29 protein-coding genes and 1 tRNA gene (1 of these 30 cut by a window edge) are annotated in these 40,587 nt (G+C 63.1%); 11 read left to right on the forward strand and 19 right to left on the reverse strand.

The features are described from left to right. Together GXY33_16715 and GXY33_16720 are read right to left on the reverse strand one after the other, a co-directional pair. Positions 1 to 1,477, reverse strand: partial view of a hypothetical protein gene (locus tag GXY33_16715; protein NLX06781.1) — the 5' portion only. Its footprint begins 317 nt before the window's first position; only the first 1,477 of its 1,794 coding nucleotides appear in the window; the start codon lies at positions 1,475 to 1,477; its stop codon lies off the left edge, out of view. 321 nt (positions 1,478 to 1,798) lie between these two features. Next, complete coding sequence (locus GXY33_16720) at positions 1,799 to 2,293, reverse strand: transposase (protein ID NLX06782.1); 495 nt, start codon at positions 2,291 to 2,293, stop codon at positions 1,799 to 1,801. 733 nt (positions 2,294 to 3,026) lie between these two features. Between GXY33_16720 and GXY33_16725 the strand changes: the two genes are divergently transcribed. The 6 genes from GXY33_16725 (at position 3,027) to GXY33_16750 (ending at position 11,085) form a co-directional block, all read left to right on the forward strand. Further along, a complete protein-coding gene (locus GXY33_16725; GenBank protein NLX06783.1) occupies positions 3,027 to 5,252 on the forward strand; it encodes a hypothetical protein in 2,226 nt (741 codons plus the stop codon). Between the two features lie 430 nt (positions 5,253 to 5,682). Continuing rightward, complete coding sequence (rph, locus tag GXY33_16730; protein ID NLX06784.1) at positions 5,683 to 6,402, forward strand: ribonuclease PH; 720 nt, start codon at positions 5,683 to 5,685, stop codon at positions 6,400 to 6,402. Further along, entirely contained in the window at positions 6,402 to 7,181 is a 780-nt protein-coding gene (locus GXY33_16735) for a hypothetical protein (protein NLX06785.1), read from the forward strand. Before rph ends, GXY33_16735 begins: the two co-directional genes overlap by 1 nt. Positions 7,182 to 7,211: 30 nt before the next feature. Continuing rightward, on the forward strand, positions 7,212 to 8,570 hold the full coding sequence (gene glmM / locus GXY33_16740) for a phosphoglucosamine mutase (protein NLX06786.1): 1,359 nt from the start codon (positions 7,212 to 7,214) through the stop codon (positions 8,568 to 8,570). A 118-nt stretch (positions 8,571 to 8,688) separates the two neighbouring features. Further along, positions 8,689 to 9,042, forward strand: a complete 354-nt coding sequence (gene metG, locus GXY33_16745) for a methionine--tRNA ligase subunit beta (GenBank protein NLX06787.1) — start codon at positions 8,689 to 8,691, stop codon at positions 9,040 to 9,042. A 60-nt stretch (positions 9,043 to 9,102) separates the two neighbouring features. Beyond that, complete coding sequence (locus tag GXY33_16750; protein NLX06788.1) at positions 9,103 to 11,085, forward strand: 6-bladed beta-propeller; 1,983 nt, start codon at positions 9,103 to 9,105, stop codon at positions 11,083 to 11,085. Here the strand turns inward: GXY33_16750 and GXY33_16755 are convergent. The 11 genes from GXY33_16755 to GXY33_16805 form a co-directional block, all read right to left on the reverse strand. Next, positions 11,082 to 12,014, reverse strand: a complete 933-nt coding sequence (locus tag GXY33_16755) for a hypothetical protein (protein NLX06789.1) — start codon at positions 12,012 to 12,014, stop codon at positions 11,082 to 11,084. The genes GXY33_16750 and GXY33_16755 overlap by 4 nt on opposite strands. Positions 12,015 to 12,339: 325 nt before the next feature. Further along, positions 12,340 to 13,755 (reverse strand): replicative DNA helicase, encoded by a 1,416-nt coding sequence (gene dnaB, locus GXY33_16760; protein ID NLX06790.1) that lies wholly within the window; start codon positions 13,753 to 13,755, stop codon positions 12,340 to 12,342. Further along, complete coding sequence (locus tag GXY33_16765; GenBank protein ID NLX06791.1) at positions 13,733 to 14,257, reverse strand: 50S ribosomal protein L9; 525 nt, start codon at positions 14,255 to 14,257, stop codon at positions 13,733 to 13,735. Before GXY33_16765 ends, dnaB begins: the two co-directional genes overlap by 23 nt. A 70-nt stretch (positions 14,258 to 14,327) precedes the next feature. After that, positions 14,328 to 14,561, reverse strand: a complete 234-nt coding sequence (locus GXY33_16770; GenBank protein NLX06792.1) for a 30S ribosomal protein S18 — start codon at positions 14,559 to 14,561, stop codon at positions 14,328 to 14,330. Positions 14,562 to 14,642: 81 nt separating this feature from the next. Continuing rightward, positions 14,643 to 15,149 (reverse strand): single-stranded DNA-binding protein, encoded by a 507-nt coding sequence (gene ssb, locus GXY33_16775; GenBank protein ID NLX06793.1) that lies wholly within the window; start codon positions 15,147 to 15,149, stop codon positions 14,643 to 14,645. A gap of 53 nt (positions 15,150 to 15,202) precedes the next feature. After that, positions 15,203 to 15,715, reverse strand: coding sequence for a 30S ribosomal protein S6 (rpsF, locus tag GXY33_16780; GenBank protein ID NLX06794.1), 513 nt, complete (start codon positions 15,713 to 15,715; stop codon positions 15,203 to 15,205). Positions 15,716 to 15,748: 33 nt separating this feature from the next. Continuing rightward, a complete protein-coding gene (locus GXY33_16785) occupies positions 15,749 to 16,342 on the reverse strand; it encodes an aminoacyl-tRNA hydrolase (GenBank protein NLX06795.1) in 594 nt (197 codons plus the stop codon). 59 nt (positions 16,343 to 16,401) lie between these two features. Next, on the reverse strand, positions 16,402 to 17,052 hold the full coding sequence (locus GXY33_16790; GenBank protein NLX06796.1) for a 50S ribosomal protein L25: 651 nt from the start codon (positions 17,050 to 17,052) through the stop codon (positions 16,402 to 16,404). Positions 17,053 to 17,066: 14 nt separating this feature from the next. Continuing rightward, complete coding sequence (locus GXY33_16795) at positions 17,067 to 18,011, reverse strand: ribose-phosphate pyrophosphokinase (GenBank protein ID NLX06797.1); 945 nt, start codon at positions 18,009 to 18,011, stop codon at positions 17,067 to 17,069. Between the two features lie 14 nt (positions 18,012 to 18,025). Further along, entirely contained in the window at positions 18,026 to 19,333 is a 1,308-nt protein-coding gene (locus GXY33_16800) for an NTP transferase domain-containing protein (protein NLX06798.1), read from the reverse strand. A 49-nt stretch (positions 19,334 to 19,382) separates the two neighbouring features. Next, positions 19,383 to 19,454 (reverse strand) — tRNA-Gln (locus GXY33_16805). Positions 19,455 to 19,775: 321 nt separating this feature from the next. On the opposite strand from GXY33_16805, the gene GXY33_16810 reads away from it, so the two are divergent. The 5 genes from GXY33_16810 to GXY33_16830 all read left to right on the forward strand — a co-directional run bounded on the left by GXY33_16810 (position 19,776) and on the right by GXY33_16830 (position 27,098). Beyond that, entirely contained in the window at positions 19,776 to 20,240 is a 465-nt protein-coding gene (locus GXY33_16810; protein NLX06799.1) for a transcriptional repressor, read from the forward strand. A 55-nt stretch (positions 20,241 to 20,295) separates the two neighbouring features. Continuing rightward, a complete protein-coding gene (katG, locus tag GXY33_16815; GenBank protein NLX06800.1) occupies positions 20,296 to 22,491 on the forward strand; it encodes a catalase/peroxidase HPI in 2,196 nt (731 codons plus the stop codon). A gap of 94 nt (positions 22,492 to 22,585) precedes the next feature. Continuing rightward, on the forward strand, positions 22,586 to 23,995 hold the full coding sequence (locus GXY33_16820) for a cytochrome B6 (GenBank protein ID NLX06801.1): 1,410 nt from the start codon (positions 22,586 to 22,588) through the stop codon (positions 23,993 to 23,995). 48 nt (positions 23,996 to 24,043) lie between these two features. Next, positions 24,044 to 24,718: a peroxiredoxin gene (locus tag GXY33_16825; GenBank protein NLX06802.1), complete on the forward strand. Its 675-nt coding sequence runs from the start codon at positions 24,044 to 24,046 to the stop codon at positions 24,716 to 24,718. A gap of 10 nt (positions 24,719 to 24,728) precedes the next feature. Further along, positions 24,729 to 27,098 carry a hypothetical protein gene (locus tag GXY33_16830; protein ID NLX06803.1) on the forward strand — a complete coding sequence of 790 codons (2,370 nt, stop codon included), beginning with the start codon at positions 24,729 to 24,731 and terminating at the stop codon, positions 27,096 to 27,098. Between the two features lie 17 nt (positions 27,099 to 27,115). On the opposite strand, the gene GXY33_16835 is transcribed toward GXY33_16830, so the two are convergent. The 6 genes from GXY33_16835 to GXY33_16860 all read right to left on the reverse strand — a co-directional run. Then, positions 27,116 to 28,276 (reverse strand): family 10 glycosylhydrolase, encoded by a 1,161-nt coding sequence (locus GXY33_16835; GenBank protein NLX06804.1) that lies wholly within the window; start codon positions 28,274 to 28,276, stop codon positions 27,116 to 27,118. Between the two features lie 109 nt (positions 28,277 to 28,385). Further along, positions 28,386 to 29,417, reverse strand: a complete 1,032-nt coding sequence (locus GXY33_16840) for a Gfo/Idh/MocA family oxidoreductase (GenBank protein NLX06805.1) — start codon at positions 29,415 to 29,417, stop codon at positions 28,386 to 28,388. A gap of 147 nt (positions 29,418 to 29,564) precedes the next feature. Further along, positions 29,565 to 33,458 carry a hypothetical protein gene (locus tag GXY33_16845; GenBank protein NLX06806.1) on the reverse strand — a complete coding sequence of 1,298 codons (3,894 nt, stop codon included), beginning with the start codon at positions 33,456 to 33,458 and terminating at the stop codon, positions 29,565 to 29,567. Positions 33,459 to 33,481: 23 nt separating this feature from the next. Then, complete coding sequence (locus GXY33_16850) at positions 33,482 to 35,761, reverse strand: hypothetical protein (GenBank protein ID NLX06807.1); 2,280 nt, start codon at positions 35,759 to 35,761, stop codon at positions 33,482 to 33,484. 304 nt (positions 35,762 to 36,065) lie between these two features. Continuing rightward, positions 36,066 to 36,725, reverse strand: a complete 660-nt coding sequence (locus GXY33_16855; GenBank protein ID NLX06808.1) for a prepilin-type N-terminal cleavage/methylation domain-containing protein — start codon at positions 36,723 to 36,725, stop codon at positions 36,066 to 36,068. Between the two features lie 19 nt (positions 36,726 to 36,744). Next, positions 36,745 to 40,587: hypothetical protein (locus GXY33_16860; protein ID NLX06809.1), on the reverse strand; the 3,843-nt coding region annotated here is incomplete at its 5' end.

Raw genomic sequence — 40,587 nt, forward strand, 5'->3', positions numbered from 1 at the left:
TCAGTTTCGGATCACCGGTTACGGCGGCCGCCTCGTGGAGACCCAGCATGGCGAACCCCGTGCAATAGAGATGATCGCAGACGGGATCGCCGTTCTCCTGGATCAGCGACGCCTCGTCCGTTCCGTAGGCTTCGTTGGACTTCAATGGATAACAGCCGTCCATTCGTGTCCGGCATTCGTTGTGTTCCCGAATCGCCCCGCACGGCTGCTGAAGATTCAAAAGATAATCCGTTGCTCGCTTGAGGAACCCCCGATGTTCCGGCGTATCCTCCGCCCGTACCAGCCAGGCCAGGGCCAGGATCATCCGCGTAAAATCGCCTCCGTCCGTCCAAGGCCGTTCCGACCGGAGGGCCATCACCAGCTTGATCCCCAGCCGGGCCGTCTCCAGCAACGGTTTATACCCGGTGTGGTGATAAGCCCACAGAAAACAGGCCCACATGTAAGGGTCGCGCTCCGTGCAGGTATGAAAAGTCGGCTGGTCGTGATAGTACCGCCAGCCGTGTTTCTCGAGATCCGGAATATCCCAGGCACCCTCCAATGTCGTAAAGCTCAGCAATCCATACAGCCGATGCGTGGCCAGGATTTCCTTCAGCATCACGGAATCCCATTTGTCCGTTTTCAAACACGCAGCCGCGATCATCGTCGCGATCAACCCTCGAGCTTCGTCATCGGGATACGTCCGCTTCAGCCATCCTGCCAGGGATTTCCTGTCGCCCCATCCGCCGTCGCCCCATGCCTTCAAGCCGAACGCGGGGTGATTCGGATCGTCTCTGACTCCCGTGTGCATATTCGACCGAAAATACACGTAGTCGAGAAGATTCTCCGCGATCCTTCGGCTGCGCTCCCGTTTCCGTACCATCCAATCGAGCATCAGGACCATCGCGGACTCGCAGTTACAGTCTCCGCGCAAGGGAACCCGCTGTTTGTACTGCGCCCCGTCATAGCGAATGTTCGAGGAATAGCCTTCCAGCACGCCATACGTTCCATCGCCCACCGGTTCGTTCTCACCCGGCAGGTCGATGGTATCGTCGCTGATGTCCTCGTCGCCGCCGGCAATTCCTGCAAACCGCTCTTCACTCAACAGCAGCCGCGATCGATCATACCACTCGGCCACCCGCGCAAGGGCCGCGGTTTCCACGTCGGCCGGCAAGCTGTCCTTCGGGCCGTAGATCGGCCCGATCACCGGAGTCCATCTCAGATCCAAAGCCGTTCCTTCCCCCAGTTGTTTCAGGAGATACTCCCAAATGGTCTTCCACGCCCCGGCCGGAGCGAACCGCCCGGAAACAAAGCCGGAAAGCCTGCTCGTGATAACCAAGACATTGTCCTTGGCTCTGAAAAGGAGCGGCCAGGTTTCCTCCGGCAGGCCGAAAACAGCCTTATCATATCCAGCCACCCGCGCGATCACGAGAAGCGGATCGGCGGCCCTCATCGCGACAAAGCGGCAATCGTGCACGGCCAGGATCGTCAGGTTCTTCAAGGTGTCTCCGAAATCAGGCGCGGAGACGACCGCCCGCTCCCAGTGGCACCTTCTGACTTCCCCAGCCTCCTGGCCGGGCACAAACGATGGAAATTCCACCAACAGTTTCAACCGTTTCTGTTCCGCCAACTGAAATAGTTCTTCGGAGATTTCCGTCCGTGTGGCCGGATACGCATCAGCCAGAATCAGTACCCCATCGCCGCTCCGTGCTTTTTCAATCGCCTCCCGCGGAGTGTCATAGCGCGGATAGTCCTTTCCGGACGCGCTCAATACGCAATAAAGATCATTCTCGCAGGTCGAGCAGAATACCAGGCTCATTCCTCATTTCCCTTTCATTCGCTTTTCCAGACCCCGTTTCGACGCACGCAGACAAAAGACCGGGCCTGCGTCTCCCGGACGGGCAGGGTTTGATATGTTCCACAGAATGTGAGACAAAACGCGGTTCTGATTAAGAGACAGTCTTTCCTCCGGGAACGGGATCCGGCGTTGTCTGAGTTTAAGGTTTTCCTGTTTCCTCATTTCCCTGGCCGTGGCCAGTTTCCGGCGGCGTTCGGCCTGCATCGCCTCCGGGTTTCCATGATAGTAATCGATCGGCCGCAGGAACCCAACGGCCGAGTGCGGACGCTCGTGATTGTAGTGATCGATCACCGCGTCGACCACGCGTTTCGCCTCGCCGATGGTCCCTTGGCGGCGTTCGAGCTCGGCGTTGTCCGTCGGGGTGTGCGGCCGGATCTCGGTATGGGCGATGCCGGCCTCCTTCAACGTGGCTGCAAAGTCGCCCGAGTCATGTAGGGTGGATGTTCCTACATCCACCATTTCCTTCTGCCGCCCGTATCGCGAGCTGCCGAGCGCGTAGGGTGTGTTTTCGCCCGCGAAAACACACCTTGTCTCTCCCCCAAATCAGCAATCAACAGCAATTCCCGCTCCCCGCTTGGCGCTCTTGGCGTCCTTGGTGGTTCAACCCCTCCGCTCCCCGCCAAAGGCGGCTCCAGCCTGACCTCCTGATTTGCTGACTACCCGACCACCTCTCTTCCTCCGCGCCCTCCGCGTGCTCCGTGCAAACCCAAAAACGAACCGCCAACCACGCCGCCATCCCCCACCCCCAGCCTTCACATTTTGCATTTTAGTATTTTCTATTTTCACTTTTCATTTCCCCTCCGCGTCTCCGCCCCTCGGCGGGCGAACGCATTTTGCCTTCAAGGTCCGCCAACGGCGGACCCCTAAAGCCTAAAGCCCAGAGCCTAAAGCCTGCGCAGCCCCCCAACGCACCCTTGCCTCGCAGCCAAACCCCGGATACCATCATAATCCGGAATCCGCCGCCAACCTTCAACAGCGGCCGGGACATCTTCGATAGCATCGTATTTCCGGCGTCACGGCAGCCTGCCGGCGGGTTTCGCCAGCTTCCGGACGAAGAATGTTTGACGCAACGGCGGTTCGGCGGTATGTTTCGCTCTGCAAGCGGCTTCCGTCCAGCAAACGGCAGTTGTCGTATGATAAAGCGTTCGGCCTCAAGATGGCTGTCGAGTGAAGAAAGGGGAATTGACGTTCTATGTCGACTAAACTGGTGAAAGCGTTCAACGTCACAGGGGAGGAGCATGCCGACGCCTTCGAGCGATTCGCGAATGCGTTCATGGTCGATGATTATCCCGAGGTGAAGCCACTGGGCGGGAAAAAGGACAAGGGCATGGACGCCTACATCTACGACGATGAGGCCGGGAAGGCAACCGTCGTGGTGCAGAGCTGCGTTTCGCCCGCATCGAGGGCACGCACCAAGGTGCTCGGGACCATCGAGAAGCTGAAGGACAACGAGCTCCTGCCCGAAGTCTTCGTATACTGCACATCGGACAACGTCGGAACCGATCTAGACGAGACGAAGAAGGAACTCCGCCGCGACTACAAGGTGGCGCTCAATGTCTGCGACGCCGCTTGGTTCGTCTCCCGCCATCAGACGTCGCAAAACCGCGCCGCCGCCAGCGAAACATACGCTCGCGAGGTGCTGGAGCCATTCGTCCGCTCCCTCCAACCGGACAAACTCTACAGCCTCGTCCTAAGCGAGACCCAGCAGCGGGTGGCGGTCCAGTACCTCGAGGCGCTGACCCTCGACCGCGCCAGAGGCGGCAACCTGACGAAGGGCATTTTCGATGCCCTGATCGCGTGCGTCACGCGGGATTCGAACCCGCCGGCCAAAGCCTACACCGAGGAAGCAATTGTGACAGCTATCTGTGGGATGTTCCCGTCCGGACATGCGGGGCGGATTAAGGAGATCGTGCCGGGCCGCATCCAGCACCTCGTCCGCAAGAAGGCACTGCACTTCAACACGCAGGCCGGTGGTTACGTCCTCTCGTTCACGTACCGGGACCGGGTTCAGGGCAATATGCAGAAAGCTCATGATCGGGAACTGGCATTCTTGGCGGCTCTGGGCGCTGCCGTCAAGCGAGCGGGGGACGATCTGAAGGTGGATTACCAGTTCTCAACCGAGAAAGTCGTCGAGATCGGGCACCAAGCCGTGCTGTGGTACCTGCGTGAGCAGGGCAAGGCGGTCAGTGACCCGACGTCGGCTCTGCTCAACATCCTGAACGCGGAGAGGCTCGTCGAGGAGTTCTTGAAGCAGCACCCGCTTTCCAACCCCACCACGAAGGCACCGCTCACCAGTGAGCAAGTCATGGACCTGCTCCCGCCCGCCCTCTTCGTCACACTCAATACGAAGGACGAGGAGGTGCGGAAGTACCTACGGGGCAAGGCGGACCTGTTCATCGTCCATGGCTTCTTGCAGGTGACGCCGGACGTCCAGGATGCGTGCCGCAAGCTCCTCGGGGGCGACGTCCTTTACTTGGACACAACCGTCCTGATTCGCTGCCTCGCTGAACATTACTCCACAGGCGACCGGAGGCCGCTTCTGGATACCCTCGAAGGGGCGAAGCGGGTGGGCTACCAGTTGCGGACGTGGTGGCCCTACATTGGGGAGCTTGTGTCGCACCTGCGGAACCGCGTCCAACAGGAGTGGGCCAACCACTACCGTATCCGCAGCCCCGAAGTTCTGGCAGTGCTTCTACCCACGGCCCGGACCCTGGTCCGCGTGTTCTGCGAGCGTGCTAAGGCAGATGGAGGATCGCTGCCGGACATCGTGGATGAAATCCTCGGTACGACGAACGAACGAGAGAACGCCGTGGAGTTTCTCAAGGAGGTATTCGGCATTGAGACTGAGGACTTGCCGTCGCTCGACGGGGACGACCAGGAGGTTCGTGATCGAGCCCACTCGCTCTGGTCGAAGACCAAGCGCCGGCCCGAGAATGTTCCGGAAGACCGCTTCAGGATTCTCGTTGATAACGACGTCAACTCTTACGTCTCAATCATCCGCTTGCGGCGTACTCAGAAGACGCACGGGCCGAACTACGGCCACAAGATATGGTATTTGACCCTCGACCGCATGCCTTGGCGCATCGCGGGGATGATGTCGCAGAGGCGTGAGCCGAAGTACGAAGTGGCGATGAGCTTCAGTTACTTGATGAACTGCGTTGCCACGATCGCCATTACCGGCCAGGTCAACATCCCAGAAGAGCTGATCCCGGCCACCACGATCCTCGAAGAGGCAGAAATGGTTCCCGGCGAGATCCGAGCCGTGTACGAGAAGGATGTCAAGCCCACGGACAAGCCGTTCCTTCTGGTCAGGAAGGTGCGCGACTTGACACATAAACTCAAATCGAGCAAGCCGATGCAGGTTGAGCCGCTGGATGCCGAAGACTATCTGGATTTGACGGTCGAGGAAGGTATTTGACTTTCAAACCTTTCATTCTCGCATATGACTAACTGGGATCGACGCCATTCCCGCCATTCAGGATCGAAGGATCGGGGATCGAAACGGGGACGCAGCTAGTTTTCGCGTCATTCAAAACAGTCACCCGTTTTCGAACTTCCCCTTGCCCAGCCGCGGCAGCGTGCGAAGCAACCGGCGTCAGGTCCTGAACGTTTACTTCTCAACCCGCTCCCTTCGCAATCTTCCGTCCAAACCCTCCGCGTCTCCGCCCCTCGGCGGGCGAACGCATTTTGCCTTCAACGTCCGCCAAAGGCGGACTCCTAAAGCCTCCGCAGCCGCCCAACACACCCTTGCCTCACAGCCAGACCCCGGATACCATCATAATCCGGAATCCGCCGCCAACCTTCAACAGCGGCCGGGAGTTTTCGCTGAAACCAACCGGAGGCCCTCAATGGCCACAAAACGACATGACGGACGCAAACCCGACCAGCTTCGCGACCTGCGCATCCTCCGCCGCTACACCCGCTACGCCGGCGGAAGCGTCCTGATCGCCACCGGCCAAACCCAGGTCCTCTGCACCGCCTTCGCCGAACCCGGCGTGCCTGCCTGGCTCGAAGGAGCCGGCAAGGGTTGGCTCACCGCTGAGTACGGCATGCTCCCCTCCAGCACGCCCCAGCGAAAGCGACGCCCCGAACGCACCGACGGCCGCGCCCAGGAAATCCAACGCCTCATCGGCCGATCCCTCCGCGCCGTCCTCGACCTGGCCAGAATGCCCGACCTGACCATCGCCGTCGACTGCGACGTCCTCCAAGCCGACGGCGGAACCCGAACCGCCGCCGTCACCGGGGCCTACGTCGCCCTCGTCGACGCCGTCCGCAACGCCCTCGAGCGCGGCCTGATCGCTCAGAACCCCATCACCGGAGCCGTCGCCGCCGTCTCCGCGGGCATCGTCGACGGCCGCATCCTCCTCGACCTCGACTACGTCGAAGACAGCTCAGCCGAGCTCGACTTCAACGTCGTCATGACCGATCGCGGCCAATTCGTCGAAGTCCAGGGAACCGCTGAGAAAGAACCCTTCGACCGCATCCAACTGGATACAATTCTCAAAACAGCCGGAAAAGGCATCCGCCGGCTCATCAAAGCCCAGAAAGACGCGCTGAAGGAGAAATGATGCACACCCGACCAACCCGCTTCACCGTCGCCGTCCTCGCCCTGACCGCACTGGCGTCTCTTGCCGGTTGCCAGCAGCAACTGGGCCGCCAGGGCGACTGGCAGATCGTCCTCAAACGATTCGTCGGCCCCGACCGCACCCGCAGCGCCCAATGGTTCCACGACTCCCTGAAGGTCTCACGCGGCATCGACCCCGCCAAAATCGCCGTCACCCACAGCGACGAGGTCACCCTCCTGACCTACGGCTCATACAACAACCCCCAGTCCCAGCAGGCTCAGAAAGACCTCGCCTTCATCAAGGGTCTCGGCGTCCGCGATCAGGGCTACCTCTTCCTCGACGCCCACCTCGAACCCATCCCCGAACCCGACCCGCCCATCCTCGCCTCCTGGCGGCTCATCAACAGCGGCGGCTACTGGACACTCGAAATCGCCCGCTTCGATGAACCCGGCCACAAAAAAGCCGCCGTCGAACTCGTCCAATACCTCCGAACCGAAAAGAAAACACCCGCCTACGTCTACCACGCCGCCAACCGAAGCCTCGTCACCGTCGGAGCCTTTCCCGAAGACGCCATCCAAGCCGGCGGCGGACGACGAGGACCCGTCATCGGCATGAAGCCCGTCGTCACCGACCCGGACCTTAAGCGCTGGCAAAACGAGTTTCCCTACCTGATCGTCAACGGAACCTATATCGATCTGAAGGCCCCAAAAGACGATAAGAAGGAAATCCGAATGCCCAGCAAAATCATGCGGGTCCCCGACCCGTCAGGGAGCAACTGGTAGCCGTTTACTGTCAGCAAAGGAGGATGACGAATGCCATTGATCATCAGCGTCTCCGGGATGCGCGGTTTCGTCGGGTCCGATCTGGGCGCCCCCGAGGCGCTGAAAGTCGGCCGAATCTACGGCCGACTCGCCGCCAACGATGGCAAACCCTTCGTCGTCGCCAGTGACAGCCGAATCAGCAGCGACGCCCTCCGTTCCGCCGTCATCGCTGGGCTCCTCGCCGCTGGGGCCGACGTGATTGACATCGGCGTCGCCGCCACTCCGACCGCCTGCCTGACCGTCCGCCGGCACGCCGCCGCCGGTGGCGTCATCGTCACCGCGTCCCATAACCCCATTCAGTGGAACGGGATAAAACTCATCGGCCCCGACGCCCTCGCCGTCGACGCCCAGCGGGCCGAGCAGATCAAAACCGCCTTCCACCAGGACCCGCCCGAACACGCCTCCGCCACCGAATGCGGACGCCTCAAACGCGACGACCAGGCCCATCAAACCCACGTCCAAGCCGTCCTGGCCGCTTCGGACCCCAGGTTGATCGACGACCTGCGCTACCGCAAGGTCAAGGTCGTCCTCGACAGCATCAACGGCGCCGGCGCCCACGCCGGAACCATGCTTCTTAATGCCCTTGGCTGCGAGGTTTGTGGCCTCAACGCCGAACCGACCGGCCGATTCGCCCATACCCCCGAACCCATCCCGGAAAACCTCACCAGCCTGTGTCAGGAAGTAACCCGTCAAGGCGCGCAGGTGGGTTTTGCCCAGGATCCCGACGCCGATCGTCTGGCTCTGGTCGATGAGACCGGCCGGTGCATCGGCGAGGAATACACGCTGGCCCTGGCGGCGTGGGCCGTGCTGGCCCATCGCGCAGGTCCTTTGGCGACAAACCTTTCCACGTCGCGCATGGTCGATGACGTGGCCCAATGGTTCGGCCAGAAGGTCATCCGCACCCCGGTCGGCGAGGCCCACGTCGCGCGGGCTGTGATGCAGAACAATTGCCCGGTCGGGGGCGAAGGCAACGGCGGGGTGATCGTGCCGGATGTGGTGCCGGTCCGCGATTCGCTTTCGGCGATGGCTTTGGTGTTGCAGCTTATGGTCAGCCGGAGCAAGACGATTTCACAGCTCGTGTCCGAACTCCCGAAATACCAGATGGTTAAGGCGAAGTTCGAGTGCTCGCGGGAGAAGGCGGCCCAGGTGTGCCAGAGGTTAGTACAGAAATACGCCGATCAGAAGATCGACACCGCCGACGGCGTCCGGATCGACTTTCCGGATGAACGGGCGTGGGTCCACATCCGTCCCAGCAACACCGAGCCGATCATCCGGATCATCGCGGAGGCCCGCGATCAGGCCCGCGCCGACGAGCTGGTTGACATGCTGGCGGCGGAGACGGGCCGGTGATTGTAATTTGTCATACAACCATATCATCATACAAATCACGCCAATCGGGCGGTGGACGAACCGCATCGATTCTGTTAAACTAAACTGATAAAGGCCAAACCACCGAGGAGACAGTACCATGTCGGACGGAATAAAACCCGAGATCAATTTCGAGCAATTTGCCGCCATTGACCTCCGCGTCGCGAAGGTCGTTGAGGCATCGGAACACCCGAATGCAGATAAACTGATGGTTCTGAAGCTGGACTTGGGCGAGTTGGGCGAGCGTCAGATCGTCGCCGGGATCAAGCAGTACTATCGGCCGGAGGAGCTGGTGGGCAAGCTGATCGCGGTGGTGGCGAATCTGGCGCCGCGGACGATGCGCGGCGTTGAGAGTCGGGGCATGTTGCTGGCTGGGGTGGAAGGGGAACCGACGACGAACGTGGTGGTGATGAGTTTGGATCGTCCGGTAGCGCCGGGTTCGCGGATCAGTTAGGGTTCGGCCGGCGTAGAATATACAGACGAGGCCCAAGTCGTTTTTGGGAGCAGGCACGGCATGAATCGCGGTTTGTATCTCGCAGCGGTCGCGTTGGTTGGTGCGGTCTGGTGTATCGGCGGCTGCGAGAATCCGTATCTGTACACGGGCATTCAGAAGGAGCAGGTGGCGGCGCTGACGGTGAGTCCGGCGGGCGGGACGGTATTTACGGATCAGGTTGAGGTGGTGCTGGCGACGCAGACGGAAGGTGCGAGGATCCGGTACACGACGGACGGGGTGACGATGCCGGGTCCGGACAGCGCCGTGTACGACGAGCCGATCGTTTTGACGGAGACGACGACGATCATCGCCCGCGGGTACAAGGACGAGTTGATGCCGACGCCGGCGGTGACGCTCAAGTACATCCGCGAGGCGGTCGGCCAGGCGGCGGCGCCGACGTTCAGTCCGGAAGCGAGGGGATTCGGCGACACGCTTGAGGTGACGCTATCGACGGCGACGGCAGGGGCGACGATTTACTACACGACGGACGGGAGCACGCCGGACGCCGATTCCGAGGAGTACGATTCGGCGATCCTGCTGAACGCGACGACGACGATCTCGGCGATCGCGATGTTGGACGGGATGAGCGACAGCGAGGTGGCGACGGCGACGTACACGCTGAACGAACTGGACGACGTGGCGGATCCGACGTTCGATCCGGCGGGCGGGCCGTTCCGCGAGTCCGTGTCGGTGGCGCTTGGGTGCGCGACCGACGGCGCGGCGATCCGCTACACGCTTGACGGGAGCGATCCGAACGCGAGCAGCGCGGAGTACGCGGAGGCGATCGAGCTGACGGCGACGACGACGATCAAGGCGGCGGCGTTCAAGGACGGGATGAACCCCAGCGATATTGTTTCGCAGACGTATACGCGCAACGACATCGAGCAGGCAGAGACGCCGGAGATCACGCCGGTCTTGACGGATTTCACCGACACGGTGGAGGTGACGATGTCGGTGGAGACGCTGGATACGGTGATCCGGTACACGCTGGACGGGTCGGATCCGGGCGAGGCGAGCACGGAGTACACGGCGCCGATCACGCTGAGCGCCACGACGACGATCAAGGCGCGGGCGTTTTTGGAGGGGGCGGATCCGAGCGAGGTGGCGAGCCGGACGTATACGAAGCTGGCGATACCGGAGTACGAGTTCGTGCTGACGTGGGGCAGCCGCGGAGAGGGGCTTGAGCCGGCGGACGGGGAGTTCGGGATTATCGAGGACGTGACGCTGGGCCCGGACGAGGACGAGATCTACGTAACCGACGCGCTGACCAGCCGCATCCAGGTTTTCGACCCGCAAGGGACGTTCCTGCGGAAGTGGGGGGCGGTTGGCGAGGGACCTGGGCAGTTCGTAACCGCGTGGGGCATTGCGGTGGATTCGACCAGCCAGGTTTACGTGGCGGACGGCGGCAACAAGCGTGTTCAGAAGTTCAGTTCGACCGGGTCGTTTCTGGACCAGTGGCGCGAGTTTGGCGGCGATCCGGGGGTGTTCGCCACGCCGACGGGGGTGGACATCGATTCGGAAGGGAACATTTACGTCGCCGACCAGGGCGGCATGATTCACAAGTTTGACAGCCAGATGCAGTTTGTGACGCAATGGGGCGGCAAGGGGGCGGCTGAGGGCGAGTTCGATATGCCGGGCAACATGGCGTTCGATTCGGCGGGCAACGTGTACGTTCCGGACCGGAATAACCACCGCGTTCAGAAGTTCAGCAGCGACGGGGAGTTTCTGGCGGCGTGGGGTACGGAGGGTTCGGCGGCGGAGCAGTTCAATGAGCCATCGGCGGCGGCTGTCGACTCGGAGGGGCGGGTCTACGTGGTGGACTCGAAGAACCACCGGGTTCAGGTTTTCGCGGCGAGCGGCGTTTACCTGACGTCATTTGGGACCGAAGGGGATGGCGACGGTGAATTCGACGATCCTGAGAGCATCGCGATCGACTCGGACGACATCCTCTACATCACCGACAGCGGGAATGCGCGGGTGCAGAAGTTCCGCGTGGCGCGTTAGTCGACGTCGGAGAGGGTTCCGTCGCCGGAGGCGTGGGGTGGTTTTTCGATTTCGGTGATCATCTGTCCGCGTCGCCAGACTCGCACGGTGCCGGTGGACTGGCTGACGGTGACGGCGATGCAGTGGGTGGAGGCGGTGATTCCGGCGGCGGCGGCGTGTCTCGCGGCGAGGCCCTGTTGGAGCGGGGAGCCGGTTTTGAGGCCCTTGAGGTAGGTTCCTGCGGAGATAATGACTCCATTGCCCTTGAGGATGAAGGCGCCGTCGAGGGTGGCGTAGCTTTTGACGGTTTCGCGGACATTCTCGTCGAGGACGTTGCGTTCGGCTTCGAGGTATCCCTTGAAGGGGTTGAGGATGATCTGCTGGCAGTATTCATCGACGTTGTGATGGTCGCCGAGGACGAAGAGGGCGCCGACGGCTTTGCCTTCGCGTCCCTCGGCTGCGAGTTCGAGGGCGATTCGGAGGACGCGTTCGAAGACGGCTCGTTTGATGTGTTCGGTGAGTCGTGGCTGATCGACGGTCTGGAACATTTCCCACTCGTCTCCGACGCTCATAACGACGATGGTGTCGAGGCGTCGGTGTGCGGGTCCGGCGAGGAAGACGAGTTGATCGCCGGTTTCGAGGAGTCGCTGGCTGAAGGCGATGAGGGTGGCGGTTTTGATCTGTCCCATTCGGGTGAGGGTGACGGGCGGGACGGTGATGCTGTGGAATCCGAGGGCGGAGGCGACCTGGGCTCCGGTGCGGTCTCGGACGACGAGGATGAGGTCGGCTTGGCCCGCGTCGAGGTTTCTGAGGGCGTCGACGTCGACGACGGCGTCGAGGTAGGCGAGCAGAGCTCGGGCGTGGAGGGACCTGGCGACGTCGGCGGCTGCGCGAAGCATTTCCGCGGCGACCTGCCGGTCGGAGTCCCTATTGGCGTCGGGTTCGTTCATCCGATGCACTCCGATGGGGTTATGTCGGTCAGACCCCGGTCAATTGTAACCGCGGCGTGGCGGTGACGCCAGTTCTGGTCGTGTCGGAGGTGTTCTTTGAAGATTGTACGGAGGGCGCGGAGGACGCGGAAAGAGAAGAACGGGAGAATGGACGTGCCGAATAACAGAATGTCGGAAGGGTTTGGCGGCTGGTGGGAGGGGTGGAGGGGACGGGAGATGGTGCGTCGCGATGACGCACTCCACGCGATTTTGCGGGAATGACACATAATGAGACGGTCTGCGATCATGGCCCGAATGATGCGGTCGCGGGTCGTGCGAGGGGGGGTTAGAAGGGGGCGTCTCCGGCGCCGGGCGGGACGTAGCCTTCGGCTTCGGAGATGGCGATGTGGGCGAGGTTGTTGAATCGGGTGAATTTTTTGGCGAACTGTAGCTGGACGGAGCCGACGGGGCCGTTACGCTGTTTGGCGATGATGATTTCGGCGATTCCCATGGAGTCGTCGGTAACCTCGCTGCCGGTGTCGCGGTAGTAGTCTTCGCGGTGGAGGAGGACGATGAGGTCGGCTTCCTGTTCGATGCTGCCGCTTTCGCGGAGGTCGCTCATTCGGGGCCGGTGGCTTTCGCGGCCCTCGACGCCGCGGTTGAGCTGGGCGAGAGCGACGACGGGGACGTTGAGTTCGCGGGCGAGGGCCTTGAGGCCGCGTGAGACCATGCCGATTTCCTGCTGTCGGGATTCGGCTCCGGGCGAGCTCATGAGCTGGAGGTAGTCGACGAAGACGATCTCGACGTCCTCGCGCAGCTTGAGGAGTCGCGACTTGGCCCGCATTTCGAGGACGCTCATCCCGGGCGTGTCGTCGATGAAGAGTGGGGAGTCGCGGAGGACGTCGCAGGCGGTGTGGAGTTTGGCGATTTCCTGGTCGTTGAGCATGCCGCGTCGCATGCGGTGGGAGTCGACCTGAGCGCGCGCGCAGAGCATACGCTGGACGACCTGCTGCTTGGACATTTCGAGGGAGAAGAAGACGGAGGGTTTTCCTTCGACGGCGGCGACGTGCTCGGCGACGTTGAGTCCGAAGGCGGTCTTGCCCATGGAGGGGCGTGCGGCGATGATGATCAGCTCGCCCTTCTGGAAGCCGCTGGTCAGGTCGTCGAGTTCGGTGAAGCCGGTGGCCAGACCGGTGAGTCCACCGTCGCGTTCCTCGAGCTGTTTGAAGGTTTCGTCGAGGAACTGCTGGAGGTGTTCGGGACCGGAACTGATCCGGTCCTGGGTGATGTCGAAGATTCGTTTTTCGGCGTTGTCGAGGAGTTCCTGAGTGGCGAGGGCGTCGGTGTAGGTTTCCTGGAGGGTGTCGTTGCAGGCCTGGATGAGGCGGCGGAGCATGAAGGTGTCGCGGACGATTTTGCCGTAGTATTCGACGTTGGCGGCGGAGGGGACGGAGGAGAGGAGCTGGGCGATGAACTGTGGTCCTCCGACCTGGTCGAGGGCGCCCATGCGTTTGAGTTCGCGTCGTAGGACGACGGGGTCGGACGGCTGGCCCTCCTGATAGAGACTGACCAGAGCCCGGAAGATGATCCGGTGCTCTGGTCTGAAAAAGCAGTCTTCCTTGAGGATGGGGATGACCAGACCGACCGCTTCCTTGGCCAGCATCATGGCCCCGAGGACGCTCATTTCAGCGCTGAGCGAATGGGGGACCTGACGGTCGGCCAGGGGTCCGATCTGGTCGCTATTGGTCGGATTCTTCGGCATGGCTCTCCGGAGACGATTCGGCTGATTCGCCGGTCTGCTCGCCTTCTTCCTCGGTCTTTTCCGGAGCCACCCAGACGACGACGTTGGCTTCGACGTTTTCGGCCAGCCGCACGAGAACGGTGTACTTATCGACGACCTTGAGGTGCTCGTCGAGCCGGATGCTCCGTTCGTCGATAGTATACCCTTCGGAGGCGATGGCGTCAGCAATTTCTTTGGGTCCGACGGAGCCGAAGAGGTGGCCCTGCTCGTTGGCGCGGGAGACGATGGTGACTTCGAGGCCTTCGAGTTTCTCGGCGAGGGCCTTCTTTTCGGCCAGTTCCTTAGCGCGTCGGGCCTCGGCTTCCTTCTTGGCCTGTTCGATGCTCCTGAGATTGGCGGGGGTGGGCTCCATGGCCAGGCCCTGCGGGATGAGGTAGTTGCGGGCGTATCCTTCCTTGACCTCGACCACGTCGCCGACGTAACCGAGGGAGGGAACGTCCGTACGAAGCAACAGCTTACGCATGTTAGTACTCCTGTGAATAATCTTGTATCATCCGGTTCTGCCGTCCGGTCGGGTTGCGGTATGGTCGGCGTCAGCTTCCGACGTAGCCCATAAGGGCGAGGAACCGCGCCCGCTTGACCGCCTGGGCGACCTGCCGCTGGTGCTTGGCGCAGTTGCCGGAGCGTTTGCGGCTGTAAAGTTTGCCCTGGTTGGTGACGAGCTTCTGTAGGATGTGGACATCCTTGTAGTCGATCTGCGCGGTCTTGTCGCGGCAGAAGCGGCACTTGACGATCTCTCTGAACTTGCTTTTCCTATCTCTTGCCATGGTAATCTCCGATCAGGATGTTTTATTCATACCTTTATGGTCATCGCCGGTGCGCCGGTCACGAGACGTCGGCTTCGGCGGTCAAAACGGAATGTCATCCTCCGACGGTGGACGATTGGCGTCGTCCTGGTCGCCGTAGGGGGCCTGTGGTTCGTCCTTTGGGGGCCGTGCCGGCTGGGACGGCGCGGGACGTCGGGATTGTCGCGGCGGGGCCTGGGACTCCTCGCCGTAGGCGGGGGAGTCGCCCTGGGCTGCGCCTGGAGCTCCGACGAACTGGAAGTTCTCGACGACCACGATGTGCTTGCTGCGTTTGCTGCCGTCCTGGGCCTGCCACTGCTGGAACTGGAGTCGGCCCTCGACGAGGATGGGCTTGCCCTTGTTCATGTAGTGGTTGATGACCTCGGCCTGTTTGCCGAAGGCGCGGCAGTCGACGAAGCAGGTGTCTTCGCGGCGTTGTCCGTCCTGTCCGGTCCAGTTTCGGTTGACGGCGAGGCCGAAATCCACGACGGGCGTCTGCGAGGGCAGATAGCTCAGTTGCGGATCGCGGGTCAGGTTGCCCATCAGGATCACTTTATTGAAATTTGCCATGATATCCTCCCATTGGCCCAACCGTTAGCGGGGCCACAGGCGTTCGCGGGCCGCTACTCGTTGGTTTCAGCGGGGGCCTGCTCCTGGGCTTCCGACCTCCGGAAGGAGGGTCTTTCGTCGCGCCGATCATCGCGTCGATCGTCACGGCGATCGTCGCGTCGCGGGCCGTAGGGTCGGCGACGGCGGTCGCCATCGTCTTCCTCGCCGAAGGCGGGCAGCCGGATGGCCTGGAGGCCCGGGCCGGCGGCCAGTTCGGCGATCTGCTCTTCGGTGAGTTGCTCCTGGCGGGTGATCAGGGCGCGGACGAGGCCTTCGGAGAGTCGCACGTCGCGTTCCATGCCTTCGATCTGGGTTGGTGAGGCCTTGAAGAAGGCCAGGACGTAGACGCCGCGTTTTCGGCCCTTGATTTCGTAGGCCAGGCGGCGGTCGTCCCATTTTTTGCAGTAGAGCATCTCGGCTGAGGCGCGGTCCATGATCCGCTTGATTTCCTGTTCGAGTTGCTCCCACTCGGCGGCCAGTTTGGTGTCCGCCAGAAACATACCTTCGTAAAGCCGTTTAACTTCCAAGACTCAGTCTCCTTAAAATGGCTGTTTTGCGTGCTATGATGTCGGCTTGGTTTCGGTATCCTCTTCGGTACGGTTGAACCGGTCCATCGCCCTCGGGAAGCCGTCTCGGATCGCGACTTCGATGGCGTCGGCGGCGTCGCGGATCGCCTTTTCGACCAGGTCGCGTTCCTCGGCGAAGAATTTGGCGAGGACATACTCGGCTGGGTCGATCATGGGGGGCGGCGAGCCGATTCCGCAGCGGAGTCGCGGGACCTGGTCGGTTCCGAGGCGGCTGAGGACGTCGGTGAGGCCTTTGTGTCCGCCCCCGGAGCCGCGGACCCGGAGTCGCAGTCGTCCGACGGGCAGGTCGAGGTCGTCGAGGACGACGAGGATCTGGCCCGGTTCGAGCTTGTAGAAGTTGACCGCGTCGATGACGGCCTGGCCCGAGCGGTTCATGAAGGTGGCTGGTTTGAGCAGCGCGACCTTGCGGCCGGCGAACGCTCCGGAGCCGAAACGCCCGTGGAACTTGCTGGTGTCGGTGGCGATGGCCCAGCGGCGGGCGAGCTCGTTGACCACCATGAAGCCGAAGTTGTGCCGGGTTCCGGCATATTCGGGTCCGGGGTTTCCGAGGCCCACGATCAGGGTCATGTTGTCCGGGTTGGCGTCGTGCAACGGTCAGCAACCTTTCACGATGGAGACGCGGGGGGCTATTCGCCCGCTTCGCCTTCTTCCTCTTCCTTGCCGCGTCCGATGACTTCGGGTTCGGCGCCGGCCTCGGCGGCGGCCCCTTCGACAGCGGTCACTTCCTCGGCGACGACGGTGACGGCGGCGATGACGGTTTCCGGTTCGGAGACCAGGGCGGCGCCTTCGGGCAGCTTGACGTCGGCGGCCTTGAGGGTATCGCCGACCTTCAGGTCGTTGACGCGGACGCGGATTTCTTCGGGAATGTCGGTGACGACGCAACTGATTTCCAGTTCAGCGGTCGGCTGCTGGAGGGTGCCGCCTTCGCTGACGCCGGCGGGCGTGCCGCGGAGAATGACGGGTACGGCGACGGTGACGCGTTCGGAGAGGTCGACGCGGGTGAAGTCGACGTGGACCGGATTGGTGCCGAGCGAATCGTACTGGACGTCCTTGATGAGGACGGTCTCGGGCGCGGCGTCGGCCATCTGGAGTTCGAGCAGGTGGACGCCGTGATGGATGTGGTGGAGGAACTCGTGCTGCGGGACCGCGACGGGGACACTGTCCTTGCGGTGTCCGTAGATGACACCGGGGAGCAGGCCTTCGCGGCGGCACCTTCGGCTGCCCTTGGTGCCGACTTCCTGTCTGATCTTCGTTTGTAATGGAACCGCCTTGGCCATGGATAACCTCCGTATCAGGTTAAAAACAGACTGCTTACCGATTCGTCTCTATGGATTCGTCTCATGGCTTCACCGAGAAGCTCAGAGACGGTCAGGATGGTCAGGTTTTGGAGTTCGCGTGCGGCGTCGGGTTTGAGGGGGATGGTGTCGGTGGCGACGAGGCGGTCGATGGGGGCGTTTTTGAGCCGTTCGACGGCTGGGCCGCAGAGGACCGGGTGGGTGACGGCGACGCAGACGTACTTGGCGCCCTGGTCCTTGCAGAGTTTGGCGGCGTTGCAGACGGTACCGGCGGTGGCGATCAGGTCGTCGACCATGAGGACGGAGCGGCCCTTGACGTTGCCGATGATGTTTTCGGTGACGATGTCGGAGCCGCTGACGCGTCGTTTGTCGATGATGGCCAGATCGGTTTCGAATCGCTGGGCGTAGGCGCGTGCGCGTTTGACGTTGCCGACGTCGGGCGAGACGAGGACGGGGTCTTCGAGGTTCAGTTTTTTGAGGTAGTAGGATATAACCGGTTCGGCGGCCAGATGATCGACGGGCAGGTCGAAGAAGCCCTGGACCTGAGCGGCGTGGAGGTCCATGGCGAGGACGCGGTCGGCGCCGGCGGTGGTGATGAGGTTGGCGACGAGCTTGGCGGTGATGGGGACTCGGCCCTCGTCCTTGCGGTCCTGGCGGGCGTAGCCGAAGTAGGGGAGGACGGCGGTGATTCGGTTGGCTGAGGCGCGACGGACGCAGTCGATGAAGATGAGGAGTTCGGTGAGGTTGTGGTTGACGGGGTCACAGGTGCTCTGGATGACGAAGACGTCGCAGCCGCGGACGTCCTCGTCGATTTTGACCATGAGTTCGCCATCGGGAAACGAGATGATCTTGCAGGCGCCGAGCTGGACGCCGAGGTAATCGACGATTTTCTCGGCGAGGCTGGGGTTGGAGGTTCCGGCAAATACCTTCATCGTGTCCATGGTGGCGTCTTTCGTTAGGTTTTTGATATTCCGCGTTTGGATTTTTTCGCCGGTTCGGGCGGTTGTTCGCCGAGGGAGTTGGTGGCGTTGTTGCGGACGACGGTGCCCGGCTGGATGCTCGATCGCGGTTTGACGCGGACGGGGGCGACGAGGACGGCTCCGGAGCCGATGAACGTGTGGTCGCCGATTTCGGTCGGGTGGACTTCGCGGCCGTCGTAGTTGGCGAAGATGGTTCCGGCTCCGACGTTGACCTGCCGGCCGATCTGGGCGTCGCCGATGTAGGTGTGGTGTCGGGCTCGGGTTCCCTGTCCAAGTCGGGAGTTTTTGATCTCGGCGAAGACGCCGAAGACGACGTCGTCGTCGAGGACGGTGCCTTCGCGGACGAAGGCGAAGGGTCCGACGTGGCAATTGCGGCCGACGCGGACCTTGCCGTGGATGTAGGTGAACGGGTGGATGACGGAGTCCTTGCCGATTTCGGCGCGGGCGTCGATCCAGGTGTTGGCGGGATCGACGATGGTGACTCCCCTGTTCATCAGTTCGGCCTGGATGCGGTCCTGCATGAGCTTGCTGACGACGGCGAGCTGCCGGCGGGAGTTGATGGAGAGGACGTCTTCGGCGTTGACGGCGGTGATGGCGATGGCCCGCTTGCCGCTCTGGATGACGATCTGGAGGGCGTCGGTGAGGTAGTATTCGTTTTTGACGTTGTTGGGGGTGATTCGGTCGAGTGCGTCGAGGAGGGTTCGGCAGTCGAAGCAGTAGTAGCTTGGGTTGATTTCGCGGATCCGGAGTTGTTCGGGGGTGCAGTCGGCGTGTTCGACGATTCCCTGAAGGTTGCCGTAGCTGTCGCGGGCGATTCGGCCGTAGCCGGAGGGGTCGTCGAGGACGGCGGTGGCGAGGGTGGCGACGGAGTGCTCCTGGTTGTGCTTGTCGAGGAGTTCGTTGAGGGTTTGCGGGCGGAGCAGGGGGCCGTCGCCGCAGACGACGACGCAGTCGCCGTCGAAATCTTCGAGGTGTTTTCGGCAGCAGAGGACGGCGTGGCCGGTGCCTTTTTGTTCGGCCTGGTGGACCCAGGTGATGCCCTTGTCACCGTTGAATCGCTCGATGACGGTGTCTTTGCCGTATCCGACGACGACGAAGAGTCGTTCGATGCCGGCCCCGCGGCAGGCGTCGATGACGTATTCGAGCATGGGCCGGCCGCAGACCTCGTGGAGGACCTTTGGCATGTCCGTGTTCATACGGGTGCTCTGGCCGGCGGCGAGGATGATTCCGACGGCTGGTCTCCGCGGCGTCTTACCGGGTTTGGCCTTCGCTTTCGCTGCCATAGGCGGTAGCTTCCTGGATATAAAATAAGTATTACCGATAAAAGGACAACTACCCGGCCAGGACTCGAACCTGGAATGGCAGGACCAAAACCTGCTGTGTTTCCAATTACACCACCGGGTAGAATCCCGTTGACCGTATGTCCTTTTGCGCTGCAGTACGAGCTGCGGGTGCAAGCCGCGGCAGCGGACCTGTCCGGAGGCCTGAGCTCAGCGCCGCGTACGCCGGAGCCCATCGCCGAGATCCACTCGGCACGCCCCTTGCGGAATCAGGTAATTCCCAAGCAGGATACTATATCCTGGTGGGGCAGGGGTGTCAATGCGAAAAACACAGGCTCACGAAACTAGCTGGGGGCTCTGCGGGAAAAGGGTTGACGTTCAGGGGGTTGGCGGTATACTTCTAAATCGTAGGCTTTACGAAATCGTATGGGGGCCGATTGTGGGCTTGTCCAAGGCGGATATTGAGCATCGGATCGAAGCCTTTGTGGGGTATTGCCGCGCGCGGGGGCTTAAGGTGACTCACCAGCGGACGGAGATTTTTCGGGAGGTGGTGGGCAGCGAGTCGCATCCGGACGCGGAGACGGTGTATCAGGCGGTGCGTAGTCGGATTCGGTCGATTTCGCGGGATACGGTGTACCGGACTCTGGCGGCTTTGGAGGGTGAGGGGTTCATTCGCCGGGCGGGGGCGCTGGACGGGGCGGCGCGGTACGACGCCAATACGGAGCGGCATCATCATTTTGTCTGCACGGTGTGCGGGGCGATCAAGGACTTTTCCAGCGCGGTGTTGGACGATCTGCCGATCCCGGAGTCCGTCCAGAGCTTTGGTCGGGTGGAGTCGTCACAGGTGCAGGTTCGCGGGGTTTGTTCGGCGTGTGAGGAACGGCAGGGCGAGAAGGTCCGGCCGGTTTAGTGGATAGCGATAGTTCGCTGTACAGATTCGAAGCTGAAAGGAAAGGAGATTGGGGATGAGTCAGGACAGCAAGTGCCCGGTAACCGGCATGGGGGTCAAGCCCATCGGCGGGAGCGGTCGGTCGAATCGGGATTGGTGGCCGAATCAGGTGAATCTGAGGGTACTCCACCAGCACTCGTCGAAGAGCAATCCGATGGGCGGGGATTTCAACTACGCTGAGGAGTTCAAGAAGCTGGACCTGGCGGCGGTGAAAAAGGATCTGTACGCGTTGATGACGGATTCACAGGATTGGTGGCCGGCGGACTGGGGCCATTACGGGCCGCTGTTCATCCGGATGGCGTGGCACAGCGCGGGGACGTACCGGATGGGCGATGGACGGGGTGGTGCGGGGTCGGGATCGCAGCGGTTGGCGCCTTTGAACAGTTGGCCGGACAATGTGAATCTGGACAAGGCGCGTCGGCTGCTGTGGCCGATCAAGCAGAAGTACGGGCGGAGGATTTCGTGGGCGGACCTGATGGTGTTGGCGGGCAACTGCGCGCTGGAGTCGATGGGGTTTAAGACGTTTGGTTTCGGCGGCGGGCGGCAGGACGTGTGGGAGCCGGAGGAGGATATCTATTGGGGGGCTGAGGCGGAGTGGCTCGGCGACAAGCGTTACACGGGCGAGCGGGATCTGGAGAATCCGCTGGCGGCGGTGCAGATGGGGCTGATCTACGTGAATCCGGAAGGGCCGAACGGCAAACCGGATCCGGTGGCTTCGGGCCGCGACGTTCGGGAGACGTTTGCGCGGATGGCGATGAACGACGAGGAGACGGTGGCGCTGGTGGCGGGGGGGCATACGTTCGGCAAGTGCCATGGGGCGGGTTCGGCGACGCACGTGGGACCGGAGCCGGAGGCGGCGCCGATCGAGGAGCAAGGGCTCGGCTGGAAAAGCAGTTTTCGCAGCGGGAAGGGGGGCGATGCGATCGGCAGCGGGATCGAAGGGGCGTGGAAGCCGAACCCGACGAAGTGGGATTCCGGTTATCTGAAGGTGCTGTTCAAGTACGAGTGGGAGCTGGTCAAGAGTCCGGCGGGCGCGCATCAGTGGCTGGCGAAGGACGTGGCGGAGGAGGACATGGTGGTCGACGCTCACGACCGGTCGAAGAAGCACCGGCCGATGATGACGACGGCGGACCTGTCGCTGCGGTTGGATCCGATCTACGAGCCGATCGCGCGGCGGTACATGGAGAATCCGGGTGAATTCGCGGACGCATTCGCGCGGGCGTGGTTCAAGCTGACGCACCGGGACATGGGCCCTCGTTCGCGGTATCTGGGTCCGGAGGTTCCGGCGGAAGAGTTGATCTGGCAGGATCCGGTGCCGGCGGTGGATCATGCGCTGATCGACGCGAAGGACATCGCGGACCTCAAGGGGCGGATTCAGGCCTCCGGTTTGTCGGTATCGGAACTGGTTTGGACGGCGTGGGCGTCGGCTTCGACGTTTCGCGGCTCGGACAAGCGTGGCGGGGCGAACGGGTCGCGGATACGCCTGTCGCCGCAGAAGGATTGGGAGGTGAACGAGCCGGAGCGGTTGAAGAAGGTGCTGGCAGCCCTTGAGGAGGTCCAGAAGTCGTTCAACGGGGGGCAATCGGGCGGGAAGAAGGTATCGCTGGCCGACCTGATCGTTCTGGGCGGCTGCGCGGGCGTGGAGGAAGCGGCGAAGCGTGCCGGTTACACGGTGACGGTGCCGTTTGCGCCAGGACGGACGGATGCGACGCCGGAGCAGACGGATTCGGCGTCGTTTGCGGTGCTGGAACCGGCGGCTGACGGGTTCCGGAACTACCAGAAGGCCAAGTACGCCGTAACGGCGGAGGAACTGCTGGTGGATCGGGCGCAACTGCTGACGCTGACGGCGCCTGAGATGACGGTGTTGGTCGGCGGGCTGCGGGTTTTGAACGCCAATTACGGGCAGTCGCGACACGGCGTCTTGACGGATCGGCCGGAGTCGCTGACGAATGATTTCTTCGTGAATCTGCTCGATATGGGCACGGCGTGGAGGGCGACCTCGAAAGACGCGGACGTGTTCGAGGGTCGCGATCAGTCGACGGGTGAGCTGAAGTGGACGGGCACCCGGGTGGACCTGGTCTTCGGTTCGAATTCGCAGCTTCGGGCCATTGCGGAGGTCTACGGCTGCGCGGACTCTCAGGAGAAGTTCGTGCGTGACTTTGTGGCGGCTTGGGAGAAGGTGATGAACCTTGACCGGTTCGACCTGGCGTGATTGCCACAGGACATTTTCGCGGACATCTGACGTGGAGGCAAGAACCTGAAGCCTTTGTAGGGTAACGGGAGATCTTATTGAAAGGAGAGTTCCCATGAGGCGAAGCAGTATGGTAATGCTCTCGATGCTGGCGTGTACAGTTTTTGGGGTCGGCGGGGCGGGATTGCTCGCGCAGGACGAGATGACGGCGGCGTCACCGCCGTCGAGTTACTCGCCGGTGGTGGCCAAGGAGTCGTTCGAGCAGACGATGGCCCGGATGTCGGCGGCCAAGGACGGGATCATGGCCCGTCACATGGAGTTGCTGAGGGATCGCTACGATCTGTCGGACCGGGCGGCGGAGGGCGTGGCGATGTCGGGAGGCAAGGCGGTTCAGGAAGGGGTTCGGGTCCGGCTGGCGGACGGGGTGAGTTGGCATCAGCTTGCGGCGATGAGTCCGGAGGAGATTCGGGAGCAAGGTTTGTGGCCGGCGGGTTTTTATCCTCTGCCGCACCCGAATCATCCGGAGGGCGGGATGGTTTTTCCGCAGTCGCACATCGACGAGCTCAAGCGGCAGACGGATCGCGACCTGACGCGGTTCGACCTGGACTTCGACCTGCCGGACCATCTGTTGCCTGATTTTCCGCCGGCGATCTACCTGACGACTCGTCCGGATTTGGGCGATGTGTCGAAGGGGCGGGTGATCACGAGCGACAACTTCCACGCGATATTCAACGGCATTTTGAATCCCAAGCAGCTTGAAGGGTTGCGGCTGCTGGTGACTCCGTTCCCGCAGCAGCAGTTCAACGGGACGGAGGACCGGCGTTCGTCGCGTCCGAGCCTGGGCGTGACGTGTTTCGACTGCCACGTGAACGGCCACTCGAACGGGACGACGCACCTGGTGGGGGACATTCGGCCGCAGGAGTTTCGGCACCGGCTGGACACGCCGACGCTTCGGGGGGTGAACGTACAGCGGCTTTTCGGTTCGCAGCGTGGGCTCAAGAGCGTGGAGGACTTCACGGAGTTCGAGCAGCGGGCGGCGTATTTTGACGGCGATCACGTCATGGCGGCCAAGAAGGGGGTCAACGTTCTGGAGCGTGGGAGCCAGGTTCACTTCATGGGTGAGTTCATGAACATCCTCGACTTCCCGCCGGCCCCGAAGCTGGATCTCTACGGCAAGCTGGACCCGTCGAAGGCGACGGAGCAGGAGCTCTTGGGCCAGGAGGTGTTTTTCGGCAAGGGCCAGTGCGCGACGTGCCACGCCGCTCCGTACTACACGGACAATCTGATGCACAATTTGCGGGCGGAGCGGTTCTTTGAGCCGAAGATGATCAACGGGCGGATGGCGTCGTCGGACGGCCCGATCAAGACGTTTCCGCTTCGCGGGATCAAGGACTCGCCGCCGTATTTGCATGACGGGCGATTGCTGACCCTTGAGGACACGGTGGAGTTTTTCAACCTGATCCAGCAGTTGAATCTGACGGACCAGGAGAAACAGGCACTGGTTGCATTCATGCGGACGCTGTGACCGCCGGGCGACAGGCGAGAGGAAAAGACCATATGAAAGGAGGCTACGATGTGCGATGAACAGAGACTTCCGTTGATCGGTGAGAAGGCGCCGTCGTTTGAGGCGGAGACGACGCAAGGGCCGATCAAGTTTCCGGAGGACTTTGCGGGCAAGTGGGTGGTGTTCTTTTCGCATCCGGCGGATTTCACGCCGGTGTGCACGACGGAGTTCATGACGTTCGCGACGATGCAGCCGGAGTTCGAGAAGCTCAACTGCAAGCTGCTGGGGTTGAGCATCGACAGCACGTACAGCCACATCGCGTGGCTGAGGACGATCAAGGAGAAGATTGAGTATAAGGGCATGAAGGGCGTGGAGGTGAACTTCCCGGTGATCAGCGACCTGACGATGGAGGTGTCGAAGGCGTTCGGCATGCTCCAGCCGGCGGCGAGCAGCACGCAGGCGGTGCGGGCGGTGTTTATCATCGACCCGGAGAGCGTGGTGCGTGCGATTTTGTACTATCCGCTGTCGAACGGGCGAAACATGGAGGAGATCAAGCGGCTGCTGGTGGCGATGCAGCTTTCGGACTCGCAGAAGGTGGCGACGCCGGCGAACTGGCAGCCGGGTGACGAGGTGATCGTACCGCCGCCGGGATCGTGCGGGACGGCGAAGGAGCGGGTGGAGAAACCGGCGTCTGACACGCGGGTGCTGGACTGGTTCATGGTGCTCAAGAAGTGTCCGAAGTAGCCAGGCTGGGATGTCACAGACGGGCGAAAAGCGGGACGTGATTCTCCGCCAGCCGGTGGAGAAGTCCGACGAGGGTCTGCCGATCGGCAACGGCCGGATGGGGACCCTCGTCTGGACTGCCCCGGAGCGTGTGGAGTTTCAGGTCAACCGGGCGGACGTGTTCGCGGCGAATCGCGGTCACGGTTTGGATCAGGCTGCGCCGATGAGCAGCGGCGAGACGACGGCGGACTATTGCGGGGCGTGCGCGAGGGTTCGGGTCGCGTTGGGCGGCGAGGTGTTTTGCGGGGAGGATTTTGAGCAGCGGCTTTCGATGGTCGATGCGGAGGTGGGCGTTTTCGGCAGGGCGGTGGCGGTACGGTGTTTTGTCTCGGCGGAGCGGGACCTGCTGGTGATCGAGGTGGATGACCGGCGGCAGGCGAGCGCGGGTCTGACGGTTGAGCTTTCGGCGTGGGGTCCGCTTGAGGTTTGCAGCGGCGGGCATGTGGCCCGGTGGCGTTTGACTGAGCGTGACGGCTGTGCGCTGGTGCTGCGGTCGTTTGAGGAAGGGGGGTACTACTGCGGGTCGGCGGTTGGCGCGATGGTCGAAGGCGGTAGTATTGAGGTTGTGGGCGATGGCGGCATGCGGCTGGCCAAAGCGTCAGGAGGCAAGTCGCTGATTGTGGTTGCCAGTGCCGGTTCGAGGTCGCGGGAGGCCGATTTGACCGCCACTGTGGTTGATCTGCTTGGCGAGGTTCGAGGCCGGTCGTACGATGAGCTTCAGATCGACCATCGGCGCTGGTGGTCGGCGTTCTGGTCGCGAAGCGAGGTTTCGATCGCCAGCGAGGATCCGGCGGCCAGGCGGCTCGAACACCTCCGCGATCTGCACCTGTACCATCTGGGGAGCACGTCGCGCGGGCCGGTTCCGCCGAAGTGGAACGGTTCGCTGTTTGTGACGGAGGGGGACGTGCGTTCGTGGGGTTCGCAGTATTGGGTGTGGACGACGGAGAGTTTGTACTTTCCGCTCTACGCGGCTGATCTGATCGAGCTGACGGAGCCGTTTTTCCGTATGTACGGCGATCAGCTTGAGGCGTGCCGAGCGGCGGCGCGTCAGCGGTGGGGGGTTGGGGGGGCGTTTTTTCCGGAGACCAACGCGTTCGACGGGCCGACGGTCTTGCCGGATGGGGCGGGCTGCGAGTTTCAGGAGGCATACCTGGGCCGCAAGCCGGTGGCGGCGTTGTCGAGCGAGACGAAGGAGCTTTGCCGGTTCGACAGCAGCCTTCGGACGGTCGCGTGGCCGGCGGCGCAGGCGGAAGGGCGGTTTTCGTGGATCAGCCATCTGGTGTCGTCCGGGTGCGAGGTGGCTATTCAGGCCTGGTGGCGATATCGGTACACGGGCGATGTGGATTGGCTTGGGCGTGTTGCGTATCCGCTGTTGCGTGAGACGGTGGAGTTTTATCGCGGGTTGGTTCGTGAGGGCGCGGACGGCCGGCTGCATGTTTGCGGCACGAACGTGCACGAGGCGTTCTGGGGCGTGGATGACGGGATCATGGATCTGGCGGCCATTCGGGGTGTGGCGCCGCTGGCGATCCGCGTGGCGGAGATGCTCGATACCGATCGCGATCTTCGGGCGGGCTGGCGGGATTTGCTGGAGCGAGTGGCGCCGTATCCGATGGGTTGCGATGCGGAGTCGCAGGCGATCGAAGGCGGCGCGTTGGCCGAGGACGTGTGGTCGGTCGGGCATCTTGGGGCGGTTTGCGTGAACAAGCTCTGCGAGGACGTGTGGCTCACGCCGGTGTTTCCGTTTGAGGATTGGACGCTGGAGACCGACGATCCGGAGACGGCGCGGATCGTGCGGAAATTGGTTTCCCTCGCTCCGAGGCTCAAATCCATTCTGGAGGGCGAACACTCCAATACCGCCGACCGCACGCCGGTCGCGGTGGCGCGGGCGGGGTTGGGCGAGTTTCTACCTGAGGTGCTGGCCCGGTACGATGCGGCATTTTCGCCAATGGCGAACGGGATGAGCCGGTTTGAAGGGCATCAGGCGATGTCGGTTGAGCCGCTGGGGATTATTACGACGGCGTTGCAGGAGGGGTTGCTGCAGAGCGTGTCGCGGCGTCCGGGCGAGTTGGAGGCGATTCGCGTGTTCGCGGCGTGGCCGAGGCGGTGGGATGCGTCGTTTCGGCTGTTGGCGCGGGGCGGTTTTGTGGTGCGTTCCTCGATCAGCGCGGGACGGGTGGAGTTTGTTGAGATCGAGTCGCGGCTGGGCGGGACGTGCCGGGTTCGCTTGCCGTGGGAGGCGTATCGGTTTGAGGGCCAGGCGGAGGGCGAGGTCCGCTGCCGCGGCGGGTTGGTCGAGTTTGAGACTCGGCGAGGCGGACGGTATCGGCTTGCGCCGGCGTAGAGGCGGCCGATGAACTGTTACCCGATCGCGTACTCGTTCATGGCCTGGACGGCCTGTTCGCGTCCGTCGGGGGGCAGGCCGACGTAGTCGGATTCCCAGTAGAGGATTTGCGGCGAGCCCAGGCGGCGGGCGGTGCGGAGGCTTTTTTGGAAGTCTTCGCGGTCGGCGGGCACCCACCAGTAGAGCCAGACGTTGCAGCGGTCGCCGGCGATATCGCGCAGGTACTTGTAGGCTTTGGCGGCGGTTCCGCCCTTGAGGTAGTAGCCGGCGGCGACGAGGTCGTCGACGAGGCCCTGGCGGACCCAGGTTTCCAGGTCGAGGAAGAGGCCGTAGTAGCTTCCGTTGATGCGGCCGTCTTGGCCGCGGTAGGACCACGGATGGTTGACCATGGCGGCGATCGGGAGGTTGCGGTTTTTGGCTTTGACAAGTCGTTTGGCCTGGCGGGCGAAGGCGGTGATCGGGGCAGCGCGGAAGGCGACCCAGCGTTCGTCGTTGTTCGGTATCGTGTGCGGGTCGATGCCGAACTTCTTCTTGAAGCCTTCGATCATCGGTTTTTCGTAGCCGAAGTCGCCGGTGCCGCAAGGCGTGACCTGCGGGTTGTTGCGGACGTCGCCGGTTCGGATCCAGTCGAAGAAGACACCGTCGATGTCGTAGGCGAGGATTTCGCGGAGGAGTCCGAGTTTGTACTCGCGGACCTCTTCGAAGGCGAAGCTGAGCTGGGAGTTGTAGGGGATGCCGCCGCGTTTGACCCATCTGAGGTGCGGGTTGTGACGGGCGAATCGGCTGGCGATTCCCCAGGCGTGGTCGTCCTCGTTGATGCTCAGCCAGGCGTGGACTTCGAGGCCGATCTTATGGCCGTATTCGACGGCTTCGGCGAGGCAGTCGAAGTTGCGGTAGCCTTTCATGAAGGAGGTGTCAACCTGACCGGGCGAAGCCCAGGCGTGGTAGCAGTCGGCGTCGTAACCCACGGCTTCGGATTCGAGCAATTTGCTGTCGTAGAGGGCCCGTCCGCCGTCGAAGGTGCGCCAATAGAGTCGGGTCCAGCCGGCCTCTTTGCAGCGGTCGCAGATCCGCCGGACGCTGGGTTTGCCGTGGCCGAGCTGTTTGGGAAACCGCCAGATCCAGTCGCAGTGGGTGACCGGGCTGGACAGGATGATGCGGTCGGAGGGAGTCTTCATCGTCGCGTCTCCTGAAAGGTCATTGACCGTATGGAAACGTTGTGAAGACGCCCGGCGCCGCGTCGGCAGCGCCGGACGTCGTGGTGGTCTTTCGCTTCCTTGCGTTGCGTTATCCGTACTTGGCTTTGAGGCTCAGGCCCTTTTTGGCGCTCTGGCAGGCGAGGTCGATGATGTGGATGGGACGGCGGGCCCACTCGCCGGTGATGACCAGCGGCTCGCCCTTGACGAGGTGGTCGGCGATATTCTTGTAGAATCGCCAGTACTCGGCGGGCGGGTTCTTGCCCTTTTCGATCTGCTGGCCGTTTTCGGTGGGGGTGATGATTTCCCATTCCTCGCCGCCCATGATGTAGGTGCCCTTGGTGCCGGTGATTTCGAGCATGCCTCGTTTGGGGTTGCAGTCGATGGCGGTCATGCAGAGGCTGAGCCACTGGCCGCTGGCGAATCGGACGACGGCTTGGGCTTCGTCCTCGTTGGTGTCCTTTTTCCAGGCGGTCTTGGCGGCCCAGACGCCATTTTTGGCGAATCCGGTAACCTCGCGGATTTCGGAGTTGATGACCTGGAGCGAGTATTCGAGCAGGTGGGCGCCCCAGTCGTACATGATTCCGCCGGAGATGGTCTTGCTGGTCCGCCACCAGTTGCCCGGGCATCCGTAGCGGCCCATGTGGGCTTCGACGCGGACGACGTCGCCGATTTTGCCCTGCTTGATGACCTTGACGGCCTGCATGATCCAGCCGTCCCAGTGGCGGTTGTGGTAGGCGGAGACGACCAGTTTGCGTTTCTTGGCCTCGGCGATCATGGCGTCGCACTCGGCGGTGGTGATGGCGAAGGGTTTCTCGCAGACGACGTGTCGGCCGGCCTTGAGGCACTGGAGGGCCAGCTTGGCGTGGGTGTTGTGCGGGGTGATGATGACGACGAGGTTGACATCGGACTTTTTGAGCATTTCGGAGACGGAGGTGAAGGTCTGGATGCCGGGGAAGTCCTTTTTGGCGACTTCGAGTCGGGCCGGGTCGAGGTCGCTGACGACGGCGGGGGTCATGCCGGCGTCGCGCATCTGGTTGAGGTGGGCTGGGCCCATACCGAACGCCGGTCCGTAACCGATGACGCCGACCTTAATGTCGCTGGCTTTCTTGAACTTTGCCATGCCTTGTCCTTTCGAACTGCTAACAGGGTTTTGTGCCGTGCTGATTGGCGGGGATTTTCACACGAACCACCGCGGGTTTCAATCTCAAAAAGTATACCCATTGGCGAGGAGGGATGTCCACTTCCTTACCGCGGCGATATGGTCCGATCACGGCGTGAGCCGCAGTTGGCAGCGGTCGATGTCGTCGTAGCCGGGTTTGGCGGCCAGTGGCGTTTCGCGGGTGGCCACCTCGGCGGCTACGGTTTGGCCGCGGAAGCAGGCTTCGACGCGGTACGGTCCGGGTTCAGCCAGGACGAACCAGGCGGTTCCGGCTGGGTCGGTCAGGACGCCGGACGGGTTGGCGGACTGGCCGCCGGCGGGCGTGAGGACGACGATCGCCCCGTCGCAGGGGTTGCCGGTTTGGTCGAGGACGGTGACGATCAGTTCGGGGGCCTTGGTCGGTTGCAGCGGCGGCATCGGATTGAAGGCCTGGCGGAAGGCGTCCCAGACCGGGTTCATGGTCACTTCCGGGCGGTTCGGGTCAAACCAGTTGATGTTGTCGCACTGCGTGCCGCAGGCGAAACTTTCGACCTTGACGTCCGGGCCGGAGAGGCTGGGCCATGGAATCTGGTCGATCAGGACGTTGGCCCCTTCGGGCATGTACCAGCGGTCGCCGCGGCCGTACTCGGCGAGGTTTTCCTTGTAGAGGTCGGCCCACGGGCTCATCCACTCGCGTTTGGCGGTGGTGAAGGAGCCGATGTAGAAGGCGGGGAAGGGCATGGTTCCGGCGACGCCGTTTTCGATCTCAAAGCGGATATCGTCGTGGAACTTTTTGGCGGTTCGCGGGACGGCCTCGGCGGCGCGGTTGGGGTCGAGGACGCTGTTCATGGCGAAGTAACCGCCCTCATAGACGCTCCACTCGCCGTTGATGGCGGGCCGGTCGTTGCGTGTGGGCCAGTCGGCGAGGAACTTGCGGCTGGCGTAGTGGATATCGACGATGGGGAAGCCTTCGTAGCCGTTGTTGCCCTGTTCGGTGGTGATCATGTTGGGGTTGGTGTCGCGGACGAGTTGGCCGAAGGCGAGGAAGCGGCGGATGCCGTCGGGAATCCACTCGTCGGAGCTCTGGAAGAGCTCGTTGGTCAGCGAGAAGATCACGGCGGAGGGGTGGTGGCGATAGCGTCTGGCCATGTTGCGGTAGTAGCGTTCGATTCCGCGCCGCCAGGCTGGGTCGTCGAAGTTGGCCCGGCCGTAGTAGTCCGAGGGGACTCCGCGTCCGATGGGCATGTCGCCTTCGGGCTCGACGAGGTGGCCGAGTTCGTCGGCCACGGTGTAGCTGCTTTCGGGGGCAGAGGTGAACCAGTGGTACCGGACCAGGTTGAAGTTGGCGTCGCGGGCGAGGCGGTAGTAGCGGAACTTCCACCAGCGGGAGGCTTCGGCGCCGTGGCCTTCGGTGGCCCAGAGGTGGTCGCCCTGAAGGACGATGTCCTTGCCGTTGAGTTTGAACCGGGTGCCGTCGATTTGGAAGGTCCGCAGGCCGAATCGCACGACGTCGCGGTCGACCGTCTGGCCGTTTTCGTTGACTTCGATGTCCATGAAGTAGAGCACCGGATCGCCGTAGTCGCCGCCGATTCCCCAGTGCCGGATGCCCTCGCAGACCTGCTCGAAGCGCAGGGCCGCGTGCCCGCCGGCGGCCAGATCGACCGTCTGAGGCGGCAGCTTGAAGCAGGTTTCGCCGTCGCGCCGGATGACCGGTCGCAGCGTCACTTTTCGAGCGGCGTCGGTGCGGTTGGCGACCTCCAGCGTCATCAGGACGCTTTCCTTGGCCTGTCCCGGGCGGATGAGCACGTCCTGGACGGCGAGCGGCGGGCGTTTGTGGAGGGTTATGTCCTCCCAGACGCCGTGGTGGTAGTCCGCGGCAGTGGCGAACCAGCGCTGGCCGCCGAGGCCGAGGGATTTCTTGTCGCGCGGGACGAAGGCGAAGTGGGCCCGGCCGCTGCCTTCGGTATAGACGTGGACGACGTTGAGTTTTCCCGGCGCGGCGAATGGGGTGATATCGACCTCGAAGGGGTCGACGCCGAGGTGATCGCCGGCGAAATGGCCGTTGACGAAGACCGCGCCGTAGGAGCGGATGCGGCTGAACGCGATGGCCAGCCGGCTGGCGGACCATGACGGCGGAATCCATATCTCTTTGCGGAGCCAGGTCTGGTTCTTGATCGTGCCGTCCTGGTGCGGCATGCGCACCGGCTGCCATTCGGATGGCGGGTCGTCCGGCGTGCCGCCGGTTCCGGCTTCCCAGACGCCATTGAGCAGGACGCTGAGTCGCGGCGCGTCGGCTGTGCTCTGGGGCTGGTCCGTGGCGGCGGCTTTGGGATACTCGGCTTGGATCTTGAGGAAATTCTCGCCGATTTTGGTCTCACGCGACTGGGTCAGGCGGGTTTGGGCCTCATCGGCGCATCGGCCGGCGTACTGCAGATAGGTCACCGCTTCGCGCATCGCGGTGAGTTGGTCTTCGTTCGGCGCGGCCGCCTGCGTGTCGAGCGTGCCAATCTTCTGTGCCGCAGCCAGTCCCGCATCGAGATAGATTCTGGCGATCTGCCGGTACATGTCGGCCATGCGGGCGGCGTCGAGGGCCATTTCGAGGGGTTCTTTTTCCAGGCTTTGAACCGCTGCGACGATCGCTTGGCGGCGGGCGGCGACGTCGGCGTAGTCCTTGACGATCGTTTCGGGTGGAATGCCCGCGTCGTCTGAGGCGAGGAAGAACATGCGATCCAGGCCCTGAACGCAGGTCGGCGGGATGGTCGTTTTGACGCCGGTCAGGCCGACCCAGATGGGCACCAGGTCGGTCTCGTTGGACTCGAAGACGATGGACTTGATGACCTTTTCCGGGTGCGGGTTGTCCCACTTCATCATGTAGAGGGCGCGGCCGGTGGCCGGGGCGGTGTAGGCGACCCGGGCGGCTTGGAGGTCTTGCGGGTACCACCAGTCGCCGACGTGGACGGCGGAGACCACCGGTACGTCGACGGTCGTGCCGTCGGCGTATTCGATGTGGTAGTCGGCGGCGTGGAGGTTCGGGTGCATGCACCACGCTGCGGTGTGGAGGAACAGCAGGGCGCGGTAGGTCTTGCCGATCGCCAGCGGGGCGGATTTGGGGGCGAAATACATCCGCCGCGATCCGCGCACCGCCACGCAGGTGTTGCCGTCGACGGGCGCGGCGATATCAAAGGGGATATCGAGGCACATCATCCGGCCGATGGGGATTTCACGGGCGTCGTTGCCAGCGCCCTGGTCGGACCAGCCGCCTTTCTCATCGGCGGCTTCCTCGTCGACAAAGCCGGTGTTGGCGACCGGCGAGATGTCGATCGGCTCGAAGAGGTCCTGCGGCCGCGGCTCCTGCGGCGCGAATTCGTACTCACGGCAGTAGTGCTCGCCGATTTCGATTTCGTCGGCTTGGTAGTCGAGGATTCGCAGTTCGTCGAAGGCGGCGTTGGCGTCCGGGCCGATGCGGATGTGCTTGCCTTCGACGCTCACGGGCTCGCGGATGCCCGTCGCGCCGGCGAACCGCCCGTCGATAAAGAGCTTCATGTGGTGGCGTTCGAGGCTCCACGCGGCGGCGATGTGATGCCATTTGGCGTTGGCCCGCCACTGGACCGTGGTCGAAACAGAACAGTCGCCGATGGCGTAGACCAGCATCTTTTTATCGGCGTCGAGGGCGATGCTGAGCGTTCCCGCGTCGAGCAGGACGACGCGACCCTGGTCGGGCGTCTGTCGCAGGTACGTGCGGAACTCGATCGTGCCCTGGGCCGGATCGAGGTTGCCGGCGGCGTCGTAGGCGAGCGCGCCCCTGCCGGCGATCTCCAAGCCGCCGACGGCGGGCATGCTGTTGGAGAACGGGTAGCCGAAGGTTCCCGAGAAGACGTCGCCCTCGACGACGGCGGCGGGCGAACCGCCGGCCACCTCGGCGTCGAGGCGCGAATTCCAGTGGGAAAGCAGCAGCGTCTTTGCCTGGACCGAACCCAACGAGGCCAGCACGAGGCCGGCCGCCAACGCGAGCATCCGTCGCATGCAGCGTCTCCTTGAAGAGGGCCTTACTTGGCGGGGATTTTGAAGTAGCAGAACGAGAACGGCGGTGCGGTGACCTGGCAGGTTCGGCCGTCGGTGGTCACCGGGACCTGGATCGTCTCGAACGCCATCGTATCGAGGTTCTCGCTTCGGTAGCCGTTCGCCTGTTCGGCTGGGCCGAACTCGCGCGATCCGTCGAGCGTCAGGCGCACCGGGCGCGGGGTCGCCAGGGCGTTGCCGACCGTCACGAGCAGGCCGTCGGTCCACTGCGAGACGGTGACGCCGCCGAAGTCGAAGATAATCTCGCGCAGGGCGTGATCGCCCATGATCTTCATGACCTGGGCGGGCAGCGGGAGTTCGTAGCGCTCGCCCTTGGGGTTCTCCGGGAAGTAGAATATGCGGCAGAACCAGGTGCCTTCTTGGGCAACGCTTCGGACCAGGTCGTGGTGGACGAGCATGGCGTGTTTTTTGATCCGGGCGGGAAATATCCATGCTTCGGCGAGGCTTCGGCCCATGCCGTGCTCGTGCGGCGCGCCGGGCAGCGGTCCGCCGGCGGCGAAGTTGCCTTCGGTCATCGCCAGTTGGGTGTGGGTGTAGCCCAGCTCGTCGAGTTTCTTTCGCACGCCGTCGCGGAGGCGCGCGATGTTGGACCAGGCGGCGATGCCGCCGTCGTAGACGTGTTGGCCGTCGCTGAAGGGGATGCCCGTGCCGCCGAAGAGGTACTCGTGATGGGAGGTGTAGGCGATGTCCTTCATGCCGACTCTGGCCATTTCCTCGAAGACGGCGAAGGGCCACGACCAGTCGGACCAGGTGATGCCGTCGCCGTAGATGGCGAACTGGGCGTTGGGATCGACCTCCTTGATGGCCTTGTAGAACTCGTGGCTGACCCCGACGTAGGTTTTGGGGCAGAAGTAGACCATGTCCTCGTTGCCGAACTCCCAGATGACCTTGACGCCGATTTCGGCGGCCCAGCGGACGAGGGTTTTGGCGTCGTCGAGGGCGTTCTGGAACTTGTCGAGATGGTATTCGAGCGGTCGGACCTTGGGGTCCAGCGGCCGGTCCACGCCCTCCGGCGCCGGCCAGGAGAGCTGGGTGTCCTGGAGGGCGATGCGGTAGGCCTCTTTGGTTTCCGGATCGTACCAGTAGCCCAGGTTCAACTGGAAGACCGCATCGGCGCCCGCCTCCTTGCAGAGTTTGAAGAACTCTCGGGCATCGGCCCAGCCGAACTTGGACCGGTCGAGCGGATAGTCGCCGATCAGCTTGCGGAAGCCGTCCATCGACTCGGGGCCGTGGATGCTGTACCAGTAGGCGGAGTTGCCGCCCGGAAAGCGGATCAGGCGGATGCGCATTTCTTGCAGCGCGTGGACCAGTTCCGGGAAGAGTTCCGGGTCGTTCATGGCGTCGGAGGCGCCGCGGAACGGGTAGTCAATCTGGATGGCGTTGCCGTAGGGATTGGTCGGCGTGAAGGCGGTCTTGTCGAGCGGGCTGACGGTCAGGTCCAGCGTGCTTGGCTCGTTGGAGACCTGGCTTTCATCTCGCCAGGCGGCGACCTCGACGACGCGGACGCCTTTTTCGCGGGCGTCGCAGGCGACCCGCATCTCGGTCAGATGGCGAAGGTTGGGCACAGCCAGTTCGGGGCCGACAGGTTTGTCGTTGACGTAGGCTTGGAAGACGCCGGGCCGCACCACGCCGATCGCGAGTTTGACCGGCTGCGTCCAGTTGGCTCCGAGGGTGTTGAGCCACACCTTCCAGTCGTCCCATCCGCCGTTGTCGTTGTAGTTGATCGCCCACGCGCCCTGGTTGTCCTCGCCGCGGAACGAGGCAATCATCACGTAGGCGTTGGTGATGACATCGGAAATCCAGAGGTAGACGACTCCGCCTTCTTCGGGCTGGAGACGGCGGACGGTGGCTTCGATTCGGGTCGGGTCCTGATCGAGGAATCGCTTGCCGATGTAGCCGGAGACTTTCGGGTTGGTCCCGCGCATCCAGACCTCGCCGTCGTCGGCTTGCAGGTCGATCTCCATCGATCCGTGGACGTTGACGTGGCAGACGGAAAAGCCGTTGACGCGGTACTTGACCGGGTCTCGGGTCTGGAAGGTGGGCGTGAATTTGGGGTCCTTGAGGTTATTGAAGTCGATGCCAGCCTCAGCTGGGGCCGGCTGCGTGTCAAGCGGCAGCATCGGCGCGGTCTGCGGCGGATCGGCGATCTCGGCGAAACCGGCCTTAAAGAGCAGCTTCTCAGCCGCCGAGCCGGCCGGAACCGAGAGAATCGACAAGACACCAAGTGCGATCATTACGCTGCGCATTCCTGCTCCTTTGATTGAAGAGGTTGGTATTCGCGGCAGAGACGCTATGTGTTATACCGGCATTCGAAGCCGATGCCTCCATCGGCTGCATTGTTTGGGCGTGCAGACAGCTCTGCGCGACTCCAGTAGTCGAAACCGGAATAGCTGAGAGGCGAGACCGGCATCGTGATGGCCGCGACGACCATCAGTAGCTTAACGAGGGACAATGTTCTTCTTTGGGCCATATCGTCCATCCAGACTTGAACCTTTGTGTCGCAACCGACGGCGCGTTTCAGGGGCGTCTTCGGCTTGGTAACGTAGTCTCCTAGCGTTTGCTGGGGTCCAGATACGGACACGCTATGCTTCCCACATGACCATCGATGAACACCATGTTCCCGGTCATGCCGAATCGGTGATGGTATATATGATGGTCGAAGAAGAACGGCGCTTCGGTCGTGGGCACCTGGTCATAGAGCCATTCCCAGTTGTGGTAGTTGCCGTTGTAATACTCCCAACTGCGCGGAATCATGGGACTGTCGATCTTGACGTCCATGTACTGCCACTCAAAGTCATAGCTGCTGCCGTGGGACCAGAACCCTTCCGGCGCGCCGGAACCCTCTTCGGCTGGGCACATCCAGAGGGTGTGCGGATTGGGATAGTTCCATAAACCCCACCAGAATGTCTGGCCGCCGACGTATTTGTAGAGGCCGAGTCGGATCAGGTCCTGCATATCGGCGACGTAACACAGCCAGGAAGGCGAGCCGACCCACGGTCGGTTGTAGATGGCCAGCCGGTCCCCGATTTCGCCGGCGTAGATGAGCGTACCGGTGGCGATCTGCCGCAGATTGTTCCGGCACGAGAGCTGGTAGGCCATGGCCCTTGGTTTCTGTAGCGCGGGCAGCAGCAAGGCGACCAGTACGGCGATGATGGCGACGACGACGAGCAGTTCTATCAGGGTGAAGCCTGGTTTTGTTCGACGGTTCATTTTGGGTCACTCCCTGGCGCTATTGGCCTTCGGCTTTCGATTTGTCCTGGTTTTCCGGGACGGGCAGTCCGGGCACCCATTCGGTCGCCTGGTCGGGCGACGGCTGATCCTGCGTGGTGACGGCGAAGAGGGCGAGGAAGCCGCTTTCGTTCGCCGGCCGCAGGACGATTCGGCGGATTGCCTGATCGGGGCGCGGGTTGTTCCAGACGTACTGATAGAGGCCCGGATGAGGGAATTCGGGGCCGACCCAGACCACGGCTGGGTGCAGAACTTCGGGGCTGCGGTCGGTCCGGCACCAGTCTTCGACGTCCGGGCCGTAGCGGACGTCGGCGATGGCGACGGCGCCGTCGGCGTAGATGATCTCGACGTTCGCCACTTTCGTTCCGACCGACAGCGGGTTGGTCCAGAGGCTCGTGACCAGCAGGTTGACGCACGCAGCCCGGGTATCGAGAGGGATGGCGATTTCTTTAACGCCCTGCGGATTGTGGTCGGCGGCGTAGAGGCTGGCACAGGCCAGGCCGTTGTTGGCGTTCGGATCGACGATTTGGTATTCGACGCCGCCAAATCGCTGCGAGCCGGTCGGCAGTTTGTGCATGCCCATGGCCGAGCCGCCCCAGATGCCGCCGGTCAGGCCGCTGTTGCAGAGGGAGGCGATATCGACCGGGTGGAAGCCCAGATCGAGGGTCGGCGCCGCCTCGTCGCGGGGGCGGATCTGAAGCCCGAGGTTGGCCAGGATCGGCCGGACGTACGACTGGGCGGCTTTGCGCTCCTTGAACTCGTTTTCCCAGTCGACCTCGTCGATGAGCCAGCTTCCGCGGCCGGCGCTGATCGCAGCGATGACCGGCGGATCGGCCAGCAGCTCGACGGCGTCGCCTTCCGCGGCGTCGATGTAATGTTTGGCCACCCGCGGATCGACCGGGCTGGTGTAGGGCGGCCGGCCGGTTGCCCAGTAGACTGACTCGTTGGTCACGCCGGCGGCCAGGCCGCGCGCGGCCATGCGGATCGGGCGGTTGAGCGTCAGGCTGCGGATTTGCACCGGGACCGGAAGCAGCGAGTTGAGCAGGTCGGTGTGCTGCGATGTGGGACGGTGGAGCCAGACGACGCCGCCCGATTCGACGAAGCGGGTCAGGGCCTCGCGGTTGGCGTTCAGTTCGTTCAGCGCGGTCTCGTCGGCTTCGACGATCAGGGCACCGTAGGTCGAGAGGTCGGCGATCTCGCCCAGCCGGCCGAGGATCGGATAGGCCTCGACGCCCAGCGATCGCAGGAACGTCATGGTCATCGATTTGGCATCGGCCACCACGCCGAGAGGCTTGGCTCCGACGCCGCGATAGGCATCCACGTAGTTCAGCAGGTTCGTCAGGAGCATTCGGGCTGCGGGCTGATCGTCGAAGAGTTCGACGGTCGCCATCTGGTTCAGGACGATCAAGCCGTTGCCGTGGGCGACTTCGAGCAGGGCGGCGTCCTTGAATCCACCGCCGCAGTCGGCGATGGTCCGGGCGGAGAAGTGGGTCGGCTTCTCGTAGGTCATCAGCGCAGTCAGATGGTCCTCACGCCAGAAGCGCAGGCGATCCTCGGTCAGCCCGGTCAGGAGCGGATGCTCCGGGCGGCGAGGGAAGATGATGGTCGCGGACGATCCGGGATTGGGCAGCGTTTCCAATGTATTTTCGTCGACGTCGCTGGTTCGCTGGAGATCTTTGTCGGCCTTGACCAGTTCGGGTTGGACCGGCAGGTAGGCCGGCGTTTGATCGCCGCCGAAGACCACCACGCGGCCGCCGTTGGCGATGAATTCATCCAGCGATTCGGGGCTGAAGGGCAGAGTCTCCGCGTTGCCGTCGATCAGCAGTACGTCCAGGTCTGACAGATCGCCTTCGACCGTCTTGACCGCGACGCCTAGCCGGTCGAAAACGGCTGTGTCCATGCCCACGTGGCCGAATCGGGCTGAGAGGGTCAGCGTCGGTGAGTCATCCGGGAAGATCTCGAACTCCCGCCGCGAGGTGTGCCGGACGACGCCGTCGGTCAGGGTTTCGACGACGAACTCGGCTTTGGTCGGCGCGGTCACCGCGGGTAGGTTCAGCGTGACCTGCGTCCGCTTCATCTGCGTCGGTTCCAGGGACACGATCGACGAACCTTCCTGGATCGTCTGGCCGTCCAGCATGCTCAGCCGCCAGCGCACGGTCATCTCCTGCGGCGAAAGCGAGTCGTCGATCGTGGTCAGCGTACGGATGATTTCCCGTCCGCCGAAGTAGCCGCGGCGATGCTGGTGGATCAGCGTCGTCAGCGGCGCGATCAGTTCCTTGTACTGTTTGAGTTTGGGCGTCGCTTCGTCGAACGGCAGCGTTCGCGGCCATATCGGCGTCCACGGATAGGCGGCTGAGACTCCGTCGATGCGTTGGCCCTCGACGGTCATCGGCCAGTTGGTCATCTGGGCCACGTCGTGCCAGTCGCGCACGTAGACGGCGTCGCCGGCGATCGCGGCGCACGGGCCGGGCGTGACGCCCAGGCAGCAGTCGCACTCGCCGACCACCAGCGGTTTGGCCCGGTCCCACAGCCAGTCTTTGGCGATGTAGCTGTCGAGCCGCATGGAGATCCACCGGCTGGTGACCGGAAACAGCTTTTCGCCGCCGGGCAGGCCGGGATAGTGGACGTTGTAGATGTCGGCTACGTCGTAGAAGACCGGGCCGGAGCCATCGTACATGATTGGTCGCGAGGGGTCGAGCCGCTGGACGAGGCGGCCGAGTTCGCGCATGCCGTCGCGGGTGCGCCGGACGTCCTGCTCGGAGCCGACCGCGGTGTGCGGGCCGGACTCGGGCATGTAATAGCCCAGTTCGTTTTCCATGCTGCGGACGACCAGGCTCGGATGGTTGAACTCGCGGAAGACCCATCGCGGATAGTACTCAGCCAGCGTCTGCCAGAGGCGCTCGTCCGGCCAGTTGTAGGCGCAGGGGATCGAGCTCATGATCGCCTCCGAGGCGATCATCAGGCCGGCTTCATCGGCGGCGTCGTACATCAGGATCGCGAAAGGCTCGGAGTGGAACCGCACCAGGTCGATGTTGAAGTCCAGCAGGTCTTCGAAGTACCGGCGGGTTTCGTACCAGCCGCGCACCTGGCTGTCGAAGCCGGGGAATCCGTACGGCATGTTGGCCCCGAGGCCCGGGCGGATGGCCACGCCGTTGATCCGGAACACCGCGCCGTCGGGCCGGAACTCGCGGAATCCGAACCGCGTGTCGAGCCGGTCGCGCAGGGTGTCGGCGTCGCGCAGCTCCGAGCGCAGGCGGTAGAGGTACGGCTGGCCCGGCCACCAGAGCGTCAGCTTCGACAGGTCGGCGGCGATGGTCTGCGTTACCTCGCTACGGCCCGGTTCGACGGTCAGCATCTGTTCCGGACCTTCGAGCACGAGTTCGCCCTTGTCAATCATGCGATGCGTCAGCCGGACCTCGCGCGGTTCGGCGGTGCGGTTGACGATCGTCGTTTTGACGGTCAGCGACTTTTCGCGAACCGACGGCGTGACGTAGCACGTCTCGATGGCCACCGGATCGGTCGCGACGATGGCGATCGGGTCGATGATGCCCGCGGGCGAAACGCCGGAGCCATGCGGCCGGATGAACGGCTTGCCGCCCGGCCCGCTGTTATTGATCGCGACCTTGGCGTAGGCCTCCTTGAGTTCCGGCTGAACCTGGTTGATCCAGTCGGTCACCGCGATCAGCAGTTCGTTCTCGTGGCTGATTTTGGCGGTTTCGGTCAGGTCGACGGTCTGCGGCATCTGGTCGGTGTCGTAGCCGCCCAGCGGCTGGCCGTTGAGGAACACATCCGCCCGGAATCGCACGCCGCTGAGCTTGAGTTCGACGGTTTTGCCCGCCATCGC

Source organism: Phycisphaerae bacterium, assembly GCA_012729815.1.
Taxonomy (GTDB): Bacteria; Planctomycetota; Phycisphaerae; order JAAYCJ01; family JAAYCJ01; genus JAAYCJ01.

What these genes read in the sequence shown, in the direction of transcription:
- GXY33_16720 (NLX06782.1), bottom strand. Translation starts at nt 2,293, where the DNA reads ATGGTGGATGTAGGAACATCCACCCTACATGACTCGGGCGACTTTGCA.
- GXY33_16725 (NLX06783.1), top strand. Translation starts at nt 3,027, where the DNA reads ATGTCGACTAAACTGGTGAAAGCGTTCAACGTCACAGGGGAGGAGCAT.
- rph (NLX06784.1), top strand. Translation starts at nt 5,683, where the DNA reads ATGGCCACAAAACGACATGACGGACGCAAACCCGACCAGCTTCGCGAC.
- GXY33_16735 (NLX06785.1), top strand. Translation starts at nt 6,402, where the DNA reads ATGCACACCCGACCAACCCGCTTCACCGTCGCCGTCCTCGCCCTGACC.
- glmM (NLX06786.1), top strand. Translation starts at nt 7,212, where the DNA reads ATGCCATTGATCATCAGCGTCTCCGGGATGCGCGGTTTCGTCGGGTCC.
- metG (NLX06787.1), top strand. Translation starts at nt 8,689, where the DNA reads ATGTCGGACGGAATAAAACCCGAGATCAATTTCGAGCAATTTGCCGCC.
- GXY33_16750 (NLX06788.1), top strand. Translation starts at nt 9,103, where the DNA reads ATGAATCGCGGTTTGTATCTCGCAGCGGTCGCGTTGGTTGGTGCGGTC.
- GXY33_16755 (NLX06789.1), bottom strand. Translation starts at nt 12,014, where the DNA reads ATGAACGAACCCGACGCCAATAGGGACTCCGACCGGCAGGTCGCCGCG.
- dnaB (NLX06790.1), bottom strand. Translation starts at nt 13,755, where the DNA reads ATGCCGAAGAATCCGACCAATAGCGACCAGATCGGACCCCTGGCCGAC.
- GXY33_16765 (NLX06791.1), bottom strand. Translation starts at nt 14,257, where the DNA reads ATGCGTAAGCTGTTGCTTCGTACGGACGTTCCCTCCCTCGGTTACGTC.
- GXY33_16770 (NLX06792.1), bottom strand. Translation starts at nt 14,561, where the DNA reads ATGGCAAGAGATAGGAAAAGCAAGTTCAGAGAGATCGTCAAGTGCCGC.
- ssb (NLX06793.1), bottom strand. Translation starts at nt 15,149, where the DNA reads ATGGCAAATTTCAATAAAGTGATCCTGATGGGCAACCTGACCCGCGAT.
- GXY33_16785 (NLX06795.1), bottom strand. Translation starts at nt 16,342, where the DNA reads ATGACCCTGATCGTGGGCCTCGGAAACCCCGGACCCGAATATGCCGGA.
- GXY33_16790 (NLX06796.1), bottom strand. Translation starts at nt 17,052, where the DNA reads ATGGCCAAGGCGGTTCCATTACAAACGAAGATCAGACAGGAAGTCGGC.
- GXY33_16795 (NLX06797.1), bottom strand. Translation starts at nt 18,011, where the DNA reads ATGGACACGATGAAGGTATTTGCCGGAACCTCCAACCCCAGCCTCGCC.
- GXY33_16800 (NLX06798.1), bottom strand. Translation starts at nt 19,333, where the DNA reads ATGGCAGCGAAAGCGAAGGCCAAACCCGGTAAGACGCCGCGGAGACCA.
- katG (NLX06800.1), top strand. Translation starts at nt 20,296, where the DNA reads ATGAGTCAGGACAGCAAGTGCCCGGTAACCGGCATGGGGGTCAAGCCC.
- GXY33_16820 (NLX06801.1), top strand. Translation starts at nt 22,586, where the DNA reads ATGAGGCGAAGCAGTATGGTAATGCTCTCGATGCTGGCGTGTACAGTT.
- GXY33_16825 (NLX06802.1), top strand. Translation starts at nt 24,044, where the DNA reads ATGTGCGATGAACAGAGACTTCCGTTGATCGGTGAGAAGGCGCCGTCG.
- GXY33_16830 (NLX06803.1), top strand. Translation starts at nt 24,729, where the DNA reads ATGTCACAGACGGGCGAAAAGCGGGACGTGATTCTCCGCCAGCCGGTG.
- GXY33_16835 (NLX06804.1), bottom strand. Translation starts at nt 28,276, where the DNA reads ATGAAGACTCCCTCCGACCGCATCATCCTGTCCAGCCCGGTCACCCAC.
- GXY33_16840 (NLX06805.1), bottom strand. Translation starts at nt 29,417, where the DNA reads ATGGCAAAGTTCAAGAAAGCCAGCGACATTAAGGTCGGCGTCATCGGT.
- GXY33_16845 (NLX06806.1), bottom strand. Translation starts at nt 33,458, where the DNA reads ATGCGACGGATGCTCGCGTTGGCGGCCGGCCTCGTGCTGGCCTCGTTG.
- GXY33_16850 (NLX06807.1), bottom strand. Translation starts at nt 35,761, where the DNA reads ATGCGCAGCGTAATGATCGCACTTGGTGTCTTGTCGATTCTCTCGGTT.
- GXY33_16855 (NLX06808.1), bottom strand. Translation starts at nt 36,725, where the DNA reads ATGAACCGTCGAACAAAACCAGGCTTCACCCTGATAGAACTGCTCGTC.